The following is a 57,671-nucleotide window of genomic DNA, read 5'->3' on the forward strand; positions in this document are numbered from 1 at the left end:
TATTGGCCGTATAATGTTCTCAGATTTTAAGTCGCGAAATAATTTTGACACCGTTACTCTTGTTGTATCTGCAAGTTCAGCCAAATCTTGTTGATTGATAAACAGTTGCATCCCTTGTTGATCTGCAAGTGCACACAAAGTTTCGATAATTCTATGGTCTACTTTGTAAGTGTAATGTTTTTGCAGCCGACTTATGTGGTTATTACTTTTCATTGAAAGGTCGTAGAGCAACTCTTCAGTAAGCGTAAAATCAGACTTCATCAAACTTTTCATTTCCTGAATTGAAATTGCAGCTGCTACTGTGTCTTCTACAGCCGTAAATGAACCGAGAGGGGGAATACCGGTAAACAATGGAGCAATCATAAATAAATTATTTGCACCCAATACATCAATGAGAACCTCATTGCCTTCTTCGTCAACTTTCGAATATTCAACCGTCCCTGTAAAAATATATAATAGTTTCTCAATAGTGATGCCTTGTTTAATAATAATGCTTCCTTTGGGATATAACAATCTTTCTCTATGCGCAAAAACTTTCTTCCATCCATCTATTGGCGACCGGAATAATTTTGTGTGTTTCAGCCACGGTAGATCATTATCACTCATGATTACACTCCCTTGTACTTAGCCTTATACTTAGACTAATTAATATGTGAAAATGTAATTATGTTGTTTCCTTGTCTACCTAAATCTCCTGATAATTAGAGATATAGGCAGACAGAACTACCCTCATTTAATTATTTATTATTTTTTCTTCGTGGATACTGTATGCAGATAATGAACATGCTTTTTTTGCGTTATTTAATTCAACGCTGATGAATAGTTATAAAAGTTGTTTTATGTTGCTAAATAGTAAGACCATAACTAAAAATAAGATTGTCGCTGTCAAAGTACAGAAAAATACTTCCTTAGAGCCAAGGTTCCTCATAGTGTCCTTCCTTTATTCGTTAGAATACCTTGTTCCTGTTTCTTTTGGAAAAGGGAATTTACGAACCGTCTTGCTTTAATGATGATTTCATTGATCACCCCGACCGGACAAAAGTATAAACACCAAAATCTTCTGATAAACAGCGATACAACCAGGATAATGCTGAGCAGTATCCATTGCACACTCACACCCTGAAATCCGAACAGGACTCCAAAGGGCTCATAACTGCCACCTACACTCGGTGATTTAAAGCAAAAGCTTAAAATCAGCACGATCCAAACTAACATGTATTTAATTTTTTGCAGCCATGTTCCTATATTATGATTACATTTTAGTTTTCCGCCTCCGATTTTTGCCAGTATCTCCTGAATTCCTCCAAAAGGACATAACCAATAACAATATAGATTCTTTCCGCTTAAGAAAATAATTAATGGAATCCCGACGATCAAAATATACCAAAAAAGATTTTGTTTAAAAGCTGGGAAGAATCCCATTAATCCGCTGGCAATGTTTGCAAGTGAAATTGAGCAGTTAAACCAGAAACCTGTAAAAAATATACTGCATATAATAACTACCCAGCGCAGCTTATTGATTTTCAAACGCACTCCTATAATCGTTGCAAATATTAATAAAGCCAAACCTATTTCTTTAATCCCCAAATTAATATTCTCCGAAGGCTCAGAAATATTCAAGGCAAATTGGTTTCTACCCAGCCCATGACTAGCCTGGCGGACTGCATCGGTAATTCCTCTTGATGATAGCGTAGCACTGGTCACCTTGTCGATATCCCGTCCAATTTCCAGCGGTTCATCTACAGATTTACCTATAAATTGCTTCAGAAAATCCCCTCTCAAAACTGATTGAATATAGGATGGTGTTTCCGTAGCATACCCTACAACCCGAACTTTTAAAATGTTACCGTTGGGGTCTGTAGCCGTTAAAACAGATACAGGACCGCCATAGCCGCTTCCTTGGCCAAAAACTACGTATCCCTGCAGCGTATCCTGACCGTTGATATTCTTATAGCCTGCATAGGTCAGAGGATGAGTTTCAATTACTTCAAACTCCTGAGCATTGCTCAGCATTGAGGGTAAGAATTGCTGGACATCCATCTGTCTGCCCTTAAAACTAAACAATAATGCGATCATTAAAGATCCATAAAACATAAATAAGAACAGTTTTTTTAAATGAGCTTTAGACAAATTACACATCTCCCGGTATACCATCGTTTATTATATCCGCACTACGTGCCTTTCTCAGCACTTCCCACCTTAATTGAAACATAGTGCATATAGTTCCAAGTCTTGTTGGATCCGGCTACAAGAGTGTCCCTCAAATTTTCTTAAACTGCTAACCACGCTTTTACGACAAACGGTTTGACTGCCCAGCGATTATATTTTTGTTTTCTCTCTGGGCAGCAAACCATTCAGCCTTACCTTAAAACTGAGAACAAAAATAATTACATTTTAGATGCATTATCAATTATTTTTGCTTTCGGTACAGTAAAAAACCAACGCCAGATCCCGACTCCTGAAATTACAGTGATTGCAGTCAAAAAGACTCCGCCCATTAAAGCCGCACGAGACTCATTTTCACCGAGACTAGTGAAAATAAATATATCCGTTAAAAAGAGTAATAAAACCCACGCACAAACGACTAACCATTTCCACCAATTTAAGCTTTGACCACGTTGCTTCGACCATGAATACAACCAATACACAGCTACTGCTGTTCCCATTCCTGCAATGAACGAATAAAGGCTCATCCGCTATCCCTCCTATTTCTTAAAGATGCCTTCCGGTATTCCGTCAAAGAACATATCCGTTCTCATCCACCAAGGCACGTCTTTATAAGTCGCCCACGTCGGAGCATTATAATCGTCCTTTGACGGACTCGGATAAAAGCTCTTTTGCCCCCATAGCATGATTTGATGTGCTATTCCGGTTCGATCTCTTACAGCCAATTCACGGCTATACTTATGCAACGCATTGTCAAATCTGCGCCACGGACACACAGAATAACAAACACCACACATATGTCTGACGGGAACAGAAGCATAATAGTTCTGACATTTTTCTCTGTCTGACATCCAACGTACCACGCCATCGTCCTGCAGTTCGGGTTGTCCGCTTGGAATAGAGCCACCAGGACATTTTTCCGCGCAAATACCACACTTGTCGCAGAAATCCTTTAATCCCATGTTGATTGGCCGATCCGGCTCCATAGGAAGATTGGTCAGTACAACAGCCAATTTTACCGAGGGTCCAAATTCAGGTGTAACCAATATGCCGGGCCTTCCCATCTCACCTAATCCGGCATCAATTGCTAACGGTGTGGGTAAAAGTTCATCCCACCCTATAATTGGGTTTCCGTTATATCTGGCAGGATACCCCAAAGCTTTAATAAAACCCGTAAGTCTTGCAGCAGCAAGACCTGACCGCGTATATGCCTCAAATGGACTGTAAAAAAGCGGTGTTGCTTCTATTAAATTAGGTTCATGGGGTACAGCAATGACAATTGCATATTGCCACCAATCCGGGATGTCTATGGGACCACCTCTTACCCCTCTTGGCGTTATTGGATCGATTCCTACCGCAGCTAAAATTGGAAGCATCCTAGGGTCCACGCCACCACCCCAGCCCAAGATCCACCTCGGATTGACTTTCGTAATACCCACTAAAGTCCCACCAAAGAGGCCTGCCATTTTTTAATAAGTTTGCTTGTTTCTTTTGGATCCTTAACTTTTAATGGTTCTTTGATTACACCCTTAAAGTCCCACTCTTTTGGGTCCCCTACTAAGGGAGCAAGCATGCTGGTCCAAGCCTTGTTCCATGCAGTTGCAATCCCCCACATATCCTTATTCATTTTTTTCTCTTCTTCAGCGAGGTTCGGAAGAAGTTTGGTGAACCATGCTCTATCGCTTTCCAGTTTATCAGGATGCTTTGCGTAATATTCCTTCAATCTGGGCATTAAATTTTCTTCGCCTTTTTTGCTTAATAAGGCATCTTCCTGATAGTACAGACGACGAAAGGTTGGCGAATCAACGTCTTGATCCACACGATTGACTGGTCCTTTAATCTCATAACCAGGCTTATCTACTCTAAATGGCTCACGATTAAAATATACTTCCCCTTGTTCTGATTCCCATCCCATCATCGTATCAATGGACTTTGCATCACCAAAGCTGCTGGCAGCAATTCCCCCGAGTGCCGCTACCCCTCCAGCAAGCCCGGCAAATTTAAATAAAGAACGTCTGCTGATCTGAACAGATTTAATCTTGTCTGCTACCGAGCCATTTTCTAACTGGTTATTTTCCATCCTGTTCACTCCATTCCAATTTGTGAAAATAAAAAAGATAATGTTAAAAGTCCCTTAGATGCTAAACATTTGCGCTATGAAGTTCTGGTTTTTTTAGACTTGTGAGTCTATACCTTTCCTCCTTTACTTTAAAATACAGATCATATCTTAAACACGAGCGCTCGTATTCAGTGTATAGCAGTCAACTTTTTGTGTATGTTAAACAAATACTTTTCTGAATATTCAGAAAAGTAAAAGTAAAACTAGCTTTGATCAAATGATGTATTCCTTTAGGATAAGCCCCATTCTGACAACCCTAAGTAGGGGCTGCTGAATAACGGTAAAATCAGCATAAACACTGGGTTTTAACCCCGACTTTTGGTAAAATAGTACATGTAAACATAAATATTATGTTAAAAAACCTTGCACTTGGGAGCGTGTTTTCATGTACAAACCTACCGAACAGCAGATTACATTTCCGCACGAATTCTTTCTGCCTTTTGGCGGGAACTTAAACCCGGACAATAAATGGTGTAAGCTCGCATTAATGATCCCCTGGGCCGAAGTTGAGAAGAAGTATGCCAGAAGTTTTCCTGTCAGTCGCGGACAAAAAGCCTATTCGGTGCGTTTGGCACTCGGATCTCTGATCATTCAAAATGTGAAATCATTATCTGACCGTGACACGGTCGAAGAGATCACAGAAAATCCGTACATGCAATATTTCATTGGCCTAAGTGCATTTGTAGATAAACCGCCATTCAATCATTCACTCATGACCCATTTCCGCAAACGTTTGGACAAGGATATTATCAACGAAATCAACGAGATTACTAGCAGACTAGCCGGAGAACATGAATATCCAGAAAACCCAGATGACCTAGATGACCCAGATGACTCAGATGGCTCAGACGACACCCCTCCTTCTGATGGTGAAGACTCTGATGATACAGGACAAGAAGAGAAAACGAATGAAGAACCTTCAGAAACCAAGAACTCAGGCAAGCTGATCCTGGATGCAACCTGCACCCCTGCGGATATTCACTATCCTACAGATATCTGGCTTTTGAACACAACCCGGCAGGCTTTGGAAGAAATCATTGATGTACTGCATGCACCGCATGCCGGGATTCTCAAGAAACCCAGATCCTACCGTCGCAATGCACGCAAAAGCTATCTGAACATTGATAAAAAGAAACATAAGACTGCTAAGATGATCCGCAAAGGAATCGGAGGACAGCTGCGATATATTCGACGGGATCTGAAAAACATTAAGACTCTTGCTGAAAAAAGTTCGCTGACTCTCTTAACTAAACGCCAATACCGCAATCTGCTCGTCAGTCAAGAAATCTACCGGCAACAGCTGGAAATGTACAAACAGGGTAAACATTCGGTAGAAGATCGCATCGTCAGCCTGCATATGCCTTTTGTCAGACCCATAGTACGAGGCAAGTCAAACGCAGATGTAGAATTTGGAGCTAAGCTTGCCATCAGTGTTGTGAACGGATTCAGTTATATGGAGAGCTTGAGCTTTGACGCTTTCAATGAAAGCAAGACACTCATGCAATCGGTTGAAAACTACTACCAAAGGTATGGTTTTTATCCAGAAGCCGTGATGGCAGACAAGATCTACCGGAACAGAGATAACCTTAACTACTGCAAGAAACTGGGCATTCGATTGAGCGGTCCACCGCTCGGCAGACCAGCCAAAGATCAGGAACTATTAAGAGAACAAAAGAAACAAGAACGGCTGGATGCTGGAATACGAAACGCTGTTGAAGGAAAATTCGGAGAAGGTAAGCGGTTTTATGGGCTCGGACGTATCATGGCACGTCTCAAAGAAACCAGTGAGACTGTTATCGCCATGCAGCTGTTGGTAATGAACCTGGAGCGCAGGCTCCGGATTCTTATACTCAATTTTATTAGAGAGAATTTCGGGCTGATCAGGTTAGCTTATTGAGAAAATAACATCCTGTTCAGCAGCCCCTAAGTATTTTTGTATAATGCAAACAAAGGAGCAATAGACTATTTCAGACTAATGCTCCCCAAAATATTCGCCTTATTATTTTATACAACATATATTATCGGGGCATTTCTTAGTTTTTGTTCAATGTGTATTCAGACTCTTGAACCTGAATTCCCCAATGTGCGAGTTGTTTTAGAATCGGCATCAGGTCACTGCAAAGGTCCGTCAATGCATATTCAACCCTCACCGGCATCTCCATATATTGTTTACGGCAGATAAGACCGTCTTCTTCCAATTCCTTCAATGAGCTCGCTAACATGGTATTTGTTATGCCTCTAATCTTACGTTTCAGTTCATTATACCTTGTTATCCCGTCTTGATTAAGCGCGCATAAAATAGGCACTTTCCATTTTCCGCCTATTAACCTTAGTGCGCTTCCCAATGGACAATCCTCCATACATGGGCAGTTATCTCTGCATGCGCTGTTGTTTTGATCGTTTTTCATAGTCAGTTTTTCCTTACCTACTCATCATTTTCTGCGTACTTGAAAAATAAAATCCAGGTGGTAATATTGTACTAGGTAGCAAAACTAAAGTAAAGACTATCAAAAAAATACTAAGGAGATGGCGAGATGGTTATTAATGAAGGGGTCAAAGCAGTCATTGAGGGTTCGGCCTTTCTCTCTCTTGTCACACTGGGTGCAGATGGCATTCCTCACCCAATTATTGTTGGCAAAGGCGAAGTTGTCGGTGACACAGTAGTCTTCGGCATTTACAAAATGGACGTAACACAACAGAATTTAGCAGCTGACAAAAACATATGGGTTGTTGCAGCCACAATGGACGGTGGTCCTAAAGGCTATCGTCTCAATGGTACAGCTGAGGTCAAGGATAAACAGCTTATTTTTACCCCAGCAGAAGTCGATGCTCTGATATAGACCTTCTTTCTAGGAGCTATTGACACTAATGTAAATAAATTAAGGTAATATGAGTCCCATCTCTAACGCTTCAATATTATTTTGAGGCGTTTTCCTTTTTTCTCGGGCAGCGCAGACGCATACAAGATACTCCGCAGGATACTCCACTCACAACGTTCTCGCAGCTACAATATTTGAAGTGATAAAAAGCCAGGATTTTCTCCTGGCTCGAGACTGTAGTAATCTTCTATGACATTAAATAAAACAGCCTGAAATTGACCTATTAACTTATTTCGGTTATTTTTTCTTAGTTTCCCTTATTCTCCTTGTTTAAAAGAGCGCCAGAAAAGTTACATAGGCGAAAATCATTTCCTGTCCGATATCCCAATTCATACCCATCGCAGGATCTTTGTCTGCGAGCTCCGGATGCTCTTTTACGATATCACTCCAAGAGATCAACAATTGTTCTTCCACCGTGAAGCACCTCCTATTAATAAATACCATACTCCATGACAAACTTGTTTACGGCGATGATATTTTCCGCCTTGCCGTCAGCTGCCGAAAGAAGTTCCTTATCGGTAGAGAAAATATATCCTCCGCCAGGAGCCAGATCATCCAATAATTCTTTCGCTTTAGTAATACATTCTTCCTTCGTGCCATATTGTAACAACGTTAACGGAAAAAGACCTAGTATACACATGGTATTTCCAAGCTTTTGTTTAAGCTCTTTAGGATCTCCGTGTTCGAACCATCCCAGTGTTTTTTTGACAGGTAATTCTTGAAGATGATCATAGTATCTTGACCAATCTCCTTCATAGAATGGCATTGGAATTACTCCATTAGCAACGAAGGCCTCGATAATCGTTTTAAACATAGGCCAGTAAAATTTATCAAAATCTGCTGTTTTAAGCATAGTAGGCAAATGTAAAGGAAGTAGGATGATTTTGGGGTTTGCTTTCGGTGGTGTTGAAAACATCTGACCCATTCCAAACCTTATTACTAACGGAGTAAGTGCCTGCGCAGCCTCAAGCAATTCTTCAGGCCGACGACGCATATCCATAAATGCGCCTTTAATACCCCGGAAGAAATCGGCAATCCAATCTAATGGCATTATTGCTAAACCATCAAATAGCATAGGTATTCCATACTGGGTTATTAGATTAGCCTCTGCAGCTCCCTTTTTCGCTCCATACATACCAAATTGCATAGCGCCTTTTGCTAGTGCTAAATCCTTTGCAGGTGAATCTTTTGCCAATTCCGAATATTTCCGCGGCAAAACTTTTTCCACCATGAACCTAAATGGGTCTTTAATGAATTCAGGATATTCTTCGCTAGTCATTACTTCCGCATTCTCATCTGAATATTGAACAATGTTGCTTTCATTCAAATAATGAAAAGATTTACTGCCCAAAGCCTGATACATGCCACCGGGTCTGGCGTAAAACATGTGCAAGACGTCCATCGGTATGTCGTTAACTACTTTTAGAAGGGACTTACTGCATTTATCCAAATCCCAGTTGGATTCGGAGTCAGTGTACCCTGCATAGTAGGAAGACCATGTTCCAAGAGCGGAAGAGATCGGAACGCGATCCGGTTGTTCTAGATTAATGGCTTTGTAAACTCTTTCTACACGTTTTTGGTAAAGGTTCATTATTTCACTCATCGATCAACCCACCCATCTTTGGCATATTTTGACACCTTCAGCGGCGTTTGTCGAAAAGGCGTCCGCCCCTATGCTTTGACATACATTCTCATTAACGGGTACGCCGCCGATAATCACCTTGACTGAATTTCTAAGGCCCGCATTGTTCAGTCCATCAACTGTTTCTTTCATACTATCCAGCGCTAAGGTCAGTACGCCGCTTAAGCCGACAATATCAGGGTTAACTTCTTTAACCTTGTCCACGATCTGGCTGACCGGAACATTGATCCCCAGGTCGATTACCTCAAAATTTGCGGCTTCAACCATGGATCTGAAAATATTTTTACCTATGTCATGAAGATCTCCGAAAACAGTAGCCAGGACAATCATTCCGCCTTTTGCTGAGGAATCTGCACTTAAAGCCGGTTTGAGCTTGTCCATTACACTTTGCAACACTTCCCCGGCAAAGACCAAGTCTCCGATAAAGTACTCGCCCGAATCATAGCGTTCACCTACGAGCGTCATACCTTGCTGACAGGCCTTAACAACTTCTTGAACTTCTGCAGTATTGTCGTCTTTGCTTAGCGCTTCATCAATCGCCTTGTTTAACACGTCTTCGTCCAAATCGGACATCGCTTGAGTCAGGACTTTTAAATCCACCACTTCAAATCATCCTCCTTAAAATTGTTTTCTTCTAGCTCGGTTCTACATCTTTAGTCTGAGATAATTCTGCTGTCTATACAGGTTAATATATCATAGTTAAAATTTAATAAATCTTAGCGCTTACTAAGGGTATAATTTATATATTTTAAATTTTCAAAATTATTTACCGTATTATTTATACAACAGTTTCTACCCAAATTGTGGATTATTTTTATTGGCATAACAAATAATAACAAATAATATTTATATTATTTGGAGATGCTTTAATTACCCTTATTTTCTGACGATTCTTTTGTTTTGCTTTTCTGATAATCAAAAACAGAGTGTGTCTTGATTCACATATCTCCAGAAACAGAAATGATATGATAGGGTATAGGGGAATCTGTATGCGGAGGTGATTGCAGTGTTTGACTATTCTATTTTCCCATGGGAACCTTCATCTAAAGAATTATTTGATTTTATGAAGACGAATGGTCAACGTTTTACTGTAAGCAAAGGAGAAAGAGTCATAAATACCGGTGAACAAATAAACTACATCCAGTGTGTCGAAAAAGGAACATTGAAGACTATGATGTTAAGTAAAGATGGAAGACAAAGAACAGTGAGTATTATTCAAGCCGGAGGACTTTACGGTTTAGTTCCCGTACTTTTGGAAGTAAAATCTTCTCCCCTTGAGATAAGGGCTTGTGAAGACAGCACAATTTGTTATATCACCAAAAATCAATTCTTTGAAAAAATTAATGCTAACCCCATCTTGGCCTTTATTTTTATGAACTACTTGAGTAATTACGCTATTGCACTTGTAGAAAATTTTGAATCTCTTTGGTTTTTTAATCCAAGACAGCGCTTTTTACTATTCTTACGTAATCTTTATTCACTCAATCACTTGGAATATGATCATTGGTATAAAGCCCCTTACATCCTTACTCATCAGGAAATTGCCGAATCTATTGGTGCTACGCGTGAATTTGTTACGAAACAATTCTCTGATTTAAAGAACAAAGGTATGATCAAAGTCATCGATCGGAATATCTATTTCCCTAAAGACTTCAAATCATGGGTTGAATCCCAATTATAAACTGGCCTCATTTATTCTACTGCAAAGTTATGCATATCAATATTTTCTGGAATCTCAGGCTCCTGAGGAGTTTGGGATTCCATATTAATTTTCTGAGGATTCAAGTCTGTAGCAGAATTAGAATCTATGTTCTGCCAAAAGGTCAGACTGATTATTACAAGGGTAACAACACATAAAGCATGATTTAGGATATCACCAATATTGTATTTATTATTCATTTTCTCCCTCTCGTTGATTTAATTACACCTACTCGGTTTTATTCATCGGCATTTGGTGCTGGGTAACTTTCTCAGGTGAGTGCACCAGTTTTCCGAGTCTACGCCTGACTTTGGCGCAAATATCCAAAAAAGCACCTACCGGACAGAAGCAATCGCACCAGAATCGATAGATAAAGATGGACGCTGTCATAATCACAAGCAATAATAGCCAATTAAGAAAAGTCCCTGTAAGACCAAACAACGTGCCAAATGGTTCATAACTGCCAATAGCCGGGTTCCGGTACAGGAAAGTTAAAAGTAAGCCAGACCACAACAGTATCTTAGGCAATAATCTCAGGAGCTGATTAGATACCCTTCGGCACTTGCTGCGACCTCTTACCATACTTGTTAATTCTTGTACCCCCCCGAAAGGACACAGCCAGTAACAGTATAGGTTGCGTCCTGAAAAAAGAGCGATTCCTAAACCACCTAGTACGATTACATACCAAATCATATTACTGTGTATAGGGGGCCAATACCCCATCAATAATGCCGAGATAGAAGATAAGGATATCTGGATCTTAAGCCAGAATCCAAAGATAATGACTGCAGCAAGTAAAGTAATATACCGCATTTTGGACTTTTTCCACACCAAGCTTAGGACCCATACGGCTAAAAGCAGAATGATTGCGCTTGCTTCCGCTAACCCAAACTTCCAGGATTCCGGCTTTTCCGATATGCTTAGACCAAGTTGATTGACTGCCACTTCGTGACTTCCCTGTCGTACAGCATTGGCGATAGCCCTGGAACTTACCGTGGCCCCGGTGACGTAATCAATGTCAGCACCCAGTTCAATCGGATCATTTGCTTTTATGTTCTTAAACTGATCCAGAAATTTTGCCTTTAAGACTTTGTTCAAAAAACTAGGCGTCTCTCTGCTCTCCACAACCACAACCTGTTGGATCTCCCCCAGCGGATCAATTACTGCAGCTACCTTCATTGGCCCGCCGTAACCATTGGCCTCTCCAAATACGACATAATAATGTTCCTTGCCGTTGCTTTGATCCGTTTTAAAAGTTGGAGGGTTGTTACTTATTTTTTCAAAGTTTGTTTGTGGCAAAACCTGTTTCATGTAAAGGAGTTCATCCTTCTCTGCTGCCATATTGGAATATGCCAAAGCCCCAATCAATATAGCAACCGCAACAACTATCATTATGCGTTTTAACATTATTGCATCCTCCAGGAAGTTTGACTTATAATGATATGCCGGCTCCCGCTTGAGAGCCGGCAATTTTTTTAGTTATACTTACTTCTTCGTACTTCTTGGAAAGAATTTATTAGGATCCTGCGCCCACCAGCTTGCCACATCTTTGGGTTCTGAATAGCCTAACATTTTTTCCATCTTGACAAGCGTGGACCCTAGCGTCGGCGCCAAATGCGCTGCTAACTTATGCATTTCGGTTTTGGGTTTATTGTACGGACAATAATGAACACAGTTACCACAAGCACTTATGTTGTGATCATCCCAATACGCTTTGCATTTACAAGCATCGAACGGCCACTTTTTAACACCATAATTTGTAGTGGAATATACGGCTTCGGAAGTACGATTATTATCCTTGGAAATAGATCCTGAAGGACAATTTTCGGCGCAAAGCCCACAGGTCTCACAGAACTTGGTCACTCCCATATCTATGGGTTTATCCGGCTGGATAGGCATGTCGGTGATAACACCGCAAATACGCAGACGAGGTCCAAAGTCCGGGTTGATGAGCAGACCATTCCTTCCCATTTCCCCCAGCCCTGCATCGACAGCCATTGGAATTCCCAATCCTGGTCCATAACTGCCAAATGGCCAAGCACGGTAACCCATATAATTAATAAAGAGAGCCAAGTGCATAATCAAGAATTTATCAAAGCTGTACGCCCGATACGTTTCAGCTATCTCAACACAAGAAAGGGTTCGCTGGTAAGCCTCGTAGTCCATTTCAATACCACAGACGATGACGTTATTCATCTCTTGAGGCAATTCATCATCGACGTGCGGCATTTGTAATTTTTTTCTTTCTTCGGGTGTCATCACCGGTCCCAACAGGCCTTTTTCAAGACCAAACACTTTTGTAAATAAGTCTTTGGCATCCGTCTTCCAATTCTCAACGTGATACCGGTGACTATAAAGCCAATCTCTATTAAGCTTACATGTCCCCACAACGCTTGCGCCAAAATGCTTAGCGGCCATTTTCACAGTCTGGGCTGCTTCTTCCGGAGTCGTCGTGTATGGTTGTGTTAATCCTGGAGGCAGTTCTGGCTCCCACAGATGCGACGCAGCAAAGCTGCCGATTTTAAACATCAGCGCGGAACTCATAAATAATGACAGATCACGATGATCAAACCCAGGTTTTGGTGTACCGGTAGCGATATTTCTTAAAGTATCATGAAAGGCTGTCATCCCTTGCGGGCCAAACATATAAAACGACTGGCTTTCATCCCAATACCCGCGGGAATGAGCGTTATTTCTATTATCAAATCGCCCGACTTCACCTTCAACCTCATAAGGCGGTTTATCCACTCTGGGGTATTCCAGCGCACTCGCAGCACCGTCTCCGATCAACTTTTCTCTTGCTCCGGGCGTAAGTGTCAATAAACTGGTCAGAGCTCCCGTCAGTGCAGTACTTTTTAGAAAGGACCGTCTGCTAAGTTTTTTAGACATATTATGCTTTTTCTCCTTTCGTTAACTTGGCAATAATGTTTTTTCTAAAGAATTTGCTGACCAATAATTGAGCAACAGCAACAATAACGATCCCAATAATACCCATTAAGAATAATCCGACTATTCCGGCTTTGGGTTGCCCCTCCCATACTCCCATGTAGAGCCAATATACGAGAAAATCTACATAGAGTGTAACAAATATTGATAATACCCAGTTCCAGATGCCGAACTTGCGGTTCTTCTTTTCCACAGACTTTTTGTATAATTGAATAAGCAATACCGTAGCAAGACCCAAAATATATGCGATAATTCCACCCATACTATCGACCACGTCTCCCTTCTTCTCTACTTTTCCTTTTCTTTGTAATTTTTGCTTTTTTACCAATTTTTTTGTGACCTGAACCTAAATATCCCCTCCTTGTAAATACTTTTTTCAACTTCATACGTCATCCGCTTCATAATATAAAGCATAATGTTAGAATTTTCTGTGTTACGATACACATAACAAGAAGCCCACTCAAAAGTATAATCTTGAGTGGGCCCTGGCTTGTATTTTTTTACCATCAACAATCCAAAGTTAGTACTTTAAAACTTCATTAATCATAGAAGCTAATTTTGAAAGATTGTAAATGTAAATCTTATCTTTTGTTTTTTTGAGTATTCTCTGCTCTTCTAGCATTTTAAACAGTTTACTCACTGAAACATAATGAGTTCCAGTAATGTCTCCAATAGTTTTTTGCGTTAGTTTGGTGTTTATAATGTAATAATTGTCCACAAGCTTTCCTTCAGAGATACAGAGATTATATATAAACCGTAATATTCTGCTTGACGGCCGGTAATAACTTAAATCCCTTGTTTTAGCCATAAGACAATAAGACTTATCAAGAATATTTTGAATAACTTCCAGAAGTACCTGTTTATCCTCATTAAATATTTCCAGAATATCTTCAAGCGCAAAAAAGTAAACCGTACTTTTTCTGATCGCATAAACCTGAACTTCGCTATTGTCTTCATTTGAATTGATTGTTGCCCCGATCGTTTTTTCATTAACATGAAAAAGAAATTTGGTACAGCCATCATCTGAACCAATGCTTACACCCAGGCATCCGGACTTGACATAAAGAATAGAATTAGCATTTTTACCCTGAGCTTGAACAATTGCTCCTTTAGGAAATATACGTTTATGTGCCAGATGCAAGTACTTCTCTAGTCTTTCAATTTTTTCAAAATTCTCAAGCATATAAGGTCGGGGAATTTGCTTCTTATTATCATCCATTATCTAATTCCTCCTTTTGCATATACTAATATCCTTTATCGATTCTTATGCTAAGATTAGATTTAGCAGGAGTTTAATAAAAGTTATAACATTAGTCTTGAATAATACAAAAGATTAGATAATTATATTTTTTTACCTGCTTAAACAAATAAAAAATTGGATCAAAACATAGTTTATCAGAAATTATCTTATTTTAAAGAGTTTGTCAATTATTAGAAGAAGAAATTAATATAAAAGATTATATCTTTTATATTGTGTATTGGTAACATAAATTATGAATATATCGTTTATGAATATATCGTTCAGGTCTATTAATTTTTTTTACATAGCAATTTGTCTCTGATAACATTCGGATATAACAACTTAGGACTATTCCACTATTATATCCAAAATACTACCAGAGACATATGCATTTCTTATTAAATTCTTTTTTAATTTACAAACTCAATGAGTTAATAACGTTCAGGCCACTCTAACCACCATTTGAACTTCTCGACCTGTTCTGTACCATAGCCAAACATATCATCAACCTGTTTGAGCAAATTTGAAGCAGTTTCCCCTTTACTACCGATAAATGTGCCGGCCTGATGGAACCAGGAGTCTTCTTTGGAATTCCATGGACATACCTTCATGCAGAGTCCGCACATGGATCCTTCTTTATTGGTTACACGGAATTCAACGCATTTCTTAATGTCAGTCTGCCAACGCAAAATACCATTCTTTTCAATATAATCCTCGTCTTGGGTAATCGCTCCCGAAGGACAATTATCGGCACATTTTTTGCACACCCTGCAGAAATCCTGAGCGCCGAAATCAATTGGCCTATCTGGAGCTAGCGGCAAGTCTGTGGTCACAGCGGCAGCTTTGGTGCGGAATCCAAGTGTCGGGTGAGCCATACAGTCACCTGTCCTTGTCATCTCTCCCATTCCTGCGGATACCATACATGGAGCCAGGATCAAGGCATAATTGGAAAAATGATGCGCTCTGGCATTGTAACCAAGATTACGGATATAGTTTGCCAAGATTACCGAAATAACGGCAGTTGCATGGTAAGAACGGAATGATTGGGAACCGCTGATGCCGTCATAGCCGGTAGATGCCATCAGGGTCTCCAGGTGCTGATCAACCATGACAACGATGACATAAGGCAGGTTCTCTGTAACAGGCACTGATTTGGACAAGTCATCTTTCATCATATCTTCAAGAGGAGGCGCCTTGAACTCATAGTATGCAAATGAAGGCATTTTACCAATACCGACCTCGTCAGCCCTTAAGAAATAGGCGCAGTCTTTGATATGCTGGGACATCTGTTCAGGGTCAGGAATAGCCAATTTTTCGGGGGCGGGTTTTCCAGATACCATCGGAGCTAAGCTTAAAGTAAACTTGGCTAAAGCATCTCCCAAAGGATACTTTGAAGCAGCATGGTAATATAAGTTCGCCTTAAAAGCTGCCTCAGAAACCTTATGGCGGAAAACCAAGTTGAATCCTTGATTTGCCTCATGGAATCTTTTTATAGGGCCAACAATCTTGGTTGTGCCCAACCATTGGTCGTTAAAATCAGCCATTTTAACTGAGGCCATGCCGTAATTCGTCGGATGAAGCTTCGACTGTCCTCCGGAGTTTGACACCGTCTCGGCGGCTTGCACCGGCAAAGCATTTGTCATACCAAGAACACCCATGGAAATAGCTGAGGCTGCTCCTGCCTTTAAAAAATTACGTCGGTTTATCCTTAACTCCTGCTTTCCTTCTTGTTTTTCAATAGACATCCTTTTCACCTCTTTAAGCTTCTAAGCTTGTATTTGCTTTTTTCTGTTGTTTACCCAAAAATCCTAAGAGTCTTGCTAAGACTACCGCTAGTACAACTGAAATACCTAAAAACAAAAAGATTGCTGTACTTGTTGCTTTGACATGCCCTACGCTCGCATTAATATAAATGAAAGAAATCCCCATCCAAGTAATTGCATACCATGCAACATATAAAACCCAATTAAGAATAGTTTTCCATCTTTTGTCCGTATTTGCTCTAGGTTTAATAAATAGTAGGCCGGCTAAAAAAAGAACACCCGCTAGAAACACCAAAAATGTACCCATATTTCTCCTCCTTTATTTTTTATTAGCGGCTTCCGCAATTGCCCTAATTCCGGAAACCACAACTTCCAATTAAATATAGCACTTATTATAAAAAAAACGCTTAGTATTTTTTAAGCGTTTTTGATTAAAATTTCATAATCCCCAGGGGGGATGACCGCTTGGGAAAAACTAAGATTCGAATCCGGATTCGAATCTGGCAAGCCACTTTCCCCACTCCCAAAAGAAAAGACGCCATTTTGATTGACGTCCTTCATTGGGGCTAAGTTGTGATACTGCTGCCCCTAGTAGTGATATAACATTTTTACTTCTTGGTAACGTCAGACCTATGAAAAAAGCATTACGATCGTCAAAGCCAATTCAACCCCGTCTTTTTCCTGATCTGAATTAAGAAACTGTGATAAAATTCTTTCCCTTGCCATTTTAAAGATCATTTCCATGTCACTCATCTTAAGAACACCCTCCTATTCTTTAGGGGTACATATTTATTTTCAGATAACAGATGGAAGTTTCTATTACTTAGAGCCATATTCCACAATAAATTCCGTAACAGCTTTTAAATTTTCTGCCTTGGCATCATTTTTAGTTGCCAAAACTTTGTCCGGTGCAAAGACAAATCCACCACCCGGAGCTAAATCATCAATTAAGCCCTTGGCAACTTCGATGCATTTTTCCTTTGTTCCGTAGTACAGGTCGTTTGTCTTTAAACCACCGGCAATACACATCGTTTTTCCTAAAGCTTTCTTCGCCTTTCTCAGATCATCTTCTTCAAAGAATCCAATGACCGATCCCTTTGGAAGCTCCTGTATATACTCATACAGATGTTCCCAATTCTTTTCAAATAGAATGAGAATTTTAATACCTCTTGCTGCAACCGTATCAACATATTTTTTGAAGGACGGCCAGTAAACCTTTTCAAACTCTTTCGCTCTGATAAATTGCGGCAAATGCAGATATAAATGAACATACTTGTCATCGGAAACAGTATGCATTTTTCCATATGTGTCTTTGATCAAAGGGTCGACCATAGCCATACAGGCTTCAGCCACTTTATCAGGACATTTTTTGATATCTCTCATAATCCCTTTGAAATCCCTTAAATAGTCCATGATGATATCACCGGGCATAAAATGATTTACACCCGCGTTGGTTATCGGAAGCCCATGTTCAGTTTTGAACCTATCCGACAACATCTTTGTTGTTTGACCAAACTTAAAGAAGATGGAAAGGGAATTGGCATATTTCGCGAACTTTTCTTCCACTGTCCCCTCTTGGAAAATCTTATGTTTTCTTGGAAGAATTTTGTCACGGATAAATTTCATCGGATCGGCAATAAGCTCATCATACTCTTCTACCGCCATAAGTTCAGATTGTCCAGTGGCGATTTGAATGGTTTCCGTCGCATTGTTAAAAATTCCGCCGCCTAAGGAATACACAAAATTAAGGGGAAAGGTTATGCGTGAGGCAAGCGCGCCATCAAAGGGAAAATCAGTTAAAGCTTTAGAATAAGCTTTATATTCAAGTTCAACGTCTTTTAATCCCTCTTCTAAGGTTATCCCATAATAAGAAAGAGCCCAATTGTCTACCAGACCGTAAATAGGAACCCTGTCCGGTTCTCTTAATTCGATGGCATCTTTGAGCCTTTTGACACGTTCGTCATATAATTTCATTTTATCATCACTCATACTAGATCCTCCTGTGCTATTTATTCACAAGTTTTCTTGGTTGCGGGTTTTAACCCACCCACTTCTGGCATATTTTTACTCCTTCTGCTGCATTCGTGGTAAATGCATCAGCACCAATTGTTTCACAAGCTTCCTTCGTTACAGGGTTTCCACCGATAATAACTTTAACTTTGCTGCGTAATCCCGCTTCTTCTAAAGCCTCAACAATATTTTTCATCGATTCCAATGCTAACGTCAAAACACCGCTTAAACCAATAATTTCAGGATTTACCTCTTTTACTTTTTTTACAAATTCACCAGCTGATTGATCGATACCCAGGTCGTATACTTTAAAACCTGCTGCTTCAGCCATGCTCTTAAAAATGTTTTTTCCAATGTCATGTAAGTCACCTGCAACAGTTCCAAGCACCATTGAACCGACAGTTCCAGCATTTTGGGTGTCCATAATCGGCTTTAAAATATCAATTGCACTGGTTAACAACTCCCCGGCAAAGATCAAATCACCGACAAAGTATTCCCCCTTTTCAAAAAAATCTCCGACTACTGACATCCCGCTCTGACAAGCAGCTACCACCTTTTTGGTTTCATCTGGACTGGGATTTGTGTTAACAAATTCATTCAGCATTTCAAATACTTTTTCTTCATCAAGTTCTCCAATTTTCTGTGTTAATAGCGACAAATCCATTTAGTTTACCTCCTGTATTTTAAAATTATTAATATAATGTTAACCTATTAATTAAAAAAAATTTATTGCCGAATAACGTTATCTTCTTTTTAGTTGTATTGTATATACATTTATATATATTTTCATTTAGTAAATACTTATCATATTTTAAATATTTTTTGTTGTGCAAGTCTGCAACAGCCCATGAAAAAGTTAAAGACGCAAAAAATTTCCAGCGACCCTTACAAAGGCGACGCTGGAAATTCTTTACCTATACTCGTTGGATTAATATTTGAACTTATACAGTTCCGGCCATTCCAACCACCATTTATATTTATCAACAATCTCTGTGCCATAACCAAACATATCATCAATACCTTTTAAGAGGCTTGAAGCAGTTTCCCCTTTGCTTCCAATCCAAATTCCGGCCTCGTGAAACCATGAACTTTCCTTGGAACTCCATGGACATACCTTAATACAAACGCCGCAGCTAACTCCTTGATCATTACCTGCCCTAAATTGTGCGCACTTTTTGAAATCGCTGTTCCAACGCAAATAGCCGTTATAATCTACCATATCCCTGTCATGCGTGATAGCTTGGGAAGGACAATTATCGGCGCACTTATTGCACACACGGCAGAAATCCGCCATTCCGAAATCAATCGGTTTATCCGGAACCAAAGGCAAATCCGTGGTGATGGCTGCCACTTTGTTGCGGAATCCCATGCGCGGGTGGGCAACACAGTCTCCGGTCCGGGTAAGTTCCCCCATCCCCGCAGCGATTAAACAGGGCGCCATTACGGCTCCATAGTTGCCGAAATGGTGTGCTCTGGCATGGTATCCAAGCTCTCTGATGTATTTAGCCATAATGATAGAAATGTTGGCGGTCGCGTGATAACAGCGGAAAGATTGGGAATCTGAAATTCCGTCATATCCGGTTGAGGCCAAGTAAGTCTCTAAATGCTGCTCAACCGCAACAACGATGACATAGGGCATCTTCTCCGTAAAGGGTACATCTTGAAGGGGAGTCCCCCTTGGCACCATACCGCCGATAATCCCCATCATCGGGGGATTCATTTTATCAGAGTAATAACCGTATTCAGGCATTTTCCCGATCCCGACTTCATCAGCTCTCAGATAGTAAGCAACATCTTTAATATGCATGGACATTTGCTCGGGATCAGGTATCGGAAGTTTCTCCGGTTTGGGCTGACCATCAACGATGTTTTCTCCGAATATGGGGGAAATAGCCCAACCGAGCGCATCACTCAGCGGGTGTCTAATACCGATCGTATAGAACCCCGCCTGTGCCTTGGGTCCTAAAAGACCTTGGGCAACTAACGCAAATCCCATATCTTTTTCTTTAAACTTCTTTACCGTCCCTACAATTTTGGAGGTGCCAAGCCATTGGTCATTGTGCTCTGCGTAACTGACAGAAGCGCCTCCATAATTCGGTTCGGGTCTCAGCTTGGACCACTGTCCTTTTTTGGGGGTGATGTATTCGTAGTTGCTTACCGCAGCTTCAGCTATTTTTGAGGGTGCTTTAATCGCGCCAAAAACGCCCATTGCTGCTGCAGCCGCTCCAGTTTTCAAGAAACCTCGGCGGCTTACCTGAAATTTTTTCTCTGGAGCATTTTTACTTTCTAAAGAATCTGCCATCTTTTTTCCTCCTTTCATGCTGATACTGATTCATTGTCTTTTATTTTTCTAGTACCGATGAATCCTAGCAGGCGCGCTAAAATCACTGCAATTACAACTGCAATTCCTCCAAATAAGAAGATGGCTGTACTTGTTGCCTTGGCGTGACCGACAGTGGCATTAATGTAAACAAAGGAAACTCCCATCCATAAGACAGCGCTCCCAACTACGTATAAAGCCCAAACAAGCACGGTCTTCCACATGACATCCTTTTTGGCACGCGGTTTAATAAACAAAATTCCGGCTAAAAATAATATCCCAGCTAAGAAAATTAATATAGTTCCCATTATCTTTTCACCTCCCTTTTTATGCATATTGTATATGATTAAGATTTTCTCCGTGTTTGCCCTGACTACTTACATAAATTAATTTGTAAAAAAACTAATTTGATTAAATTACTTTGACTTTTCTAACAAAAAAGCCTTGAATGTACAAAAAAATGTATATCAAGGCTTAGCTTATTTATTTTTTGATACCTGTTTATTTAATCAATTCAAGTTCCTCTTCAACTACAATGTCAGAGAAAATATCGTATACCTTATCACCAATAAAGTGTAAAGCACTTAATTCAAGGAGTCTTTTGTTAAGAAGCAGGGATTTTGATTTTACCTTTTAGTAAGGTATGCCTTCCTCAAACAGTTCTTTTAGTTTTTCCATATCATAGATGATAATTTTATTTTTTCTTTTCCTCAGAATATTTTCTTTTTTTAAACTTCCTAATATTTTACTTACCGTTACAAAGTGAAGCCCAGTAATCTCGGAAATTTTTCTGTTTGTTAATTGAATTTCTACTTCCCAAACATCATTATTGTATTTTCCTTGTGATTGACAAAGTTCATAAAATAAGTGTAGAAGCCTCACCGAAGGGGAATATAAGTTTATTTCGTTGGATAGATTTAAAAAGTAATAAGCTTTGGAATCATAATGTCTTAAGACATCAATCACAATTTCTAAATCTTGTGCAAAAACATTCAGCAGTTGTTCTTTCGAGAAGAGACATACTTGACTGTCCTCGGCTGCAACAATCTGCATATGGTCATTCTCAAAAGTAAATAACCTATCCATAAAACAATACTGCCCCGCTGAATAGACAAATTTTTCTCTGCCATCATCTGTGATCTTAGAGACATTTAATCTACCCGAAAGTACAAATATCATTTTGCCAAGTACTTCATCAGGCAATAAGACGGCTTGCCCCTTAGAATAACTGCGTTTTGTGCCTAAATGGATATAGTTTTTTAATCTACTTACGGGATAAAATGTATCTGGCAGAACAAAACTTTTAAGAATTTCTCCCATTTTTTCCCTCCAAAGAAAATATTGATAATGATTCTTGGACTAAAATAATTCTTACTTCAATTATAATAATTCGACAAAGTCAAAATTTTAGCTACAGCTACCTTTTGCGTTTTTTTTGACGAAATACAAATATTTTTATAACACTTGCAAACCAAAATCTCCTGATCAAACAAAAAAGCATGTATTATTCATTTTCTTCCCTTAAAAACAAAAAAAATACATGGTCATTTTACTAGTGAGGCTAAATCGAAATTGACCATGGATATATACTTTTTTATATATACTTTTTTTAAATAGAGCTATATAGTTGATACATATTCAAAAGGATCAAGATGCTGACCAGCCCAATCAGTGTAATAAATATTAAATCTTTAGCGGTAAATTTGGTTTTCATGTTTACCTCACATCATTTCAATACTTTTGTTTCATCTTTCAACTAATGTCCCTTTAAAATCACCTTTTTTCCTATGTATCTTTCTAATGCTTCTCCTAATTAGTAAGATAACCTCATTTATCACCATAACCGGACAAAAAAACCTGCACCAGAATCTGCTGATAAACAACGAAGTAAACAATACTACAGGCAGAACAAGCCATTGCAAGCCAACTCCCTGCCTAGCAAATAAAGCAGCAAAAGGCTCATAACCGGCGAAACTTGGAGACTTTAAGATGAATGCCCCTAATAACGCAAAATATGCCAATCCATATTTAATTTGAGCGGCTTTTGCTTCAAACGCTTTGTTAGGGCACTTGAATTTGCCTCCACCGATTTTTGCTGTTATTTCCTGAAGTGCACCAAAAGGACAAAGCCAAAAACAGTAAACATTCTTTCCTATGATTAATGTGATGATTGGAATTCCGATGATCAGTATATACCAGATTAAATTTGTTTTTACTGATGGGAAGTTTCCCATTAAAAGTGAACATACATTGGCAAGAGAAATCGGCGTATTGTACTGAAACCCAATAACCACTAGACTACCTAGCAGAGTTATCCATCTGAGCTTTGAATGCTTGAAGCAAACTCCGATCAACATCAAAAAGACTAAGGAAATAACAAAAACCTCTTTTAAACCGAATCTGAAAGGCTCGACCTCTTCAGTTACATTTAATTCGAATTGGGTTCTAGCAACTGCGTGACAGCCAAGAGAAACGGCTTTGGCAATTCCCCTGGAAGAATAAGTCGCACCCGATATTCGGTCAATATCCTGGTTAATGCTTAAGGGCTCCGTAATGCTCTTCCCTATAAATTTCTCAAGATATTTCTTACTGATAACTTCATCCATAAAAGAAGGAGTGTCTTTATGATCGGCAATAACTGTTCCCACGATCCTTCCCTTAAGGTTGATTCCGGTTACCATTTTTATTGGTCCCCCGTACGCAATTGCCTGATCGATTACTACATAGCCGACCTTTTCTTCTGCTCCGTTTTGGTCTTTTGTCTTTCCTTCATAAATTAAGGGGGAAAGCGCAATCTTTTCAAAAGATTGCGCTTCGGGAAGTGCTTTTTCCACCAGCTGAAGTAAATCGCCATCTGTTACAATCCAATTTGTACCTAAGGGGAACAATAAAGCCATGATAGCGATGAAGAAAACAATACCTTTAAGTTTTTTTTCTGTTTGATGTCTGTCATTGTTTTTCCTTTACTTAGCTTCTTACTGAAGTGGTCTTATCCGGGTCAGATTTAAAACTCTTTAATTTTGTTACATCAAATCTTATGGTCAGGAAAATTAAGCCGAATAGTATTGCACCGAATATTAACAACCCCATACCTGCAGCTTGAGATTCCCCTTCTGCAAGGCTGCTTACAATCCATGCTATTGTAAAGCTTCCCCACAAAACAGAAATCGCTGTTCCAACCCACCTGGCTATAGACATTTTACCAGCTACATCCAATTTAAAATATAAGAACCAAACCGAAGATGCTATTAATGCTCCAAGAAATATCCAAAATATTGTCATAGTACCTCTCTCCTTAACTTTTTTTATTCCAAAATTCCTTCGTTTTTTGTACGGTATCAGTTTTCCCATATCCAAATAAATCGTCGAAATACCTAAGGGCTGATCTCGCAGGTGTATTTGCTCCTAACCTTGCCAAATCATGCTGCCATTCTTTTTGTTTGTTAAAGGGACATACTTGTATGCATATTGCACAGTCGCTGCCAAGCTCAGCCCAATTGCTGATACATTTCACGCAATCTAAGGCCCATCTTTTCACGCCCGCGCTTGTCGAAATCGTAGCCTTGTCAAAACTTGGTTCTTTCTGTTTGGATATTGCTTGTTTCGGACAGTGATCCGCACACTTCATACAAGATGTACAAAATTCCTTAACGCCAAAAGTAATCGGTTTATCCGGTGTCATAGGTAAATCGGTAATAACCTTACATAAACGAACTCTCGGTCCATATTCCGGTGTAACGAGAATCCCAATCCTGCTCAATTCTCCTAGGCCGGCATGAATAGCCATAGGGACACTTAAGCCGGTATCATTGCCGCAGGGGATAGCGTTATATCCGCACAATCTTATGAAAGAAGCCACTTTATGCGCTATATTACCCATTTCGGAATATTCATTGCCCACTGCAGCATGTTCGAGTATTCCCGGAGCTGCATCAATAGCGTCAAAATCCATTTCAAGTGCAAAAACAAGGACATTTGTAGGAGTAAACGGGAATTTTGTCTCCTGGTAATTCAAGTTAGTAAAGGCGGACTCTTTATGATTCTTACTCCCGCTATCAGACGGCGTGACAATACTATAAGAATAAATCCACCGTTCATCATACGGCGCAATTCCAACTTTATCCGCGCCTAAAAATAAAGATGCTTTTTTCAGAATTTTGCTGGCCTCGTCCGGACTAGAAAACTGGTACTTGTTCGGGCTGACAGGACCGTCCCATTTATACATTCCGAGACCCGCGAAACCTGGAGCATGATAATCGTTAATATCATCTTCTACGGACCAGGCCGCTCCTCTTAACGCGAATTCAAGCTGTCCGAAGCCTTCTCCGCCCGTAGTGGGTATTACCCCCATTTTTTTATTTAGGTATTCGTTCAAAATAGGCAATATGTCCGTTTCTCCGCCGTATCCTCGAAAAAACACATTACCTCTTTGATCGTACCGTTTGTACTCGCTGTTCATCTCTACCGGGAAATCATCGAGTTCTGTTACACCATAAGCCTTTCCGGAATCTCCAGGCACTTCGGTGCCCAGCAAGGCAGCGGCACCTGCTACTCCGACCCCCAATCCCATCGATCTTAAGAACCCACGTCTGCTTACTCCTTTGGAACCAATTTCTGGTGCTTCATTGTTCTGAGCTTTTTCACAATTTTCATTCTCCTGCGTCATAACCTAGCTCTCCTTTCCAAACCGAATTTTAATTATCTTTCCGTTATTAGATTAGCATAGAAAAAAATAAGCACCTTATAGTGTAAACTACAAGGTGCTTATTTTTTTAAATTTTAATTTAATTCGAACAATTCAATTAACTTTTCCATTCTATCTATATTTATCGAGTACATTCCTTCTACTCTTTCAATTAAACCTTCTTCTTTAAAATTTGCTAAGATTTTTGCGACGGTTACCCTATTGATACCTGCTAAATCACTAACAAATTGTTGGCTAATAGGAAAGTGAATTAACCGAAGCTCATTTTGGTTGCTATTTATGCCGAAATAGTACGCGAACTGCAGTAGTAATTTGCCAACCTTGGTTTCTGCATTACTAAAACAAGATTGACTCAATTGTCCAACCAACATCATAACTTTGCTACTGAGGGAGCGTAAAATATAGTCTCTGATACATGGATAATTATCTAATAAGATTTTAACGTCAGATTTGCTAATAAAACAAGTTTCGAGCTGAGTAAGAGCTTTATAATAAACCGGTTGCAATTCCTCTTCAAAAGTTCCGACATCTCCCAAAAGGCACCCCGGTATTTCTATTCCTATAGTTTTTTTTCGTCCATCGGAAGACATGAAAAAAACATCTACATTCCCTTTAATGATATAGTGAATACCCTCAATCGGAGTTTCGGGATTCGAGAGCGTTTCACCTTTCTTTAGAAAACGCAAATCGCCATTTTTTTCGAAATACGTCCTTACATTTATTTCATCATTCGATAAGATAGGAAAATATTTGTCTTTCATTTCAATCTCCTTTCTAAACACTGTTGAATTCTGTTTTATAACTCAGTGCCGATAAAGGATATTTTTATCATAACCTAGGATTTACATTTTAACACAGACTAATAAGATGCCCTTGTAGTTTAAGTTACAAAATGAGAACTTGTCGAATTCCCTTTGGTTTTTGAACATAATTTTTAGCGATGCCTTAACAGCACCGCTAAAAATTTTCTTACATTTGGATTAATACTTAAATTTATACATCTCCGGCCATTCCAGCCACCATTTGTATTTTTCGATCTCTTCAGTCCCGTAACCAAACATATCGTCTATGCCTTTAAGAAGTTTGGCACTAGTCTCCCCTTTGCTGCCGATCCAAATGCCGGCTTCATGAAACCAGGAACTTTCCTTAGAATTCCATGGACATGTTTTAATACAACGGCCACAGCAGTTTCCAGCATCGTTGCCGGTTCTAAATCCCGTACATTTCTTAAAATCACTGTTCCATCGTATATATCCGTTATATTCTACAGGATCCTTATCAAAAGAAATTGCTTGGGCAGGACAATTGTCCGCGCACTTTCTGCATACTCTGCAAAAATCCAACATTCCAAAGTCAATGGGTTTATCCGGAACCAAAGGCAAATCCGTGGTGATAGCTGCTACTTTGCTGCGAAATCCTATACGCGGATGGGCTACACAGTCTCCTGTTCGAGTAAGTTCACCCATACCAGCCGAGATTAAAGCAGGTGCCATAACTGCTCCATAGTTACCAAAATGATGTGCCCTGGCATGATAACCAAGTGCCCTGATGTATCCGGCAATAATCACTGAAATATTGGCTGTTGCATGATAACACCGAAATGATTGGGTATTAGCAATGCCATCATACCCGGTTGATGCCATATAGGTTTCCAAGTGCTGCTCTACTGCAACCATAATGACATAAGGCATCCGTTCATTGAAAGGAGTCTCTGTAATTGGAACTCCTTTGGGAACCGCACCGGCAACAATCGCTATAAGCGGAGGATTCATTTTATTCGAGTAATAAGCTAATTCCGGCATTTTTCCAATTCCGACCTCATCCGCCCTCAGGTAGTACGCTAAATCTTTAATATGCATGGACATTTGTTCCGGATCAGGAATAGGAAGTTTTTCAGGACTCGGGGCGCCGTCAACAATTGGTTCACCGGAAATTTGAGCCATAGCAGGACCAATACCCGCATTAATCGGATACCTTGGCCCGAGTGTAAATAGCCCCGCTTGTGATTTAGGGCCAAAATTTCCTTGGGCAGCCTGCGCAAATCCCATATTTTTTTCACTGGTCTGTTTTACAGTTCCAACAATTTGACTTGTCCCAAGCCATTGATCATTATGCTCAGCATAACTGACCGAAGCACCCCCATAATTCGGTTCGGGCCTCAGCTTGGACCATAGACCTTTTTTCCCGGGAATGTATCCATAGTTGCTTACAGCTGCATCAGCTATCTTGGAGGGAGCCTGAATTGCTCCAAGAACGCCCATGGCAGCCGCAGCTGCTCCTGTTTTTAAAAAACCTCGACGAGTAACTTCAAATTTTTTTTCTGATTTACCATTCCGTTTATCAGAGCCAAACATACTATCCCACCTCTCAAGCTTGAACAGATTCATCTGTCTTATTCAGTTTCTTTGAACCGATAAATCCTAATAAACGAGCTAAGATGATAGCGATAACTATCGCTATTCCGCCAAATAAGAATATGGCTGTACTTGTTGCCTTGGCGTGACCGACGCTGGCATTAATGTAGATGAAGGATACTCCCATCCAAAGTACAGCGTTCCCGACTACGTATAGCGCCCAAATTAGTACTCTTTTCCACATAACCCCCTTGATAAGTGGATTGATAAATAAAATTCCAGCTAAAAATAGAATTCCCGCCAAGAAAATTAAAAAAATACTCATTATATTTCACCTCCTTTCTACTCAAAATTGTATACAAATCCAATTTATATTTTTTTAGTTTCAACAACTATTTTAAAATTTAGTTTTAATAGCACGGTGAACTCTTCATTTTTTAAATTTTAAAAACAATTAATATCTTCTGATTTCAACTAATCCGTTAGAAGCAAAAAAAACTGCTTTAACTCAGTCCCACTGAGCAAGCAGTTTTTTATAACTATATCAGTACGTTATTCCCTCATCAATTAAACTTTTTAGCCTTTCCACATCATAGATAATAATTTTAGTTTTTGTTTTCTTTAATATTTTTTGTCTCTTCAAATATCCGAATATTTTACTAACCGTCACAAAGTGAAGCCCGGTTATCTCAGATATACCTTTATTAGGCAAATAGATATTTATTTCCCAAGTGTTATTTTTATATTTTCCCTTACTTTTATATAGTTCGTAAAGCAATCGTAAAATTCTTGCTGATGGACTATATAAATTCAATTCATTGGTTTGATTTAAGAAATAATACACTTTTGAGGCAAAATTTCTTAGGACATCAATAATTAGTTCTTCATCCTGTTTAAAAACCATCAGTAACTGCTCTTTTGTAAAAAAGCATACCTTGCTGTCCTCAACCGCAATGATTAGGATATGATCTTCTTCAAAACTAAATAATCTATCCATAAGACAATACTGCCCGGCCGAATAAATAAATTTTTCTCTGCCATCTGGGGTTATGGTTGAAACTTTTAATCTTCCTGATAGAACGAATATTATTTTACCTAAGACTTCATCGGGCAATAATACTGCTTCTCCCTTTCGATAACTGCGCTGTGAGCCGAAATCAAGGTAATCACATAGATTTTCGACCGGATAAAAAGTATCTGGTAGAACACAGCCTCTAAGAACTTCTCCCATAACTTCATCCTCCAAGGTATTTAAATTATTTTTGAACGCAAAAATATAAATTAGTTATAATTAATTTATATTTTAAGTTAGCAGTCAATAAAAAGGTTTAGTTTCGACTATTTTTTTGTTTTTTATTTATATTTAAAATGCCAATAAGCCCTGGTTTGAACAATTCATGGATACACCAAGGCTCTTTGCGTTCCTGATGTAAATAGATTTCTGCAAAATCCGGTTGTTTTGAAACTGATTACACTAGTACTCTGTAACAGCTAAAAGTTAACAATAGGATAAAGGCGCTTGAGCTTAATCCTGGCGTCATCTGTAGTAAAGTGCCAATCAATTCCTCGTTGTTTCTTGTTCGGTCTACAAACCAGAACTTAAGTTCCTTTCGTAATAATTCAAGCGAGGGGATACGTCTGCTTTCCAAGCACTGCCGCCCAAGAGCGGATAATTCAATCTCAGCAATGTTCATCCAGCTTCCGTGTTTTGGTGTGTAATGTATTTCCAGGCGATTTGCAATCTCAAAAGCGCGTTTTGGCTCAAAAGCATCATATAATGATGCAACGGAATGGATATTTAGGTTATCCATGACAAGCACAATCTTTTTGGCCTCTGGATATTGATCTTCGGCTAGCCACGCTATTTGCTTCGCCCAATCGATTTTTGTTCGGTGCTCTTGGGCGTCTGCATATCGCCAGCCTTGCAGTGGCTCTGTAAACAGAAAGATACAACCGTTTCCGTTTTTGATATATTCATGATCATAATACCCTGCAGCATTCCGCCTTGACCTAAAGCCCTTTCGTGTATCAGCAAAGAATTGAATTGGTTTTTCATCCATGCAGATCACAGGATAATCCTGATTATAAGGTCGGCTATATACCTCTAACACGTTTTCCATTGCGGCAACAAAAGCTGAACTTTGCTCCGGTGGTATCATCCAGCATTTTTTCAGGTGAGGCTTAAGTTCGTTTTTTTAAGTGTACGACTTATTGTCATAGGTGAGATAGACTTGACATAGCCAAGTTCTATACACTTCTCTGACAAGAGTCGGACTGTCCAACGTGAATATCCCTTAGGGGGATTGCTGCAACATAATGCGATTATATGCGCTTCAACGTCTCCTGTAACCTTGGCTGGCACGGGCGGGATCTTCCGTTTTCTCCTTACGAGTGTCTGCTCTAATCCCTTTTCCACGTATGTTGTTTTCACTGTCTGTACAGTGGTGGGTGTTGTATGAAAAGTTTCCGCTATTTCAGCTACTGTCATATGTTTGGTACTGTTTCTGTCAGACGCCAAAAGTATATTCGCTCGTAGAATTAATTTTGCTGGTGCTATTCCTTTAGTTACGAGGTCTGTCAATGCTTTTCTGTCACTTTCGGTCAGTTCTATTATGTATTTGACTGAAGGCATATAATATTCCCCCTCTTTCGTTTGAGAATATTATACGCCAGCTATGTATTTTATACAACTTTTAGATGTTGCAAGGTACTAGTGTAGTCAAATCTCAAAAACGGCAATTTTTAATCATCTCTCCGAATTTATTTCTCCCGAAACATAAAAATATTCCAAACATTTATTGGAATATGATATGTACAGACTTGGAAAAAGGAAAGACTCAGCATTCATACTCGGCATTTTCTCATTGATTGGATTGATTTCTTTGAATAATTCCCGGCTTTGAAAATAGGGGCTCCAGGTTCATTTGGTTGATGGCTTTATTGACTACACGGACTACATGATTTTAAATTTCTTCAAATGTGAAATGTTAGCGCGGCTTCCTGTTTATAGCTGCGATAACGTGTGAGCGATGTATTCTGTTCAAGTCTGCAACACCCCATAAAAAAGTTAAAGACGCAAAAAATTTCCAGCGACCCTTACAAAGGCGACGCTGGAAATTCTTTACCTATACTTGTTGGATTAATATTCGAACTTATACAGTTCCGGCCATTCCAACCACCATTTATATTTATCGACAATCTCTGTGCCATAACCAAACATATCATCAATACCTTTTAAGAGGCTTGAAGCAGTTTCCCCTTTGCTTCCAATCCAAATTCCGGCCTCGTGAAACCATGAACTTTCCTTGGAACTCCATGGACATACCTTAATACAAACGCCGCAGCTAACTCCTTGATCATTACCTGCCCTAAATTGTGCGCACTTTTTGAAATCGCTGTTCCAACGCAAATAGCCGTTATAATCTACCATATCCCTGTCATGCGTGATAGCTTGGGAAGGACAATTATCGGCGCACTTATTGCACACACGGCAGAAATCCGCCATTCCGAAATCAATTGGCTTATCCGGGACCAAAGGCAAATCCGTGGTGATGGCTGCCACTTTATTGCGGAACCCCATACGCGGGTGGGCAACACAATCCCCGGTCCGGGTAAGTTCCCCCATCCCTGCAGCGATTAAACAGGGCGCCATTACGGCTCCATAGTTGCCAAAATGATGTGCTCTGGCATGGTATCCAAGCTCTCTGATGTATTTAGCCATAATGATAGAAATGTTGGCGGTCGCATGATAACAGCGGAAAGATTGGGAATCTGAAATTCCGTCATATCCGGTTGAGGCCAAGTAAGTCTCTAAATGCTGCTCAACCGCAACAACGATGACATAGGGCATCTTCTCCGTAAAGGGTACATCTTGAAGGGGCGTCCCCCTTGGCACCATACCGCCGATAATTCCCATCATCGGGGGATTCATTTTATCAGAGTAATAACCGTATTCAGGCATCTTCCCGATTCCGACTTCATCAGCTCTCAGATAGTAAGCAACATCTTTAATATGCATGGACATTTGCTCGGGATCAGGTATCGGAAGTTTCTCCGGTTTGGGCTGACCATCAACGATGTTTTCTCCGAATATGGGGGAAATAGCCCAACCGAGCGCATCACTCAGCGGGTGTCTAATACCGATCGTATAGAACCCCGCCTGTGCCTTGGGTCCTAAGAGACCTTGGGCAACTAACGCAAATCCCATATCTTTTTCTTTAAACTTCTTTACCGTCCCTACAATTTTGGAGGTGCCAAGCCATTGGTCATTGTGCTCTGCGTAACTGACAGAAGCGCCTCCATAATTCGGTTCCGGTTTCAATTTAGACCATTGTCCTTTTTTGGGGGTGATGTATTCGTAGTTGCTTACCGCAGCTTCAGCTACTTTTGAGGGCGCTTTGATCGCGCCAAGAACACCTATTGCTGCTGCAGCCGCTCCAGTTTTCAAGAAACCTCGGCGGCTTACCTGAAGTTTTTCTTCTGGAGCATTTTTACTTTTTAAAGAATCTGCCATCTTTTTTCCTCCTTTCATGCTGATACTGATTCATTGTCTTTATTTTCTAGTACCGATGAATCCTAGCAGGCGCGCTAAAATCACTGCAATTACAACTGCAATTCCTCCAAATAAGAAGATGGCTCGTACTTGTTGCCTTGGCGTGACCGACAGTGGCATTAATGTAAACAAAGGAAACTCCCATCCATAAGACAGCGCTCCCAACTACGTATAAAGCCCAAACAAGCACGGTCTTCCACATGACATCCTTTTTGGCACGCGGTTTAATAAACAAAATTCCGGCTAAAAATAATATCCCAGCCAAAAAAATCAATACAGTACCCATAGCTTTTTCACCTCCCTTATAAAAGAACTACTTTCATCCCATGCACCATCCGCTAATAATATAAAACATAATTTTGAAATGTTCTGTGTTACTATGCACATATAATTGGCTACCATCAGGTAAAAAAATTTACTACAACAAAAAAAGCCTTGAATGTACAAATAAATGTATGTCAAGGCTTAGCTTTGCTTATATAATTTTTCCCCTGTTTATTTAATTAGCTCAAGTACCTCTTCAACTACAATGTCGGAGAAAATATCATATACCTTGTCACCGGTTTCTTTCGTAGCGATTTGTGGATCGCCTAAATATGCCAAAGGAGCGCCTACATCTTTCCAGTCGTTTTTACCAGCAGAAATTCTCTCAAAGAGATGTTCTGCCTCATAATTAGGTTTTAGCTTAATTAATTCTTCCTGATCCACTAATTCGGGATGTCTAAGTAAGATTAAACCTGTTTCCCATTCTCCGGCATGAAAATCCCATTCCGGATGTTCTCCCTTGCATACTGAACTCATTCTAGGCAGTCCATGATGAAACCACGCGGATACCTTAACCTTTAATCCATCTTTTTTCACTGAAGCTCTTTTGATTCCTTCTTTGATCGCTTCGTTATTTTTGGGCTCGCCATGAGCGCATATAATGACTATTTTATCAAATCCCCATTTGGCTAAACCAAGACAAACGTCTTCTACAATATTAGGGAAACACTGATTAAATCGCCCCCCGGACAAAAAAATGGTAAAATTAAAGAAAACAGTAACAGGTGGTAAAAATGGGGCAACAAACCTTTTCGGATATAGAATACTCAAACCGACGGAAGAAAACGAAACGAGAAGAATTTCTTGAAATAATGAACGAGATCATCCCCTGGGACGAATGGGTGGCGCTTATACAGCCGCACTATTTTGACGGTAAGCGCGGTCGTCCACCGCTCGGGATTGAAAAAATGCTGAGAATGTATCTGCTGCAGATATGGTTTAGCCTTTCTGACGAAGGTGTAGAGGATGCCATTTACGACAGTTACGCCATGCGAAAATTTATGGGAATAGACTTCATACATGAGCAGGCGCCGGATGCGACCACCCTGCTCAAATTCCGTCATTTGATTGAGGAAAGCGGCTTAGGGAAGGCATTCTTTGAGGCGATCAACCGTTGTTTGGAACAGTGCGGACATATCATGAAAGGTGGAACCATTGTTGACGCCACACTGATCAGCGCGCCATCCTCAACGAAGAACGCAAGCGGTAGCCGCGATCCGGAGATGCACCAAACAAAGAAGGGTAATCAGTGGTATTTCGGCATGAAATGCCATATCGGTGTGGACGCAGGGACCGGTTATATTCATGGTATAGCGGCAACAGGCGCAAATGTGCATGACATAGCCGAAGCGTCAAAGCTAATGAGGCCGGAAGACGAGGTTTTCTACGGTGACGCCGGATATTTGGGACTAAATAAACGACCGGAAATCACAGAGGACCCTCACAAATCACAAATTGATTACCGTATCGCTGAGCGTCCCGGAAAGAAACGCAGCATGGACAATGGCCCTGCACGGGATTTTTATTGCCATATAGAGTTTCGGAAAGCGTCTGTCCGAGCCAAAGTGGAGCACGCCTTTCATATCATTAAGAACATATTTGGCTTCAAAAAGGTTTGTTATAGAGGAATTGCCAAGAATCTGAATAGACTGTATATGCTGGCCGCCAGCGCAAACCTGCTGATGTGCGCCCGAAGCGGCGGCTGGCGAAGCCAATGCGCGTAATCCGGGGATAAGTACGCCTTTTTTCGAGAATTACTCGGAAAAGGCAGCTGAAATCGGCGGCGATAGGGCCGCTAACTTGGGATTATCCCACTTTATTATTTATTGGGATGATAAAAAACGTTATTAATCAGTGGTTCCTTAGCAACAGTTTCAAATTTCAGAGTGATATTGCCATCAAATGAGTTTGCAATATCAGCTAAAGTATAATGAAGTGTGGGAGCTATTAATGTTTCAATACCTTTGTCTTTCAATTTTTTGGCAGCTCGTTCAGTCATTTCGTTAGCACTCGTTACATCGACCTTCATTGGCAGATGTGTCCCATGAACTTCGCATGGTCCCATTGGAAATAGAGCAATGTTCGTCTTTTCTTCTAAATTCCTAACTTGCTTTGTTGTCATATTAGACAGATAGTTAAGTTTCATTATCCATATTCCCCTTTATTTTTTATTTGGCATATGGTTTTTCATCTCATAGGCCATTCGCTAACAATATATAGCATCATATTGAAATCTTCTGTGTTATTATTCACATGTCATTACCACCGTGGAAGCTCCCGATAACGTAAGATATGCAAATACATATTTGATTTTAAGCCAAATAGATCATGAAGAAACGTCGGATTCCTGGCGTTTCTTCATGATCTATTAAAACGGTTTTTATTTTGATATTATTTCTAACTTCACTTCAATATCACAGAAATTAACTGCCTCTGCTCTTGCAGCTACTTCAATACTCATTTTTCCATTATATGTTCCATCAGTAAATAATCTTTTTTAAGGAATATTTATGTAAAAAAGAGAAAGCGATTGAGAATTTATACTGCTTTCTCTTAATAACAAATCAAAGTCCTGAGACGATGCATATGAGCTCTATTGTTTCAACTATTACGGCATTATTTTATTTTCATCCAATCATTCAATTAAGTTTTTAAGCCCTTGCAAGTCAAAGACTGTAATCTTATTTGTCGTTTTATGCAGAATATTTGCTTTTCTTAGATATCCGAATAGTTTGCAGACAGTCACATAGTGAATACCTGTCATTTCTGAGATAGACTTTTGAGATAATTTTACGTCAATTTGATAAACACCATCAACTAATTTCCCCTGATTAATGCAAAGATCATAAAGCAAGCGCAAGACCCGGGCTGATGGGCTATAAACGGCCATCTCATGAGTTTCCCGCATAAAATAACTACATTTCGACGAATAGGATGTAATGAATTCAAGAATCATTTCTTTATCCATCTGGAAGATCTCTGAAAGTTGTTCTTTGGAGAAAAAACATACTGTACTTTTTTCTACCGAGACAACATGAACAGAGCAGGGATCAACCGGGAATAATCTGTCGGAAAAGGTATACGGATCCGCATAGAACATTATTTTTTTCCGTCCGTCTTCATTAAGAAAACTTATACTTAGTTTCCCGGAAAGCACATAGATGATTCTATCTATTAACTCTCCGGGCAATACAATGGAATCGCCTTTACGATATTCACGGACAACGCCCATGTGAATATAATTTTGCAGCTTCTTAATCGGATAAAAATGATTCGGCAAGGCCCCATAATTATTTGCTATTTTTTCCATACTTTTATTCTCCCGCAAATGTAACATCCTTAAATTCAGACAATAAATTTAAATTATTATACTCCTTTTATAAATGATTAAACTATTAACTGTGATTTAGATAAAAATCTTATTCCCCGAATCAATATTAACATAGAATAAGAATTCTGTATGTTATCCAGTATACAAATATAGAAAATGTTGAATACGATCAAAAGACAAGAAGCAGCTTTAAGCTGCCTCTCCTAATGTATTGACACTATCCTTTTGCCAAATTCGCCTCCAGCAAGAAATCCATGGCAGTTCTTCGCAGCTGTTGGGTCTCCAACATCTTTAGCTCTCCAGCCAAATCCGCTGCTTGATTGTCTTGCTGACTTTTCCTTTTCTTCAACTGTTCTTTTGCCTGCTTCATTTCTTCGTCAGTCAGCTGAATCCCTTCTGCTTGAATCACTGCATCCAAAATTTTCTCGCCAAGAATTATTTTCGCAGCCTCTTCTTTACATTCAGCCAGCAGCTCATCAGCCGTTATCTTCCTTTGCATCAAGTAATGAATGAGTTCCATGTCGTGGACGGCCTTAAGCTCCTCGGCAAATTTTCGGTACAAATTCTCTGCCGCTTGCTTTAAGGTCTCTTCATCAAATTCATATTTGCTTTGATCGGCCAGAGCCTGAAATACTTTTTCGATGTTGGCTGCGCGTGCTATTGCCTTTTTCTCTTGGTTGATCTCTGCTGCTAAGAATTCTTTTAATTCCTGCAGCGTTTTTACTCGCGGTTCAATTTTCCGGATCATATCATCTGTCAATTCCGGCTCTTTTATACAATATACTTTTACAATCTCGACGGAAAAGGTGATAAGCTGCCCCCATAAGGCTTGGTATTCCAGTAAGACAGGTTGTATCGAGGTTTCAAATATCACTGTCTCGCCCATTTTCTTACCAAGCAGGTTGGCGGAGAATTCCTGTAAAACGTTTTCGTCACCCAATCTGAACTTAAAGCTTCTCTCTCTAAACTTCGGGACTGTCTTGCCATTCTCCGTCCCTTCAAAATTTACGATGACATAGTCTCCGGTTTCGATCGGTTCATTTTTTTCGACCTGGATCTCGTCCAAAGATTTCTTAACATAATTAAGCGCTTCGTTAAGTTCTTCTTCTTTGACGGAGACATCAAAACGATCGACGTTTAATCCTTTGTATTTTCCAAGTTCAAATTGTTTCATTCCGTCTCTAAGCTCTATGTTGACTGCCACTTGAAACCTCCTCCCCTTCCGGAAATTTTTAACGGTCTGCCCGGATAATGCCTACTGATTGAAGCATTACGATGATGTGAGCTGCTCCCAGTATCAGTATTAAGGCAATAAATAGCAGATTCTTTATTTTCAGGCTTTGTTGCTTTTCTCTTGGTTCAATCCTTGGTTCTACCTTTGGTTCCCTATTCGGTTCCATTTTTGGTTCCCTATTTTGTTCCACATTTGTTTCCATACGCTCACCCCGTTATTCCGCCAGCGATTGAGTAAGTTGAGTATAAAGCCGACTGGACAGAAGAATTGACAATAAAACCGGCTGATAAACAGACTGATGAAAATAAATACCGGCAGCATTAACCACATGACCCATACAGCTTTAAACAGGAAGAATGCACTAAACGGCTGATAATCCAATGTTCCATAGTCCCCTAGGAAGGTTCCAAGCAGGATGGCCGCCCATAGGCTGGTCGGCGCAGCCAGCTTTAGTTTCTTGGTGACTTGCGGGGAAATCCCCAAGGATTTAAAACCTGCTGCTTTGTTGATAACCTCTTGGGCTGCTCCAAAAGGGCAAATCCACGCACAGTAAATGTTCTTGCCTAGGAGGACTATAAAGCCCAATGTTCCGAAAATAAGCACATACCATCCTATATTGGTCAAGCCCGGTATTTGCAGTGTTATTAGTGAGAATAAGTTGCTGGCTGCTACGAATTCTTTTACGAAAAACCCCATAACCCCGAAACTTGCTAAAAGTATCCAAATCCGCAATCGCACGAGTTTCTTGATGAAGGCTGCAGCGAGCGCGATGATATAGATCACCATCATTGCCAAATCCTGCCGGTTAAATTGATAACTGTCATAGGGATTGCTCCAGCGCGTATTGAAGAATTTGGATGCGATATAGGCAGTTCCTTTATTGACGGCCTCAGCTACAGCATGAGACGATACGGTAGAACCGGTTACTCTATCAATGTAGTTATGGGTTTGTTTTTCATTCAGATAACCGGAATAGCCTGAGGCCCCTCCTAAATAAATGGGTTCTTTGACGGAAAGGTTTTTAAATTGATCAAACAGTTTTCCGGTATAGAGTCTTGTAAAGAAGATGGGGGTCTCTCCCTGCTGGGTGACAATTACTTTTTCCACCAAACCTTCTTGGTTGATAATGGTCATAGCTTCAATGCGGGATTGATAGCCTACTGCGGAGTCACAGACGGCATAATATTTCTTTCCTGCAGCATCAACTTGATAAGCACGTTGGGCCCCGATCATTTTCTCAATAGATGTGGCACCGGGAATGTTCTGCTGAATAACCGCCTCGTAATCAATGGTTTTACTCGTCCAAAAGATACCGTAAAAGATCGCTGCGATTGCAGTTATGAATAGTACGATCAGATAGCAGGACTCCAGGTCTCTCTTTTTACTAGCCATCTTTTTTCATCCTTCGCTGTTTTTGAGAATGAATATAATAGACGTAATAAAGTACGCAAGCCACTATGCCAAACGGATAAGTGGCTGGCGTATTTTAAAAGCATCTTATTCCTTCATTTATCTAGACTGAGGTGGTTGCAGAATTATTTTTGCTCTTCTTTTCTGAACGGTTTAATAGTCTATACGTAATAATACCCGGAATGAGCGTTGCACCTCCAAAAAAGACAAACCCCATAGAGACAGCCTGGTATTCATGCTCAAGAAGGCTGGCGTACGCCCATGCTAAAGTAAATATAAATAAGAAGTTCGTAAGAAAACCACAAAGCTGTATTGGAATCGTATTTTTTGCTTTGCTTTTTGAATACTGCCAAATACCAAATTGAATAAAGAGCATTAACATACCGAAAAACATCCAAACAAAGTCATTCGCAATTTTCATTTTAGTTTCCCTCCTTTATTTTGTTGGTTCTGTATCCTTCCAGAAGTCTTTGACCATATTCGCGACATAGCCGGACTCAATCCGTTCTTCAGGATTTACCGGGCCATTGTAGCCAAACCACTCGTCAAACTTACGGGCTGCATCTTGAACCAAAGGAATTTGGGTAGCAATTCTCGCCACATCGTGCTGCCATTGATCGATTTTATTCCAAGAACAGACCGAGATACAGTTTCCGCAATCTCCACCGTTATAGGCAAAGAAAGAGAGACAGCGATGAGAGTCGACATGCCATTTTTCCGTGTAAGGATTTTCCGACGGACCACAATCCTCAGGCTGCAAAACCCGTGCTTCTTTCTCGTGAGAGATGGCCTGTGACGGACAAGCATCCGCGCATTTCATGCACAAGCGGCAGAACTCACGCACACCGAAACTTCTTGGCTTATCAGGGACGAGTTCCAAATCTGTGTAGACCTTAGCAATACGCAGCCGGGGCCCGTATTTTTGGGTGATTAGCTGTCCGGTTCTTCCTGCCTCTCCCAGACCGGCTTGAATTGCAATTGGAATACTCATTCCGGTATCATTTCCCGACGGGATTGCATAGTACCCAATCTCTCTTAAGAAGTTTGCCACTTTGAAGGCCACTTCTCCCATGTTCGAGTAAGATTTACCCGGCGCGGCGCTGTGAAGGATTGACGGGGCCGTGCGGTATGCTTCGTAATCCATCTCGAAAACCATCGCAATGACTGATTTCGGCTTAAAACCGGCATATTTTTTCCAGTCCGCCTCAACAATGGTTTGCCCGAAAGTCTCTACTTCCCCTTTCATAAATTTATAAGGATCCGTCGGAAAATATTCAGTTCTTCCACTTCCATCCGGTAATTTGAAAGGTTTAAGGTTTGGCCGGGACCAGGTTGAATAGGTCCAGCGATCATCATAGGGCGCAATGCCGACCAGATCTGCCCCCAGGAAGCGGGCCGCTTTTTTCACAATTCTACTGGCCTCTTCACCTGAATCGAATTTCCATTGCCGACCTTGACCACGTCTCTCCACAACTTTGGAATTGTCCCAAGAATACATGCCCTGGATAACCACCGGTTCTGTCCCAGATTCATTGGTTACGGGATTAAATGGATAATGTGCAATGACGCCGCCGGGGCCACTCCCAGGTGCTGTAAATCCATTGAATTTATATTCTACTGACCAGGCTGCCACATCCAATGCTACCTCCAGTTCACGCCATCCCAACTCATCCTTGCGCAGTGGTAAAACCGTACCGTCATGATGGGAGAAAAAGATACCTCCCGTTTCAGTAAGGGTTGCATCGCGTCCTTTAATTCCTAGCGTCTCAGCGTTAATTCTGGGAAGTTCTTTCCCGGTGTCTTTTTTTCCTGTGATTTTAGAAACATCATCGTGCTTAAATTTAAGTGGGGATTTGTTTTCTTCCGGATCAAAGACCCTTTGGTATAAGAGCTTGTTTCCGGGCAAACGTTGGTATTTTGCATCCACGGTGTAAGGAAATTCCGAGGTCTCTTTGATTGGAGCTACGATCTCTGCCGCTTCAGCTGTTAATGGGCTAAAAGTTTCTTTCGCCGCTGCAGCGGATGCAACTGCAACAGCTACGGCACCCATGAGCGATGTTTTGAAAAAGGATCTCCTGCTTACATTGTGCGCCATGTAGTCTCTCCTCCCTTAATATGGAATTATTAATCCATTTTTTATTGTAGGCTATCCTAAATTATTGTCTCTGTGTCTAGGAACACATTTGCTAAACTATTGTTGAAAACATTTCTTAATGAAAAGAAAAATAGCAAAAAAAGACCACCTTGAATATTCAAGGCAGCCTAAAAACTATTATATAGCAAGTAAAGCACGCATCATTGCCATTCGGAGAGCTGCTGTCCTAAGTTCATGAAAATGTTCTAAGACCTTTTCCTATAAAAGGTAATCATAAGCTTGGTTTTTATTGCTAAACATTCAAATCTCTCTTTTGATAAGCTACATAAGTTACAAAAACCAGCACAGCAATGATCACGAACGAAAGGATCAGAAATACCGGTTCAAACCCTCCTCCATTCAATAGCCTTTCAGCCTTGAAATACTCAAAAGGCGTAATATACTTTAAACGATCAAGGCTGCTGTTCATATTAATGGCAGACGAAATGATGAATGTAACCAATAGAATTGCCGTAGCGACTGAAGCAGCAGACCTTGGATGCCTGCTTACAGCTGCTGTCGCTGTACCGATTAACAAGAACATCAGCTGTAAAATAAACATTCCAACCATCAAGATACTTATCTCACCCGTTAAATTCTCTCCTTTGGCGTACTTCCCCATAAGGACAACTGAAAAAATCAGGGTTACAAGGTTGAATACGATAATATTACAAAGTGAAGCAAGAAGTTTTGCCGTTATTACTTTCTGTCTTGAGACAGGCTTCACCAGCAAAAATTCCGTCGTCTTATCCTGCTCTTCCTTTGAAATGATGTTGGCGCCAAGTAAGGAAGCATGGACGGTCGCCAATAAAAGAAGATACAAATACAACATCCCATAAAATCCGCTGACTTTTGTCAGGTCAAAATCACCCATCCCCAATACTGCTTTAATCGAACTCGGGATTTGTGACAACAATGCATTCATTGACTGGCCTGTTTCAGCATAAGCGGTAAATTTGCCGACTGAGGAAACGATCATCAAAAAGATAGCAATGCTCCAAATAATAAGTGATCTTCGATGAGCCTTTAATTCTCTTAAAAAAATATTCATCCGTTATCCCTCCTAAGCTACATGGATGTCTTTTTTTAGATAGACCAGGTAGCTTCCTGCAATTGCGGCAATAATAAAAACAATGCCAATGACAACGAAAGATACTTCATAGGCGGCATGTTTGATAATATATGCCGTATCAAAATACCTGAACGGGGAAAAATACCTGACTTTTTCTTCACCAAGAAACGATCCAAGAGAACCTAAGATGTAAAACCCGAAAACAGTACTCAGGGATACTGAAATCACCGACTTTATTCTTCCTGCCATAACTGAAATTAAAACCCCCAGGGCCATGAATATCAATTGAACAAAGAACATCGTAACAGAAATCATAAAGAACACTTTTAGATTAAACGTGCCAACTAAAGCGACGGCAGCCGAAACCGTCAGCCCCAGATAAATGATATTTGTCATCACCAAAGCAGAAAATGCTGCTATCAGTTTGGACGTCATAATGTAACTACGGCTTACAGGTTTTGTCATTAAAAAATCTGCGGTTCTATCTCTCATCTCTTTTGAAACGATGGCCGTTCCAAGATTCATTGCCTGAATTGCTCCACATAATACAACAAATGAGAAGACAAAAGAGTAAAAGCCTTCAAGCGTAGAAATGCTGTCAATGAATATGTTGAAACTCTTTTTTATGACATCCGGCATGTTATTCAAAAAAGCTTTAAAATTTTCAATGTCATGACCAAGTCCTTTGAAAAGAAAAATATACAGCACCGCCAAAAGAGTCATGGAGCATGCCCAAATGATGATCGATTTGCGGTATGCCTTCAGCTCATGCAGAACTATATTCATGATCCTCATGCCTCCTTTTCATAATAGTGTATAAAGATTTCCTCAAGACTCGGCTCCTCGATCAAAATATTGGTTATTTCCACATCCGAGAGCTTATTTATCATTAGGTTGATATTCCCCTTGAATAAAAAGCTTACTTTGTTGCCTTTAATCTCAAGGTTATTTATCCCACCAAGTTCGAAGTAGTCTTTGCCAATTTCCTCTTTCATTTCAATTTTAAATTTTTTGTAATTATGTTCCGTCAAATCACTGATCTTCTCCAGCCTGATAATCTTACCGTCTTTGATGATTGCGACACGGCTGCACAGCCTTTGGACCTCGCTTAAAACATGAGAGGACAAAAGAATGGTTGCGCCTTTCTTATTTTCTTCAAGCAGCAGATCAAAGAATTTCTGCTGCATTAGCGGATCAAGGCCGCTGGTAGGCTCATCCAGAATGATCAGCTTCGGCTCGTGCAGCAAGCCCTGGACGATTCCAACCTTCTTTTTATTTCCGAAAGATAAGTCATCAATTCTTTTTTTCAGATCCAGATCCATTATTTCTGCAAGTTCTTTGATTCTTTTACTGCAATCCTTTTTATAGAAACTTGCTGCGTATTTTAAAAGGTCAATCACCTTCATCTTGTCGTAATAAAATACTTCAGAGGGCAGATAGCCTACTTCCTTGGCAATTTCAGGAGCAAACTTAATGCAATCCTTGCCAAAGATTGTCGCACTTCCGCTGGTAGGATAAATCAAAGACAGTAAAGTCCTGATCGTAGTCGATTTACCAGCCCCATTTGGCCCAATAAAGCCAAAAATCTCACCTTCTTCGACATTGAAACTGACATCTACGATTCCCCTGGACTTGCCATAGTATTTGGTAAGATTTTCAATTTCTATTACATTCACGGCAACAACCTCCCGTTAATATGAATTACTTAATATTATAATATAATATTAGTACCAGCATACACAATACTACGCAAATCCAACGCATAATCTCACTGGTAAATAGTTTGATTAATGCCTTAACCTCTTTAATCTATTAAAAAATAAGTCCTTTCAATTTTAACTTTTATCATTCTATGATACACTAACATACAAATGATGCTTTGTTAGAAACGGATGATTAAATATTACCAGACAACAAAATCAGCGAGTCGGAAAGATGTCAGCCTCAATGTCTTTGGCATTAAACCTATGTGAAAACGATTCTTTATTTTAGGAGGATAAAAGTATGGAAGGAAATAACTGCTTTATCTTCGGAAATAAAATAGTGCCTGGCATTTTTTTTGAAAGGGGAAATGAACTAAAATTTAAGCGCAATCAAATTATTTATTATCCCGGGCAGTTATTGGAAGGCATACTTATCGTAACAGAAGGCAGAGTAGAAAATTTTATCTATTCCTCTAATGGTAATTCCAAAATCTTTTTCATCTTTGGTCCCGGTTCGATAATAGGCGAAACCAATATTTTTGGGAATGTGCTGAATCCTGTTTATTATAAAGCATCCGATAATGCCAAGGCCTTATATGTAAGTAGAAATACGCTTGTCGATATCTTGAAAACGGATTATACTGCTGTTGAATTTTTGATGGAATCAATGGCTAAAAAAATAGTAACTTTCTATTACCAGACTCAGGATCTGACTTTTGGTGAGGCAGAAACTCGAGTATGCAATACATTAATTCAACTTGCCAGATATTATGGAGAAAAGAATAGTGACAATACTGTTAGTCTAAATATTAAGATCACTCATCAGTTTCTTAGTGATATATTGGGTATTAATAGGACAACAGCATCCAAAATAGCTATTAGCTTAAAAAAACGGAATCTCATTGATGTTAAAAGCGGAAAATACATTATTACGGATATAGATAAACTATCTGCTTATAATAAGGCTATAACAGAATAACTACGAAAAAATTTATCCACAAAGCTTATAAAGTACTAATATTTTAAAAGGCAAAGAAAATATGTAGCCTAGACAACAAAATCCCTGTTGTCCGGGCAATATGTTTTCTTTTTTTATTTTGCTATCTTTATCTCAAAAGAGCTATAGCCTTTCATCACAAACAAAATCTCAATGTCTAAAGGGGGTATCTAACAACAAAGTTAAACAAAACGATTAGGTGTCCGTAATCATGGCAGATCAAAAAAAGGGAGTGGTTTTTGTGTGGTTAATTTGGATGGCGGCAGGAGCTTTAAGTTTCTTTATCGCCCAAACATTCAACAAGCGCTTGAAGGAAAAAGAAATTATTTTAAAATGGTATCAATGGGGAGTTTTTGTCATTTGGTATGCCCTTGCCTTTTTGGCAATTGATATTGTCTGTCTCAGTATTGCTGAAGATGAAACAAGAGCTGCTGCAATTATGGGAGGGACTATTATAGCCATCATGCTGGTATTATTACCCCTTCTCAGGAAAATGCTTACCCCGGGTAAAAAGAACTCGGTCAACATGGAGAAAAAGGGGGAAGTGGCATGAAGACTTCAAGAAGAAATTTCTTAAAAGCAGCGCTAGCGGCCGGAGCAGCCTTAAGCGTTCCTGCCCTAATAGTGCCGGAACAAGCCCAGGCTAAAACCGTAGATAAACCAGTTTACGAGTTGACTAAGGATTATGGCCGTTTCGATCAGAAGAATACCATGTTCGCTCGCAAATTTTGGGATGCTGAATACAACGCCTGGAGAAAAACTTTACAGGCTCGCGATTTTAGTGTAAAAGATGAGCACGAATACATGGCTATGAACTTGGCCGCATGGCACGTGCATAATAACGGGGCATTTATGAACGCTTTTGGAGTTTCTGCCCAATCACCTTTAATGCGGTGGGACGATGCCGTTATTACCATGGATGAGAAAATCTCTGAAGCCTATAATACAGTTACTACTAAAAATACTGATAACCCCATGATTTGGGATGATACGATAGCTCCGAATGCTTTTCAAGAAGAGCCTGAGATATTTAGCCGAAAGGTCAAGAACGCAGGCTTATTTCTGGGAGCTTTTGATGTAGGCATTGCCAAATTAGACCCTAATTGGATTTATTCGCAATACTTTAACTTTAAAGAAAAAACGAGTAAGCCTTGGCCGAAAGATCCTGCACAGTTTAAGTATGCTGTAGTGGCAGCAATTGAGATGAAAAATGACCCAATTCGTGATCTAAAAACCTATAGTGCTTCAGCAAGTGCCGGACTTGGCTACTCTAACATGGTGGAAGTTGCTGACTCACTGGCTAGGTTCATCCGAGGTTTAGGATATCCGGCCATCCCTATCGGTAATGATACGATGCCAACAATTCCTGCCGCACTTGAAGCCGGTATGGGCGAATTAGGAAGAAACGGATTGTTGATTACGCCTAAATTTGGTCCCCGGGTACGGTTATGTGCCGTACTTACCGACGCACCTCTGATGCCAGATAAGCCTGTGGATATGGGCGTTAAAGCATTCTGCGATGTCTGCAAAAAATGTGACAGAAAATTGTCCTAACGGTTGTATTAGCTCAGGTGAACAAACAGCTGAAACACTCAACATATCCAACCGCCCCGGTGTCGTCAGATGGCCTGTCGACGGAAGAAAATGTTTTGACTTTTGGAGAATAAATCGTTCATCTTGCAGTGTTTGCATAGGAGTATGTCCGTACAATAAGGTAAAAGGAACAGCCTGGTTCCATGACATCACACCTTCGATCATAGAACATGCCTCACCACTTGATCGTTTCCTTGTCTTCGTGGATAAAACTTTGGGATATGGTGCAAAGAAACCTTTCAAACTTTAATGAAAGACGGTAAGTAAAATATAACCATAGGGGGAGTGTTAATTTTAGAAGCGCACTTCCCCTACCTTTCTGGAGATGTAGAATATGAAAAATTATTTGCTGGTTAAAAAGGTAATAATATTTCTGGCCATCGTTTCACTACTTGGGGCTTGGTGCTTTCTACACAAAGAAATAACGAGTGAAAAAACAGACGAGGCTAATCAATATGCTAAAGTATTAAAACAAGCGTATCCGCAAGCAGAAGAATTCGAAAAAATTTCCCCAGACCCTTTAACTTTTTTGGTAAGAGATTCAAATCAAAAAGAGATCGGTTTTGTAGCTTTTGGAGAAGCCAATGGTTATGGCGGTCCTCTAAAGATTGCAGTAGGTATAGATTTAGACGGACAAATTATTAGCACAATTATTGCCGAACAAAAAGAGACCCCTTCTTATTTAGAAGAAGTCCTTAGAAAAGGTTATTTGGACAAATTTAAGACTGCAAAAGTAACTTCCCCTTTTGTTCTGGGAGCAGACCTTAACGGAGTCTCAGGTGCCACCATCTCCTCAAAAGCTATAGCCAAAGCGATTCGCAACGCATCCCATGCTGTCGGCAGAGAAAATCTGAACCTTGAAGTCAAAGAAATAAGTGAACCATGGAATTTTGGAGCGGCAGAAGCTGCCGTAATGTTGATATTTATTTGCGCTATCATTTTTTCTTTCTTCAATAAGCAATTGAATCTTCTTATTAAAAGAAAATTAAATCTTCGATTTCCAATCATTTGCTGTAGTATAATCGTGCTTGGTTTTTGGCTTAATCGTCCAATATCTATGCAATATTTGACAGGCGCGATGTTAGGTTTCTTCCCTTCAATACGGGAAAATTTTTTATGGTATTTAGTCTTATTTACAGGAATTGGTTTGCCATTATTTACAGGAAAAAATATTTATTGCTTTTGGGTTTGCCCCTTTGGCGGTCTGCAGGAAATCATCAATAAACTTTGTGGGGTAAAATACCGTTTGAAAATTGCCAAAATCTTTAAAGTAACACGTTATTTCTTGCTATGGCTTGGTATTTTTCTAGTAATAATCAATAACAATCCGGCTTCAGGAAATATTGAACCGTTTGGAACAGTATTTGGCTTCAAAGGAACAGGATTTGATTGGATAGAACTTATCATCGTGTTGGTAATAGCGGTATTTAGCTATAGGTTCTGGTGCTATTTCTTATGCCCCATAGGTGCAGTAATGGACCTATTAAGTAACGTAAACCATGTGGTTTCAAAAGAATTATTACAACTATATAAAAGAATAGTTATTCACAAACCAGAAAGTATATCTTCAAATCCCAAACAATGAAAATAGTCAATCTCAAATTTTTGTTAGCAGCCGGGCATCTGTCGAACCATCAATTTCTATTACCCCGTATTCTTCTACGAGTCCCCTGTGAATAAAAAGCCTATTTCTTACAGTTTTAAGTTTCCCTGTATGTTTACACTGGCTGATCATTCGGCATACCGTACTCCGAGAGGCACTGATAATTTCCCCTATTCGCTCGTGGGACAGATTTACCGGCAACTCATACCAATCCCCGTTCCCGTGTTTCTTCTGTTCACCAGATTGGAGCAAGGAAACGAAATAATAGATCAGCCTCTGATTGGGAGTTGTCAAAGAAGAAAAGATATTTTCCCCTTCTAAAATTGACCGCAATCTCAATGTTACAATGGATACCATTTCGATTCCTAAATTAATGTCCTCAAGCATGGCCTGAATCAAATCTTTTCGGGAAATCTTATACGCCTCGCAATCTTCGATAGCTTGAATACTTCCGCTAACTGGAAGCTGATCGAATGCCGGTCCTAAGCCGAAAATCCTCCTAGGACCTACTAAAGAGGCAATCCTTTCTTCTCCACAGAGATTATTCAGATAATATGCAGCCCATCCCTTAATGACAACATAGGCATGCTCCGCAACACTCCCTTCCGGAATGATGATAGCGCCTTTTTTAAATGATACCCTGGTTCCATGACTTGAAGCGTATCTGATAACAGTGTCTTTAACCGGCCGTTCAATCCACTGCAAATACACAAGCGAATTGGCGATATACATGTTATCCCAACCCCCAAACATATTATTTTATAAAGTTATGGTTTTACTAAATTTGCCTCCAGCAAAAAATCCATGGCTGTTCTTCGCAAAAGTTGGGTTTCCAACACTTTTTGCTCTCCTGCCAGACCGACGTCCTGATCCTCTTGCCAGTTTTTCTTCAGTTGTTCTTTTGCCTGTTTGATTTCTTCATCAGTAAGTTGAATTCCTTCTGTTTGAATGACAGCATCCAAGATTTTTTCTCCAAGAATTATTTTCGCAGCCTCTTTTTTACACTCAGCAAGTAACTCTTCAGCCGTTATCTTTCTTTGCATTAAGTAATTAATAAGTTCTATGTCATGGCTTTTTTCCAGCTCATTAGCAAATTTCTGGTACAAATTTTCCGCTGCTTGATTTAAGATCTCCTCATCGAATTCATACTTACTTCCATCCGCCAGAGCCTGGAACACTTTTTCGATATTTGCTGTGCGTGCCATTGCTTCTTTTTCATGGTTAATCTCTGCTGCCAATAATTCCTTTAACTCCAGCAGCGTTTTTACTCTTGGGTCAATTTCCCGGACAATATCGTCCGTCAATTCCGGCTCTTTCATACGGTATACTTTTACAATCTCGACAGAAAAATTGATACGCTGCCCCCATGAGGCTTGGTACTCCGGCAAAACAGGCTGTATTGTTGTTGTAAATTTCACTGTCTCGCCCATTTTCTTACCAAGCAGGTTGGCTGAGAATTCTTGTAAGATGTTTTCGTCGCCCGATCTGAACTTAAAGCCCCTCTCCCTAAATTTGGGGACTATCTTTCCATTTTCCGTTCCTTCAAAATTTACAATGATATAATCTCCGGTTTCGATCGGTTCATCATTTTTTTCGACCTGGATTTCGTCCAAAGATTTTTTAACATAATTGAGTGCTTCGTTAAGTTCTTCTTCTTTGACGGAGACATCAAAACGATCGACATTTAATCCTTTGTACTGTCCAAGTTCGAATTGTTTCATCCTGTCTCTAACCTTTATGTTGATTGCCACTTGAAACCTCCTCCCCTTCCGGTAATTTTTTAACGGTCTGCCCGGATAATGCCGACTGATTGGAGCATTACGATGATGTGAGCTGCTCCTAGTATCAGTATTAAGGCAATAAATAACAGATCCTTTATTTTCAGGCTTTGTTGCTTTTTCTTTGGTTCTACCTTTGGTTCCCTATTCGGTTCCATTTTTGGTTCCCTATTTTGTTCCACATTTGTTTCCATACGTTCACCCCGTTATTCCGCCAACGATTGAGTAAGTTGAGTATAAAGCCGACTGGACAGAAGAATTGACAATAAAACCGGCTGATAAACAGACTGATGAAAATAAATACCGGCAGCATTAACCACATGACCCATACGGCTTTAAACAGGAAGAATGCACTAAACGGCTGGTAATCCAATGTTCCATAGTCCCCTAGGAAGGTTCCTAGCATGATGGCCGCCCATAGGATGGTCGGTGCAGCCAGCTTTAGTTTCCTGGTAACTTGCGGGGAAATCCCCAAGGATTTAAAACCTGCTGCTTTGTTAATAACCTCTTGGGCTGCTCCGAAAGGGCAGATCCACGCACAGTAAATGTTCTTGCCCAAAAGGACTATAAAGCCCAATGTTCCGAAAATAAGCACATACCATCCTATATTGGTCAAGCCCGGTATTTGCAGTGTTATTAGTGAGAATAAGTTGCTGGCTGCTACGAATTCTTTTACGAAAAATCCCATAACCCCGAAACTTGCTAAAAGTATCCAAATCCGCAATCGCACGAGTTTTTTGATGAAGGCTGCAGCGAGCGCGATGATATAGATCACCATCATCGCCAAATCCTGCCGGTTAAATTGATAGCTGTCATAGGGATTGCTCCAGCGCGTGTTGAAGAATTTGGATGCGATATAAGCAGTTCCTTTGTTTACTGCCTCAGCTACAGCATGAGACGATACAGTGGAACCGGTTACCCGGTCAATGTAGTTATTGGTTTGTTTTTCATCCAGATAACCGGAATAGCCTGAGGCCCCTCCTAGATATATAGGTTCTTTGACGGAGAGGTTTTTAAATTGATCAAACAGCTTTCTGCTATAGAGTCTCTCAAAGAAGATGGGGGTCTCGCCCTGCTGGGTGACAATTACTTTTTCCACGAAGCCTTCTTGGCTGACGATGGTCATGGCTTCGATGCGGGATTGATATCCTACTGCGGAGTCACAGACGGCATAATATTTTTTTCCTGCAGCATCAACTTGATAAGCGCGTTGGGCCCCGATCATTTTCTCGATGGATGTGACACCAGGAATGTTCTGCTGAATGACCGCCTCGTAATCAATGGTTTTACTCGTCCAAAAGATACCATAAAAGATCGCCGCGATTGAAGTTATAAATAATACAGCCAAATAGTAGGTCTCCGGATTTTTCCTTTTCCCTTCCACATCTTCATCCTCATCTTATATGTTTTTTTGAACTGTATGTTTGATGGCACGGACACGCAAGCCACTTAATACAATTAACAACATAAGTGGCTGCGTGTCTAAAACGGATTACATTATCTTAAATTATTCCTAAATCGCGTTAGTTTCACCTTTTTCTATGGTCTTCTTTGTGGAACGATTTGCCAGCCTATATGTGATAATGGCCGGAATCAACGCTACACCGCCAAAGAAAAGAAAGCCCATAGCAACTGCTTGATATTCCCCTTCAACAAAACTGGCATAACCCCAAGCGAAAGAAAACACCAAGAAAAAGTTTGCACCAAAACCGCCAAGTTGAAAACCAATCGTATTCTTTCCTTTGCTTTTCAAATACCACCAAATACCATATTGAATTAGAAGCAATAATATGCCGAAACTCATCCAAGTCAGGACATCTACAATCGTCATCATGATGGATCACACCTCCAATTATTTTACCGGCTCCAGGTTATTCCAGAAATCATTCACTTTGTTCTTAACATACCCGGACTCGATCCGTTCTTCGGGGTCTACCGGGCCGTTGTAGCCAAACCACTCATCGAACTTACGCGCCGCATCTTGAACCAAGGGAACTTGGGTAGCGATTCTGGCAATATCATGATTCCATTGCCCGATCTTATTCCAAGAACATACTGCTATACATACTCCGCAGTCATTGCCGTTATAAGCCCAGAATGAATTACAACGGTGAGCGTCAACCTGCCATTTTTCTGTATAAGGATTCTCTGAAGTACCGCAATCTTCAGGCTGCAGAACACGTGCCTCTTTCTCATGAGAGATAGCCTGAGCCGGGCAACCGTCCGCGCATTTCAGGCAAAGGCGGCAGAACTCACGCACCCCGAAACTTTTCGGCTTGTCAGGAATAAGTTCCAAATCTGTGTAGACTTTGGCGATACGAGCCCGAGGACCGAATTTTTGAGTAATAAGCAACCCGTTTCTTCCGGCCTCTCCGAGACCGGCTTGAACTGCAATAGGAACGCTCATCCCCGTGTCGTTTCCTGACGGGATTGCATTGTGCCCCAGATATCTTAAAAAAGTTGCAAGCTTGTTGGTCATCTCTGCCATCTTTGAGTAAGCCATACCTGGCCCAGCACTCTGCAGAATCGCTGGTGCTGTGCGAAAAGCCTCGTAACTCATTTCAAAAGCTACAGTAATCACGTATTTTGGCTTAAAGCCGGCATATTTTTCCCAATCCGCATCAAACCTATTCAGTCCGAAGACTTCTACTCCCTCATTTTTAAGTAATTTGTCAAGATTATACGGTACATATGCAGTACTGCCATTAGGTAGTTTGAACGGCTTGTGTTTTGGTCTGCACCAGTTGGCGTAGGTCCAGCGGTCATCATAGGGTGCAATACCGACCAGATCTGCCCCCAGATGAATAGCCGCCCTTTTTATATATTTTGTGGCCTCTTCCGCAGAGTTGAATTTCCATTGTCTCCCCTGATTTCGCCTCGCCTCTGCTAAACTATTATCCCAATTATACAATCCCTGGACAGCCACTGGCTCTTTCGCCACTTCATTTGTTTCGGGATTAATGGGATACTGATAAATTACTCCTGACGGACCGCTGCCTATTGCAGTAAATCCGCCAAACGACAGTTCCACCGCCCAGGCGGCTAAAGCCAATGCAGCGTCTATTTGACGCCACCCTTCTTCCCCATCGCGCAGTGGTAGAACAGTACCATCATGTTGAGAGAATAAACTTACTCCCGTTTCGCTAACGGTTGAATTACGCCCTTTAATCCCAAGCTTCTCGGCGTTAATCCGCGGAAGGTCTTTCCCGGTATCTTTTTTCCCAGTGATTTTAGAAACATCATCGTTCACAAATTTAATCGGCGTCTTATTTTCTTCAGTGTCAAATACTTTTTGATAATAAATCTTGTCCCCCGGCAACCGTTGATACTTTTCATCCACTGTGTAAGGAAATTCTGAAGTCTCCTTGATAGGCGCTACGATGTCTGCCGCCTGGGCAACCAAAGGATTAAATGTTTCCTTTGCCACCGTAGCCGTTGCAACAGCGGCAGCGACAGTACCCATGAGTGAAGTTTTCAAAAAACTTCGTCTGTCTAAGTTGTTTCCCATGAATGTATCTCCTCCTAAATGGTATTAATATTTCAGTTGTATTTTACTTCAGCTAAAATGATTGACTATATCTGGAGATACAATTATAAAAATATTTTGTTCGTCATTTCTTATTTATAATGCCAAACCTTAAACAAGATTTTCTTTTCATTTTTGCACATACTAAATTTCTTTAAAACATTTCATGCTAAAATATTACATGAAGAAAAGGTGGAAGAAGGTCTTCTCCCGTAATGGAATAAATTTAAGCGACGGGTTAAAAACCCGTCGCTTACAGTGCATTGTTCTATTACGAAAAAATAATTTTAATGAGCGGGAGAAGCCTTTGGGGCCGGAGCCGGAGGGATACTGGCAGGTATCTTATAAAGTTCCGGCCACTCCAACCACCACTTGTACTTCTCGATTTGTTCAGTGCCATAGCCGAACATATCGTCAATTGACTTGAGAAGCTTTGCATTGGCTTCCCCTCTGCTCCCAATCCACAACCCAGCTTCATGAAACCAAGAATCTTCCTTGGAGTTCCAGGGACAGACTTTCATGCAGCGTCCGCAGGAAGAACCTTCTTCATTGGATACACGGAATTCCGTGCACTTTTTCATGTCGCTGTTCCAACGTAAGTAACCGTTATATTCAATTGGGTCTTTGTCAGGCGTGATGGCTTTGGATGGACATTCATCCGCGCATTTTCCACATACTCTGCAGAAATCCAGCATGCCAAAATCGATTGGTTTATTGGGAAGCAGTGGCAAATCTGTGGTAACAGCCGCTACTTTAAGACGGAATCCGAGCCGGGGATGGGCTGCACAGTCTCCTGTTCTGGTTAATTCCCCCAACCCTGCCGCCAATATTAGAGGTGGCATAACGGCCATATAGTTTCTTGCGTGGTGAGCTCTGGCATTATAGCCGAGGCTTCTGATATATTTTGCTATTATAACCGCAATATTGCCCGTAGCATGATAGCTGCGCATAGATTGAGACGCACTGACTCCATCATAGCCAGTCGATCCCAACATGGTCTCCAGGTGTTGGTCAACCATTACGACGATTACATAGGGATAACGTTGTGTTACTGGATAAACACATTCTTCTACCGGTTGGTAAGCTAAATCCTTTGTGGGATATACTTTATGAGAATAGTAAGCATAAGAAGGCATTTTCCCAATGCCCACCTCATCGGCTCTCAAAAAATAGGCAAGGTCTCTAATATGCTGGGACATTTGCTCCGGGTCTGGAATCGGTAATTTTTCAGGCGCCGGTTTGCCGTCCACTGCATCTTCTGTGCCAACAAAACCGAGAGTCGCACTTATTGCTCCTCCCTGAGGATGTTTAGGAACGAAATTATAAACTCCTCTATGGGCTCTATCACTAATTAGCCCCCTCCGGGCCAAATTAAACCCCATATCAGCCTCATTGGTATTTTTCACTGTCCCAACAAGCTTAGATGTCCCTAACCATTGATCATTATTTTCCGCAAACGTAACGCTAGCTCCGCCATAGTTATGCTCGGGATGAAGTTTCGACCATTGCCCTTTGGCCGGGGCTAAGTAGTTAACACTACTTGGAACAGCAGCATTCGCCAATTTTGCCGGAGCCTTGATCGCTCCTATGACCCCCATTGCTGTTGCGGCCATTCCAGCTTTCAGAAAATTGCGCCGGTTCATTCCTAATTTTTGTTTTTGCTCTGTTTTTTCTACCATGTTATGACCTCCCTTCTAAGCTTGTACTGCATTGCTTGCTTTTTTTACGCCAATAAAACCTAACAGACGAGCCAAAACAACCGCAAGAACCACAGAAATTCCCAAGAATAAGAATATTGCCGTACTTGTTGCTTTGACATGGCCAACGCTGGCATTAATGTAAACAAAGGAAATACCGGTCCAAGTAATGGCATACCATAGTACAAATAAGCTCCAGTTGAGAACCGTTTTCCACATTAATTCACGCTTGGCACGGGGTTTAATGAAAATAATTCCTCCTAAAAATAACACACCGGCGATAAAAATTAAAAATGTGCTCATATTTTTCACCTCCTTCCCAGTTAAGAAATAAATTTGTTCATACAAGTACATTATATAAAACAACAAGCAATTGAATCTTTAAATCGGTTTAAAACTTCAATTGCCTGTTGTAAAATAATTAGGAAAAACTATATTTTTGTTGTTTTCTATTTTTCAATTATCTTATTCTTTTTCCATGTGTTACTTCTAAAACATGTGTTTCATGTGTCAGCATATATAGCTTTGGTAAATCGCGGATAATTATTTTGTTTTTCTTTTTTTCCAAGATATTCTGCCTTCTTAACCATCCCAATACTTTAGATACTGTTACATAGTGCGTCCCCGTAATTTCCGATATATCTTTCATCGATAGGTCAATATTAATCTCTATACAATCGTCTACTTCGATACCACTGGTAAGGCAAAGTTTGTGAAGTAACCTTACCACTCTGACAGTAGGATTAAAATAATTCATTTCTGTTACTTGTCTTAAATAATAATTTATTTTCGATTGATAGTTCTTAAGAACATCAATTACAATATCGTCATCTATACGAAAGATTTGTCTGATTTGCTGCTCGGTAAAAAAACAAACTTGGCTGTCTTCAGTGGCAACAGCATAGATGCGACTGAACTCTGTGAATAAAAGACTCAATATACAATACTTCCCAGCAAAATACATCAACTTTTCCCGTTCATCCTCAATGAACCTATTGATTCTAAGCCTTCCATAAATGACATAACCTAGAGTTAGCATTCTATCTCCCGGAAAAACAACCGTACTTCCTTTCGGATAGGTTTTTACAGACCCTAAATGAGTATACTTAACTAGTTTCTCAACTGGAAAGAATGTATCCGGAACTACTACGTCCAATTTTTTAAGATCTTCTTTCATACCCTTCTTCCTCCCGTCATTTTTTCAACCGCCGGGCAATATGCTGGTTAAATGCCTATCTCCCCTTTCCTCATTTTGTATAAAAAATGTTCCAAATGTTTGCATACATTAATAATTTTGTAAATATTTTATGGTAAACTAAGTTAAGGAAGATTGAAGTCACAACAGCATAATAAAGTGTTAATACTAGATTTAACCAAGATAATATTCTTATCATTTGGTTTGTATAGTGGCACGTCCTAAAGAAATAATTGAGAATTTATTAAGTGCTGCTATTAAGTGCTTTACTATCTTAGGAATGCAACTATAGCGCATATATTATACAATATAAACTTTTATTATTCTTTAATCCGCGTTAAGACGCTATGCCTGCTTTACCTTCGGAATCGTACTGTTGTTTTTTTCTCCGATGATAATCAACATCTTTTTTTCTTATATCTTCTAGTAAAAACAGCCAGGATGAACTGCCCCCTGTCAAGTAGACAGATAAAAAAACTAAAAACTTTATGCTGCTAAGGTCTGATTTCGATACTCTATCGGAGTCAGGCCTTTTAGATTTTTCTGTAATCTTCTCGTGTTATAGAAATCAATGTATTGATCAATCGCTAGTTCTAATTCCTCATAGGTATGGAACTTCTGCAAATAGTACATCTCAGATTTGATGATTCCCCAAAAGCCTTCCATCGGACCATTATCGATACATCTACTGACACGGGACATACTTTGCGTACCACTAATGCTATCAATCTTATTTTTGAACTGTCTATTGGTATATTGAAAACCTCTATCACTATGGAATAGTGGCTTTGCATCAGGATTGGCTGCTACTGCCAGGTCAAAGGTTTTAAAGACGAGCTGGTTGTTATTGGCATGCCCAAGGACATAAGAAACGATTCTTCTGTCGCCGAGATCCAGTATCGCACTCAGATAAGCTTTCAGCCCATTTGTAAGTTTGAATTCCGTGACATCAGTCAACCATTTTTGATTCGGTTTATCTGCCTGGAAATTCCTGTTCAGTATATTTTCAGCGGTTATCTGAGGTGTACTTGGGATATAGTTCTTCCGCTTCTTGCGAATGACAGACTTCATATTGACAGATTCCATCAATCGATAGATGCGTTTGTGATTGTACTGTTGGCTCATGATCCTGTTGATATTCATCGTCATGCGCCGGTATCCGTAAATACCATGAACTTCTGTGTATAGCCGAATCATCTCTTCCAGTATCAGTGTATTCCTTCTGTCTGTTTCACTTTCTGGCCGATTAATCCATTTATAGTATGAAGAGCGTGCGATATCAGCAAAATTACATAATTCTGCTATGGCATATCGCTCTTCTTCATCTGTAACTGCCTGCAATTTTATTGTATCAGGATAACATTTATTAGCTCTTAAAGTCTGTAGTCCTTGTTTTCCTTCTATTTGATATTTGCGAAGCCAGGCTTGAAAGGAGCTCTTATGAATTTGTAATTCGTAACAGATTTGAGATGTCCCTCTTTTGCCAGAAAGATAATCTTCAATTGCTCTCAATTTTTCCCCTATTGGAACTTTTGTTTTCCGTCCCATAAAAAATATGCTCCCTTCATAAAAACAGTTTTATTATTTTAACTGTCTACTACGAAGGGAGCATATCAGGTCTTTTAAGTCTTTCTTATTCTCTTTATTTTAAAAGAGCGCCAGGAAAGTGACATAGGCAA

The 57,671-nt window shown here is 40.1% G+C and carries 60 protein-coding genes and 1 pseudogene (2 of these 61 cut by a window edge); 8 read left to right on the forward strand and 53 right to left on the reverse strand.

Translation table 11 applies throughout. The annotated features are described in order from the left end of the window. The 5 genes from DEHRE_RS09700 to DEHRE_RS15330 form a co-directional block, all read right to left on the reverse strand. On the reverse strand, window positions 1-606 hold the 5' portion of the coding sequence (locus tag DEHRE_RS09700; protein WP_015045244.1) for a Crp/Fnr family transcriptional regulator. The gene continues 60 nt to the left of window position 1, outside the view; the window shows 606 of its 666 coding nt (coding positions 1-606); the start codon lies at window positions 604-606; its stop codon lies off the left edge, out of view. A gap of 318 nt (window positions 607-924) precedes the next feature. After that, window positions 925-2,076 carry an FMN-binding protein gene (locus DEHRE_RS09705; RefSeq protein WP_242836931.1) on the reverse strand — a complete coding sequence of 384 codons (1,152 nt, stop codon included), beginning with the start codon at window positions 2,074-2,076 and terminating at the stop codon, window positions 925-927. A gap of 311 nt (window positions 2,077-2,387) precedes the next feature. Then, window positions 2,388-2,693 (reverse strand): hypothetical protein, encoded by a 306-nt coding sequence (locus DEHRE_RS09710; protein WP_015045246.1) that lies wholly within the window; start codon window positions 2,691-2,693, stop codon window positions 2,388-2,390. Between the two features lie 12 nt (window positions 2,694-2,705). Continuing rightward, window positions 2,706-3,605 (reverse strand): reductive dehalogenase domain-containing protein, encoded by a 900-nt coding sequence (locus DEHRE_RS15325; RefSeq protein WP_242836932.1) that lies wholly within the window; start codon window positions 3,603-3,605, stop codon window positions 2,706-2,708. Further along, entirely contained in the window at window positions 3,605-4,246 is a 642-nt protein-coding gene (locus DEHRE_RS15330) for a twin-arginine translocation signal domain-containing protein (protein ID WP_242836934.1), read from the reverse strand. Before DEHRE_RS15330 ends, DEHRE_RS15325 begins: the two co-directional genes overlap by 1 nt. Before the next feature lie 424 nt (window positions 4,247-4,670). On the opposite strand from DEHRE_RS15330, the gene DEHRE_RS09720 reads away from it, so the two are divergent. Continuing rightward, window positions 4,671-6,182: an IS5 family transposase gene (locus DEHRE_RS09720; protein WP_025205907.1), complete on the forward strand. Its 1,512-nt coding sequence runs from the start codon at window positions 4,671-4,673 to the stop codon at window positions 6,180-6,182. Window positions 6,183-6,318: 136 nt separating this feature from the next. Here the strand turns inward: DEHRE_RS09720 and DEHRE_RS09725 are convergent, their stop codons facing one another. Further along, a complete protein-coding gene (locus tag DEHRE_RS09725) occupies window positions 6,319-6,693 on the reverse strand; it encodes a winged helix-turn-helix transcriptional regulator (RefSeq protein ID WP_141690688.1) in 375 nt (124 codons plus the stop codon). A gap of 126 nt (window positions 6,694-6,819) precedes the next feature. On the opposite strand from DEHRE_RS09725, the gene DEHRE_RS09730 reads away from it, so the two are divergent. Beyond that, window positions 6,820-7,125 carry a pyridoxamine 5'-phosphate oxidase family protein gene (locus DEHRE_RS09730; protein WP_025205909.1) on the forward strand — a complete coding sequence of 102 codons (306 nt, stop codon included), beginning with the start codon at window positions 6,820-6,822 and terminating at the stop codon, window positions 7,123-7,125. Between the two features lie 309 nt (window positions 7,126-7,434). Here the strand turns inward: DEHRE_RS09730 and DEHRE_RS15015 are convergent, their stop codons facing one another. From DEHRE_RS15015 to DEHRE_RS09740, 3 genes are read right to left on the reverse strand one after another with little or no spacing between them, the layout of a single operon-like run. Next, the gene (locus DEHRE_RS15015) at window positions 7,435-7,578 is read right to left on the reverse strand and encodes a hypothetical protein (protein WP_015043201.1); all 144 of its coding nucleotides are present in this window, start codon (window positions 7,576-7,578) and stop codon (window positions 7,435-7,437) included. A gap of 16 nt (window positions 7,579-7,594) precedes the next feature. Then, a complete protein-coding gene (locus DEHRE_RS09735; RefSeq protein WP_025205910.1) occupies window positions 7,595-8,767 on the reverse strand; it encodes a uroporphyrinogen decarboxylase family protein in 1,173 nt (390 codons plus the stop codon). 3 nt (window positions 8,768-8,770) lie between these two features. Continuing rightward, a complete protein-coding gene (locus tag DEHRE_RS09740) occupies window positions 8,771-9,409 on the reverse strand; it encodes a cobalamin B12-binding domain-containing protein (protein WP_025205911.1) in 639 nt (212 codons plus the stop codon). A gap of 403 nt (window positions 9,410-9,812) precedes the next feature. On the opposite strand from DEHRE_RS09740, the gene DEHRE_RS09745 reads away from it, so the two are divergent. Further along, window positions 9,813-10,487, forward strand: a complete 675-nt coding sequence (locus DEHRE_RS09745; RefSeq protein ID WP_021315177.1) for a Crp/Fnr family transcriptional regulator — start codon at window positions 9,813-9,815, stop codon at window positions 10,485-10,487. 11 nt (window positions 10,488-10,498) lie between these two features. Here the strand turns inward: DEHRE_RS09745 and DEHRE_RS09750 are convergent, their stop codons facing one another. The 25 genes and pseudogenes from DEHRE_RS09750 to DEHRE_RS09865 form a co-directional block, all read right to left on the reverse strand. Next, the gene (locus tag DEHRE_RS09750) at window positions 10,499-10,705 is read right to left on the reverse strand and encodes a hypothetical protein (RefSeq protein ID WP_021315175.1); all 207 of its coding nucleotides are present in this window, start codon (window positions 10,703-10,705) and stop codon (window positions 10,499-10,501) included. Window positions 10,706-10,733: 28 nt separating this feature from the next. After that, entirely contained in the window at window positions 10,734-11,912 is a 1,179-nt protein-coding gene (locus tag DEHRE_RS09755; RefSeq protein ID WP_025205912.1) for an FMN-binding protein, read from the reverse strand. A 78-nt stretch (window positions 11,913-11,990) separates the two neighbouring features. Further along, window positions 11,991-13,394 carry a reductive dehalogenase gene (locus tag DEHRE_RS09760; RefSeq protein WP_025205913.1) on the reverse strand — a complete coding sequence of 468 codons (1,404 nt, stop codon included), beginning with the start codon at window positions 13,392-13,394 and terminating at the stop codon, window positions 11,991-11,993. Between the two features lies 1 nt (window position 13,395). Then, entirely contained in the window at window positions 13,396-13,779 is a 384-nt protein-coding gene (locus DEHRE_RS09765) for a dehalogenase (protein ID WP_242836935.1), read from the reverse strand. A 192-nt stretch (window positions 13,780-13,971) separates the two neighbouring features. Next, window positions 13,972-14,670, reverse strand: coding sequence for a Crp/Fnr family transcriptional regulator (locus DEHRE_RS09770; protein ID WP_025205916.1), 699 nt, complete (start codon window positions 14,668-14,670; stop codon window positions 13,972-13,974). A gap of 452 nt (window positions 14,671-15,122) precedes the next feature. Then, window positions 15,123-16,436 (reverse strand): reductive dehalogenase, encoded by a 1,314-nt coding sequence (locus DEHRE_RS09775; protein ID WP_025205917.1) that lies wholly within the window; start codon window positions 16,434-16,436, stop codon window positions 15,123-15,125. Window positions 16,437-16,449: 13 nt separating this feature from the next. Continuing rightward, window positions 16,450-16,761 carry a hypothetical protein gene (locus tag DEHRE_RS09780; RefSeq protein WP_025205918.1) on the reverse strand — a complete coding sequence of 104 codons (312 nt, stop codon included), beginning with the start codon at window positions 16,759-16,761 and terminating at the stop codon, window positions 16,450-16,452. A 323-nt stretch (window positions 16,762-17,084) separates the two neighbouring features. Further along, on the reverse strand, window positions 17,085-17,207 hold the full coding sequence (locus tag DEHRE_RS15490; protein WP_282432024.1) for a hypothetical protein: 123 nt from the start codon (window positions 17,205-17,207) through the stop codon (window positions 17,085-17,087). A gap of 66 nt (window positions 17,208-17,273) precedes the next feature. Further along, a complete protein-coding gene (locus tag DEHRE_RS09785) occupies window positions 17,274-18,443 on the reverse strand; it encodes a uroporphyrinogen decarboxylase family protein (protein ID WP_025205919.1) in 1,170 nt (389 codons plus the stop codon). A 49-nt stretch (window positions 18,444-18,492) separates the two neighbouring features. Next, on the reverse strand, window positions 18,493-19,128 hold the full coding sequence (locus tag DEHRE_RS09790; protein WP_025205920.1) for a cobalamin B12-binding domain-containing protein: 636 nt from the start codon (window positions 19,126-19,128) through the stop codon (window positions 18,493-18,495). A gap of 264 nt (window positions 19,129-19,392) precedes the next feature. Further along, on the reverse strand, window positions 19,393-20,766 hold the full coding sequence (locus DEHRE_RS09795; protein WP_025205921.1) for a reductive dehalogenase: 1,374 nt from the start codon (window positions 20,764-20,766) through the stop codon (window positions 19,393-19,395). A gap of 14 nt (window positions 20,767-20,780) precedes the next feature. Continuing rightward, a complete protein-coding gene (locus tag DEHRE_RS09800; protein ID WP_025205922.1) occupies window positions 20,781-21,092 on the reverse strand; it encodes a hypothetical protein in 312 nt (103 codons plus the stop codon). A gap of 325 nt (window positions 21,093-21,417) precedes the next feature. Further along, window positions 21,418-22,104, reverse strand: a complete 687-nt coding sequence (locus tag DEHRE_RS09805; RefSeq protein ID WP_025205923.1) for a Crp/Fnr family transcriptional regulator — start codon at window positions 22,102-22,104, stop codon at window positions 21,418-21,420. A gap of 425 nt (window positions 22,105-22,529) precedes the next feature. Continuing rightward, window positions 22,530-23,681 (reverse strand): 4Fe-4S binding protein, encoded by a 1,152-nt coding sequence (locus DEHRE_RS09810; RefSeq protein WP_051408109.1) that lies wholly within the window; start codon window positions 23,679-23,681, stop codon window positions 22,530-22,532. Between the two features lie 70 nt (window positions 23,682-23,751). Continuing rightward, a complete protein-coding gene (locus tag DEHRE_RS09815; protein WP_025205924.1) occupies window positions 23,752-24,066 on the reverse strand; it encodes a hypothetical protein in 315 nt (104 codons plus the stop codon). Window positions 24,067-24,079: 13 nt separating this feature from the next. Then, window positions 24,080-25,450 (reverse strand): reductive dehalogenase, encoded by a 1,371-nt coding sequence (locus DEHRE_RS09820; RefSeq protein WP_025205925.1) that lies wholly within the window; start codon window positions 25,448-25,450, stop codon window positions 24,080-24,082. Between the two features lie 113 nt (window positions 25,451-25,563). Then, on the reverse strand, window positions 25,564-26,250 hold the full coding sequence (locus DEHRE_RS09825) for a Crp/Fnr family transcriptional regulator (RefSeq protein WP_025205926.1): 687 nt from the start codon (window positions 26,248-26,250) through the stop codon (window positions 25,564-25,566). Between the two features lie 219 nt (window positions 26,251-26,469). Then, window positions 26,470-27,843 (reverse strand): reductive dehalogenase, encoded by a 1,374-nt coding sequence (locus DEHRE_RS09830; protein ID WP_025205927.1) that lies wholly within the window; start codon window positions 27,841-27,843, stop codon window positions 26,470-26,472. Window positions 27,844-27,856: 13 nt separating this feature from the next. Next, a complete protein-coding gene (locus DEHRE_RS09835; protein WP_025205928.1) occupies window positions 27,857-28,168 on the reverse strand; it encodes a hypothetical protein in 312 nt (103 codons plus the stop codon). 219 nt (window positions 28,169-28,387) lie between these two features. Further along, complete coding sequence (locus tag DEHRE_RS09840) at window positions 28,388-29,074, reverse strand: Crp/Fnr family transcriptional regulator (RefSeq protein WP_025205929.1); 687 nt, start codon at window positions 29,072-29,074, stop codon at window positions 28,388-28,390. A 238-nt stretch (window positions 29,075-29,312) separates the two neighbouring features. Beyond that, window positions 29,313-30,002, reverse strand: coding sequence for an IS630 family transposase (locus tag DEHRE_RS09845; protein WP_144284047.1), 690 nt, complete (start codon window positions 30,000-30,002; stop codon window positions 29,313-29,315). An 11-nt stretch (window positions 30,003-30,013) separates the two neighbouring features. Further along, entirely contained in the window at window positions 30,014-30,475 is a 462-nt protein-coding gene (locus tag DEHRE_RS15640; RefSeq protein WP_025205930.1) for a helix-turn-helix domain-containing protein, read from the reverse strand. Between the two features lie 507 nt (window positions 30,476-30,982). Continuing rightward, on the reverse strand, window positions 30,983-32,356 hold the full coding sequence (locus DEHRE_RS09855; RefSeq protein ID WP_025206237.1) for a reductive dehalogenase: 1,374 nt from the start codon (window positions 32,354-32,356) through the stop codon (window positions 30,983-30,985). Between the two features lie 14 nt (window positions 32,357-32,370). Further along, a pseudogene (locus DEHRE_RS15335) lies at window positions 32,371-32,681 on the reverse strand (dehalogenase). A gap of 209 nt (window positions 32,682-32,890) precedes the next feature. Then, a complete protein-coding gene (locus DEHRE_RS09865) occupies window positions 32,891-33,490 on the reverse strand; it encodes a creatininase family protein (protein WP_242836937.1) in 600 nt (199 codons plus the stop codon). Between DEHRE_RS09865 and DEHRE_RS09870 the strand changes: the two genes are divergently transcribed. Then, on the forward strand, window positions 33,454-34,443 hold the full coding sequence (locus tag DEHRE_RS09870) for an IS5 family transposase (RefSeq protein WP_019226936.1): 990 nt from the start codon (window positions 33,454-33,456) through the stop codon (window positions 34,441-34,443). The genes DEHRE_RS09865 and DEHRE_RS09870 overlap by 37 nt on opposite strands. A gap of 95 nt (window positions 34,444-34,538) precedes the next feature. Here DEHRE_RS09870 and DEHRE_RS09875 read toward each other — a convergent pair whose 3' ends face one another. The 9 genes from DEHRE_RS09875 to DEHRE_RS09915 all read right to left on the reverse strand — a co-directional run bounded on the left by DEHRE_RS09875 (window position 34,539) and on the right by DEHRE_RS09915 (window position 43,576). Continuing rightward, on the reverse strand, window positions 34,539-34,865 hold the full coding sequence (locus DEHRE_RS09875; RefSeq protein WP_025205932.1) for a creatininase family protein: 327 nt from the start codon (window positions 34,863-34,865) through the stop codon (window positions 34,539-34,541). A gap of 489 nt (window positions 34,866-35,354) precedes the next feature. Next, window positions 35,355-36,029: a Crp/Fnr family transcriptional regulator gene (locus DEHRE_RS09880; RefSeq protein ID WP_025205933.1), complete on the reverse strand. Its 675-nt coding sequence runs from the start codon at window positions 36,027-36,029 to the stop codon at window positions 35,355-35,357. A gap of 238 nt (window positions 36,030-36,267) precedes the next feature. Continuing rightward, a complete protein-coding gene (locus tag DEHRE_RS09885) occupies window positions 36,268-37,254 on the reverse strand; it encodes an FKBP-type peptidyl-prolyl cis-trans isomerase (RefSeq protein WP_242836939.1) in 987 nt (328 codons plus the stop codon). Window positions 37,255-37,422: 168 nt separating this feature from the next. Further along, window positions 37,423-38,676, reverse strand: a complete 1,254-nt coding sequence (locus DEHRE_RS09890) for a 4Fe-4S binding protein (protein ID WP_025205935.1) — start codon at window positions 38,674-38,676, stop codon at window positions 37,423-37,425. 121 nt (window positions 38,677-38,797) lie between these two features. Continuing rightward, window positions 38,798-39,115 (reverse strand): tetrachloroethene dehalogenase, encoded by a 318-nt coding sequence (locus DEHRE_RS09895; protein ID WP_025205936.1) that lies wholly within the window; start codon window positions 39,113-39,115, stop codon window positions 38,798-38,800. Window positions 39,116-39,130: 15 nt separating this feature from the next. Next, window positions 39,131-40,789, reverse strand: a complete 1,659-nt coding sequence (locus DEHRE_RS09900; RefSeq protein ID WP_025205937.1) for a reductive dehalogenase — start codon at window positions 40,787-40,789, stop codon at window positions 39,131-39,133. Window positions 40,790-41,081: 292 nt separating this feature from the next. Next, on the reverse strand, window positions 41,082-41,879 hold the full coding sequence (locus DEHRE_RS09905) for an ABC transporter permease subunit (RefSeq protein ID WP_025205938.1): 798 nt from the start codon (window positions 41,877-41,879) through the stop codon (window positions 41,082-41,084). A 12-nt stretch (window positions 41,880-41,891) separates the two neighbouring features. Next, complete coding sequence (locus DEHRE_RS09910) at window positions 41,892-42,686, reverse strand: ABC transporter permease subunit (RefSeq protein ID WP_025205939.1); 795 nt, start codon at window positions 42,684-42,686, stop codon at window positions 41,892-41,894. Between the two features lie 5 nt (window positions 42,687-42,691). Next, window positions 42,692-43,576: an ABC transporter ATP-binding protein gene (locus DEHRE_RS09915; RefSeq protein ID WP_025205940.1), complete on the reverse strand. Its 885-nt coding sequence runs from the start codon at window positions 43,574-43,576 to the stop codon at window positions 42,692-42,694. Window positions 43,577-43,904: 328 nt separating this feature from the next. On the opposite strand from DEHRE_RS09915, the gene DEHRE_RS09920 reads away from it, so the two are divergent. From DEHRE_RS09920 to DEHRE_RS09935, 4 genes are all read left to right on the forward strand, one after another. After that, entirely contained in the window at window positions 43,905-44,582 is a 678-nt protein-coding gene (locus DEHRE_RS09920) for a Crp/Fnr family transcriptional regulator (RefSeq protein WP_025205941.1), read from the forward strand. 229 nt (window positions 44,583-44,811) lie between these two features. Next, window positions 44,812-45,153 carry a hypothetical protein gene (locus tag DEHRE_RS09925; RefSeq protein ID WP_025205942.1) on the forward strand — a complete coding sequence of 114 codons (342 nt, stop codon included), beginning with the start codon at window positions 44,812-44,814 and terminating at the stop codon, window positions 45,151-45,153. Further along, entirely contained in the window at window positions 45,150-46,154 is a 1,005-nt protein-coding gene (locus DEHRE_RS09930; protein ID WP_025205943.1) for a twin-arginine translocation signal domain-containing protein, read from the forward strand. Before DEHRE_RS09925 ends, DEHRE_RS09930 begins: the two co-directional genes overlap by 4 nt. Window positions 46,155-46,527: 373 nt before the next feature. Further along, the gene (locus DEHRE_RS09935; RefSeq protein WP_025205944.1) at window positions 46,528-47,778 is read left to right on the forward strand and encodes a 4Fe-4S binding protein; all 1,251 of its coding nucleotides are present in this window, start codon (window positions 46,528-46,530) and stop codon (window positions 47,776-47,778) included. A gap of 12 nt (window positions 47,779-47,790) precedes the next feature. Here the strand turns inward: DEHRE_RS09935 and DEHRE_RS09940 are convergent, their stop codons facing one another. The 10 genes from DEHRE_RS09940 to DEHRE_RS15020 form a co-directional block, all read right to left on the reverse strand. After that, a complete protein-coding gene (locus DEHRE_RS09940; RefSeq protein WP_025205945.1) occupies window positions 47,791-48,528 on the reverse strand; it encodes a Crp/Fnr family transcriptional regulator in 738 nt (245 codons plus the stop codon). 35 nt (window positions 48,529-48,563) lie between these two features. Beyond that, a complete protein-coding gene (locus DEHRE_RS09945) occupies window positions 48,564-49,547 on the reverse strand; it encodes a trigger factor (RefSeq protein ID WP_242836941.1) in 984 nt (327 codons plus the stop codon). Between the two features lie 157 nt (window positions 49,548-49,704). Further along, entirely contained in the window at window positions 49,705-50,958 is a 1,254-nt protein-coding gene (locus tag DEHRE_RS09950) for a 4Fe-4S binding protein (RefSeq protein WP_025205947.1), read from the reverse strand. Window positions 50,959-51,087: 129 nt separating this feature from the next. Next, window positions 51,088-51,405 carry a hypothetical protein gene (locus DEHRE_RS09955; protein ID WP_025205948.1) on the reverse strand — a complete coding sequence of 106 codons (318 nt, stop codon included), beginning with the start codon at window positions 51,403-51,405 and terminating at the stop codon, window positions 51,088-51,090. A 21-nt stretch (window positions 51,406-51,426) separates the two neighbouring features. Continuing rightward, a complete protein-coding gene (locus DEHRE_RS09960; protein ID WP_020492687.1) occupies window positions 51,427-53,082 on the reverse strand; it encodes a reductive dehalogenase in 1,656 nt (551 codons plus the stop codon). Between the two features lie 305 nt (window positions 53,083-53,387). Next, on the reverse strand, window positions 53,388-54,779 hold the full coding sequence (locus DEHRE_RS09965; protein ID WP_025205949.1) for a reductive dehalogenase: 1,392 nt from the start codon (window positions 54,777-54,779) through the stop codon (window positions 53,388-53,390). A gap of 15 nt (window positions 54,780-54,794) precedes the next feature. Then, on the reverse strand, window positions 54,795-55,100 hold the full coding sequence (locus DEHRE_RS09970) for a hypothetical protein (protein ID WP_020492685.1): 306 nt from the start codon (window positions 55,098-55,100) through the stop codon (window positions 54,795-54,797). Between the two features lie 157 nt (window positions 55,101-55,257). Continuing rightward, complete coding sequence (locus tag DEHRE_RS09975) at window positions 55,258-55,974, reverse strand: Crp/Fnr family transcriptional regulator (RefSeq protein ID WP_025205950.1); 717 nt, start codon at window positions 55,972-55,974, stop codon at window positions 55,258-55,260. Between the two features lie 504 nt (window positions 55,975-56,478). Then, window positions 56,479-57,540 carry an IS3 family transposase gene (locus tag DEHRE_RS09980; RefSeq protein ID WP_025205951.1) on the reverse strand — a complete coding sequence of 354 codons (1,062 nt, stop codon included), beginning with the start codon at window positions 57,538-57,540 and terminating at the stop codon, window positions 56,479-56,481. 99 nt (window positions 57,541-57,639) lie between these two features. Then, window positions 57,640-57,671, reverse strand: the end of a protein-coding gene (locus tag DEHRE_RS15020; protein ID WP_167539427.1) for a hypothetical protein. The gene runs 112 nt beyond the window's last position; the window shows 32 of its 144 coding nt (coding positions 113-144); the start codon falls outside the window, past its right edge; its stop codon occupies window positions 57,640-57,642.

Origin of the sequence: Dehalobacter restrictus DSM 9455 (genome assembly GCF_000512895.1) — a bacterium.
In the GTDB taxonomy this organism is placed as follows: Bacteria; Bacillota; Desulfitobacteriia; order Desulfitobacteriales; family Syntrophobotulaceae; genus Dehalobacter; species Dehalobacter restrictus.

Coding starts and splice junctions, on each gene's coding strand:
- DEHRE_RS09775 (WP_025205917.1), bottom strand. CDS start 16,436: ATGTCTATTGAAAAACAAGAAGGAAAGCAGGAGTTAAGGATAAACCGA.
- DEHRE_RS09760 (WP_025205913.1), bottom strand. CDS start 13,394: ATGTCTAAAAAACTTAGCAGACGGTCCTTTCTAAAAAGTACTGCACTG.
- DEHRE_RS09830 (WP_025205927.1), bottom strand. CDS start 27,843: ATGTTTGGCTCTGATAAACGGAATGGTAAATCAGAAAAAAAATTTGAA.
- DEHRE_RS09815 (WP_025205924.1), bottom strand. CDS start 24,066: ATGACAATATTTTGGATATTTCTTGGAGCATTAATAGCATCTTCGGTT.
- DEHRE_RS09855 (WP_025206237.1), bottom strand. CDS start 32,356: ATGGCAGATTCTTTAAAAAGTAAAAATGCTCCAGAAGAAAAACTTCAG.
- DEHRE_RS09920 (WP_025205941.1), top strand. CDS start 43,905: ATGGAAGGAAATAACTGCTTTATCTTCGGAAATAAAATAGTGCCTGGC.
- DEHRE_RS09975 (WP_025205950.1), bottom strand. CDS start 55,974: ATGAAAGAAGATCTTAAAAAATTGGACGTAGTAGTTCCGGATACATTC.
- DEHRE_RS09960 (WP_020492687.1), bottom strand. CDS start 53,082: ATGGGAAACAACTTAGACAGACGAAGTTTTTTGAAAACTTCACTCATG.
- DEHRE_RS09880 (WP_025205933.1), bottom strand. CDS start 36,029: ATGGAAAAAATAGCAAATAATTATGGGGCCTTGCCGAATCATTTTTAT.
- DEHRE_RS09770 (WP_025205916.1), bottom strand. CDS start 14,670: ATGGATGATAATAAGAAGCAAATTCCCCGACCTTATATGCTTGAGAAT.
- DEHRE_RS15490 (WP_282432024.1), bottom strand. CDS start 17,207: ATGAGTGACATGGAAATGATCTTTAAAATGGCAAGGGAAAGAATTTTA.
- DEHRE_RS09800 (WP_025205922.1), bottom strand. CDS start 21,092: ATGGGAACTATATTAATTTTCTTAGCTGGGATATTATTTTTAGCCGGA.
- DEHRE_RS09805 (WP_025205923.1), bottom strand. CDS start 22,104: ATGGGAGAAATTCTTAAAAGTTTTGTTCTGCCAGATACATTTTATCCC.
- DEHRE_RS15330 (WP_242836934.1), bottom strand. CDS start 4,246: ATGGAAAATAACCAGTTAGAAAATGGCTCGGTAGCAGACAAGATTAAA.
- DEHRE_RS09910 (WP_025205939.1), bottom strand. CDS start 42,686: ATGAATATAGTTCTGCATGAGCTGAAGGCATACCGCAAATCGATCATC.
- DEHRE_RS09710 (WP_015045246.1), bottom strand. CDS start 2,693: ATGAGCCTTTATTCGTTCATTGCAGGAATGGGAACAGCAGTAGCTGTG.
- DEHRE_RS09890 (WP_025205935.1), bottom strand. CDS start 38,676: ATGGCTAGTAAAAAGAGAGACCTGGAGTCCTGCTATCTGATCGTACTA.
- DEHRE_RS09980 (WP_025205951.1), bottom strand. CDS start 57,540: ATGGGACGGAAAACAAAAGTTCCAATAGGGGAAAAATTGAGAGCAATT.
- DEHRE_RS09810 (WP_051408109.1), bottom strand. CDS start 23,681: ATGGCTTTATTGTTCCCCTTAGGTACAAATTGGATTGTAACAGATGGC.
- DEHRE_RS09790 (WP_025205920.1), bottom strand. CDS start 19,128: ATGGATTTGTCGCTATTAACACAGAAAATTGGAGAACTTGATGAAGAA.
- DEHRE_RS09875 (WP_025205932.1), bottom strand. CDS start 34,865: ATGAAACTTAACTATCTGTCTAATATGACAACAAAGCAAGTTAGGAAT.
- DEHRE_RS09725 (WP_141690688.1), bottom strand. CDS start 6,693: ATGAAAAACGATCAAAACAACAGCGCATGCAGAGATAACTGCCCATGT.
- DEHRE_RS09935 (WP_025205944.1), top strand. CDS start 46,528: ATGAAAAATTATTTGCTGGTTAAAAAGGTAATAATATTTCTGGCCATC.
- DEHRE_RS09895 (WP_025205936.1), bottom strand. CDS start 39,115: ATGAAAATTGCGAATGACTTTGTTTGGATGTTTTTCGGTATGTTAATG.
- DEHRE_RS09925 (WP_025205942.1), top strand. CDS start 44,812: ATGGCAGATCAAAAAAAGGGAGTGGTTTTTGTGTGGTTAATTTGGATG.
- DEHRE_RS09795 (WP_025205921.1), bottom strand. CDS start 20,766: ATGGCAGATTCTTTAGAAAGTAAAAATGCTCCAGAGAAAAAATTTCAG.
- DEHRE_RS09750 (WP_021315175.1), bottom strand. CDS start 10,705: ATGAATAATAAATACAATATTGGTGATATCCTAAATCATGCTTTATGT.
- DEHRE_RS15640 (WP_025205930.1), bottom strand. CDS start 30,475: ATGCCTTCAGTCAAATACATAATAGAACTGACCGAAAGTGACAGAAAA.
- DEHRE_RS09835 (WP_025205928.1), bottom strand. CDS start 28,168: ATGAGTATTTTTTTAATTTTCTTGGCGGGAATTCTATTTTTAGCTGGA.
- DEHRE_RS09785 (WP_025205919.1), bottom strand. CDS start 18,443: ATGAGTGATGATAAAATGAAATTATATGACGAACGTGTCAAAAGGCTC.
- DEHRE_RS09845 (WP_144284047.1), bottom strand. CDS start 30,002: ATGATACCACCGGAGCAAAGTTCAGCTTTTGTTGCCGCAATGGAAAAC.
- DEHRE_RS09730 (WP_025205909.1), top strand. CDS start 6,820: ATGGTTATTAATGAAGGGGTCAAAGCAGTCATTGAGGGTTCGGCCTTT.
- DEHRE_RS09825 (WP_025205926.1), bottom strand. CDS start 26,250: ATGAAAGACAAATATTTTCCTATCTTATCGAATGATGAAATAAATGTA.
- DEHRE_RS09870 (WP_019226936.1), top strand. CDS start 33,454: ATGGGGCAACAAACCTTTTCGGATATAGAATACTCAAACCGACGGAAG.
- DEHRE_RS09840 (WP_025205929.1), bottom strand. CDS start 29,074: ATGGGAGAAGTTCTTAGAGGCTGTGTTCTACCAGATACTTTTTATCCG.
- DEHRE_RS09705 (WP_242836931.1), bottom strand. CDS start 2,076: ATGATCGCATTATTGTTTAGTTTTAAGGGCAGACAGATGGATGTCCAG.
- DEHRE_RS09780 (WP_025205918.1), bottom strand. CDS start 16,761: ATGGGTACATTTTTGGTGTTTCTAGCGGGTGTTCTTTTTTTAGCCGGC.
- DEHRE_RS09720 (WP_025205907.1), top strand. CDS start 4,671: ATGTACAAACCTACCGAACAGCAGATTACATTTCCGCACGAATTCTTT.
- DEHRE_RS09940 (WP_025205945.1), bottom strand. CDS start 48,528: ATGTATATCGCCAATTCGCTTGTGTATTTGCAGTGGATTGAACGGCCG.
- DEHRE_RS09965 (WP_025205949.1), bottom strand. CDS start 54,779: ATGGTAGAAAAAACAGAGCAAAAACAAAAATTAGGAATGAACCGGCGC.
- DEHRE_RS09755 (WP_025205912.1), bottom strand. CDS start 11,912: ATGTTAAAACGCATAATGATAGTTGTTGCGGTTGCTATATTGATTGGG.
- DEHRE_RS09900 (WP_025205937.1), bottom strand. CDS start 40,789: ATGGCGCACAATGTAAGCAGGAGATCCTTTTTCAAAACATCGCTCATG.
- DEHRE_RS09970 (WP_020492685.1), bottom strand. CDS start 55,100: ATGAGCACATTTTTAATTTTTATCGCCGGTGTGTTATTTTTAGGAGGA.
- DEHRE_RS09820 (WP_025205925.1), bottom strand. CDS start 25,450: ATGACGCAGGAGAATGAAAATTGTGAAAAAGCTCAGAACAATGAAGCA.
- DEHRE_RS09905 (WP_025205938.1), bottom strand. CDS start 41,879: ATGAATATTTTTTTAAGAGAATTAAAGGCTCATCGAAGATCACTTATT.
- DEHRE_RS09955 (WP_025205948.1), bottom strand. CDS start 51,405: ATGACGATTGTAGATGTCCTGACTTGGATGAGTTTCGGCATATTATTG.
- DEHRE_RS09735 (WP_025205910.1), bottom strand. CDS start 8,767: ATGAGTGAAATAATGAACCTTTACCAAAAACGTGTAGAAAGAGTTTAC.
- DEHRE_RS09930 (WP_025205943.1), top strand. CDS start 45,150: ATGAAGACTTCAAGAAGAAATTTCTTAAAAGCAGCGCTAGCGGCCGGA.